This window comes from Rhodococcus sp. NPDC058532 (assembly GCF_042719255.1).
In the GTDB taxonomy this organism is placed as follows: Bacteria; Actinomycetota; Actinomycetes; order Mycobacteriales; family Mycobacteriaceae; genus Rhodococcus_G.
In genome coordinates this window covers 1-54,430 of record NZ_JBHXNU010000011.1, presented here as the reverse complement: position 1 = coordinate 54,430, position 54,430 = coordinate 1, and the positions used below count along the sequence as shown (strand labels likewise).

The following is a 54,430-nucleotide window of genomic DNA, read 5'->3' as shown; positions in this document are numbered from 1 at the left end:
GGGGAGGGTTGGCGGCGGGGGGTGCCCACCCCTTTCCTCCCCGACCCACCCCCCGTGCAAACCCCCCCACCCGGCCCCCTCTGTGGGGGGCCCGCCCTCCCCCCCCCCCGCGCCTCCGAACCGTACTTCCGACGCCGGATCGGGCGAATCTTCACCGAATTCGACGTCATCCTCGCGCCGACCACCGCGACCGCACCGCCGCCGGTGGGCGCGATCGACACCGCCGGACACGTCGCGACGGACCGGATCATCACCGCCGCCTGCCCGTACGCGTGGCCGTGGAACGTGCTCGGCTGGCCGTCGGTGAATGTCCCCGCCGGGTTCACCGACGCCGGCCTGCCCCGCGGAGCCCAGTTGATGGGTCCGGAGTCCAGTGAACCCCTGCTGGTGTCGCTGGCCGCGCAGCTCGAACACGAACTGCACTGGGACCGGGCGGTTCCCGCACGGTGGTGGTGACGTGACCGCGGGCACGGCCCGGGAACGGATCCTGCGGGCGGTGCTGCAGGTGATCGGTACGGACGGTGTGGCCGCGGTGACCAACCGGCGGGTCGCCGCCGACGCCCGTGTCTCGCTCGGGTCGATCACCTACCACTTCCCCACCCGCACCGACATGCTGCGGGACGCGCTGCTCGGGTTCGTCACCGCGGAGACCACCCGGCTCACCGACCTCGCCGAGAGCTACCGGGACCGCGGCCTGTCCGTCGCGGACGCGGCGGCGTTGACTGAACGGGTGGTCGGCGACCTCGGGTGGTCCGCCGAACGCCTCGCCCCGTTCGAGCTGTACATCCAGGCGGGCCGCGACCCGGCGCTGCGGCAGGCCGCCGACGACTGCTTCGCCGCCTACGACCACCTCACGGTGACCATCCTGGACGCGCTGGGTGTGCCGGACGCATCCACCGTCGCACCGACGCTGGTCGCGACGGTCGCCGGCCTGCAATTGCGCCGCGTCGCCACCGGTGTGCCGCAGGACATCTCGGCGGCGATCCTGCGGCTGCTCGTCCCCGCCCCCTGACGGCGGCGGGCCCGTCACCCCGGCGAAATGCGCGCGCCGACGGTGTGGATCACCTGCACCGCCGGGTCGAACGGGACAATGGAATCGACGGTCGCCTGCAGCTCGTCGATCGGTGGCAGCTCGGCGGGACCCAGGACCGACACGATCGCGGTATCCCCCTGCCAGCTGACGTCGGTCACCCGGGCGCCGGGCACGTCCTGCAGCCACCGCTCGCCTGCTTCCCCAATCTGCTGAGCCCACAACGTGGACAGCGTATTCACGACCATCGGCACGGCAACGACGAACACCCCGATCGCGAGTGCGAGGTAGGTGCCACCGCGCCGTCTCGCGGCGGCACCGTCCTCGGCGCCGTAACCGGCGAAAACGAGGACTGCGGTCGCGGTGACAATCAGGGCCAGCACGTTCGACAGGAAGAGAACAAGGGCTCCCAGTGCCAGGGACGGGGCCCCGGACCCGAGACACACCCCCACCACGCCGAGCGGCGGGACGAGGGAGATCGCGATGGCCACCCCGGGCAGGACGTCACCAACGTCGCGGCGGGTCACCGCGATCGCACCGACCAGGCCGGTCGCCAGCGCCGCGACCAGATCGGCCAGCTTCGGCGAGGTCCGGCCGGTGACCTGTGAATTCGCAAGAACGTCGGTGGGATTGGGAAGCAGCTGCGCGAATACCGCACCCACCGCGACGACCAGCACCACCCCGAGCGCGACCACGATCAAGCTATGCCGGATCAGCGATCCCCGACCGGTGGCGATACCCAATCCGACGCCAAGGATCGGCGTCGATAACGGCGCGACGATCATCGCACCGATCACCGTTGCGGTGGAGTCACCCACGACACCGGCGACCGCGATCAGCCCGGCCAACGTCAGCATCGTCCAGAACGCCGACGCCTTGGCCCGGCGATCGCCCTGGGTCAGGTCGAGCCGCTCGTCCAGTTCGGACCGCGTCCGACGCTGACTGTCGGGTACGAGATTCATCGATCCACCCTCACTCCCGCACCCGACCAGCCACACTCCCCTTCCGTCAGTCCGTGACTGATCGCGAAGTCCGGTTCGCCCGGATCCAGCACCGCCGCAAGACGTTCCAGCACCGATGCGTCACCACTCAATTCGATGCCTGCGTCGGCCAGCCCCTGCGCGGACAGGCCGCCAAGCGCGAGCGCGGGGAGGCTCCGCCTGGTCGCGGTCACGGTCGCGTCCGCCTCACCCTTCTGGGGACGGCCACTGTAGGTGAGCACCCCGTTCGCGATCCGCAGCCGGTACCGCTCATCGTCGTCGGTGAGGACGACGTCGAGGGTGAACCTCTCGTCCCACGCCTTCGGACCGTCCACCTGGATCGCGATGGCATCAAAGAGCATCTGCGGGGTGAGCGCGGAGATGACATCCGCCGACGCGGCCACGGCCGGGGTGCCGAACTGACCCTCGGATGCCCGCTTCGATGTGGTGTCCATGGCACGAGCATCGCCCGCCGCGGCGGGTGACCGCCTCACCCGGTGCGGGTGAAGCGGCCGCGGCTACCACACGGTCAGAACCCCAACCGGCCCAACTGCTTCGGGTCCCGCTGCCAGTCCTTCGCGACCTTGACGTGCAGTTCGAGGTAGATCTTGGTGCCGAGCAGCTTCTCGATCTGCTTGCGCGCCTTGGTGCCGACCTCGCGCAGCCGGGCACCGCCCTTGCCGATGACGATGCCCTTCTGGCTGGGCCGCTCCACGTACAGCAGCGCGTGCACGTCGAGCAGCTCACCCTGCTTCTCGGTGCGGCCCTCCCGCTCGAGGATCTCCTCGATGACGACGGCCAGCGAGTGCGGCAGCTCGTCGCCGAGGCCCTCGAGCGCCGCCTCCCGGATCAGCTCGGCCATCAGGGTTTCCTCGGGCTCGTCGGTGAGTTCGCCGTCCGGGTAGAACGCAGGCCCCTCCTCCATGTGCGAGGCGAGGACGTCGACGAGCACCTCGACCTGCTCCCCCGACGACGCGGACACCGGCACCACGTCGGCGTCCGCGCCGAGCAGCTTCGAGACGGCGAGCAGCTGGGCCGCGAGCTGGTCCTTGCTCACCTTGTCGATCTTGGTGACGATGCCGAGCAGCTTCGTCCGCGGCGCGACCTGCCGCACCTGCTCGAGGATCCACCGGTCACCGGGGCCGATCTTCTCGTCCGCGGGAATGCACAGCCCGATCGCGTCGACCTCCGAGTAGGTGTCCCGGACGAGGTCGTTGAGCCGCTGCCCGAGCAGGGTGCGCGGCCGGTGCAGGCCGGGGGTGTCGACAAGGATCAGCTGGGTGTGCTCGCGGTGCACGATGCCGCGGATGGTGTGCCGCGTCGTCTGCGGCCGCGACGAGGTGATCGCGATCTTGCTGCCGACCAGCGCGTTGGTCAGCGTCGACTTGCCGGTGTTCGGTCGTCCGACGAAACAGACGAAGCCGGAACGGAATTCGGTGGTGGTCATGACTGCTCCTGGGTGTCGGTGTCGTCGTCGGGTTCGGGTGCGCGCCGGACCAGGACGGTGCTGATCCGGACCCGGCCGCGGACGTCGCTGCCGCCCTCCGCGCGCAGCACCAGCCGGGTCGCGGTGTCCGAGGCGTCACCGGTGGCGACCACGACCTCGGAGCCGGGCAGCGGCACCCGGCCCAGCTCATAGCCGACGAGGCCGCCGACGGTGTCGACCTCGTCGCTCTCGATCTCCACGTCGAACAGGTCCCCGAGGTCCTCGAGCGGGAGCCGCGCGGACACCCGGTAGCGGCCGTCCGCCAGGTCCTCGACGGGCGGAATCTCGTCGGTGTCGTACTCGTCGGCGATCTCCCCGACGATCTCCTCGATGATGTCCTCAATGGTGACCAGCCCGGCGATGCCGCCGTACTCGTCGACGAGCAGCGCCATGTGGTTGCGGCCCTGCTGCATCTCGGCGAGCAGCCCGTCGAGCGGTTTCGAGTCGGGCACGAACACCGCCGGACGCATCACCTCGGCGACGGTGACGCCGCGGCCGCCGTCGACATCGTGGTACGTCTTCTCCACCAGGTCCTTCAGGTACACCACGCCGAGCACGTCGTCGACGTTCTCCCCGATCACCGGGATCCGCGAGTGCCCGCTGCGCACCGCGAGGGAGGTGGCCTGGCCCGCCGACTTGTCGGCCTCGATCCACACCATCTCCGGGCGCGGCACCATCACCTCCCGGGCGGGGGTGTCGCCGAGTTCGAAGACCGACTGGATCATCCGACGCTCCTCGTCGGCGACGACGCCCCGCTCCTGCGCCAGGTCGACCAGCTCCCGCAGTTCGATCTCCGACGCGAATGGGCCGTTGCGGAACCCCTTGCCCGGCGTCAGCGCGTTGCCGATCAGGATCAGCAGCCTGCTGACCGGGCCGAGCAGCACACCGAGGCCCTGCAACGGCAGCGCGGCGGCAAGCGCGATCGAGTAGGCGTGCTGCCTGCCGACGGTGCGCGGCCCGACCCCGATCGCGACGTAGTTGACCAGCACCATCACCACGGCGGCCACCGCCAACGCCCAGCCGCGCGAGAGCAGCTCCAGCAGCCCGGCGACCAGCAGCACCGTCGCGCAGATTTCGGCGGCGATCCGCAACAGCACGGACAGGTTCACGTATCGGGGCCGGTCCGCGACCACCGCGAGCAGCCGCTGCGCGCCGGGACGATCGTCCTTCGCCATCTCCTCGACGCGGGCGGGCGAGACGGTGTTCAGCGCCGAATCAAGGGCGGCGAACACCCCACCGAGCAGGACAAGGAGGACAGCGAACAGGATCAGCAGGACGGCGCCGGTCACCGGCGCTCACTCGGGGTCACTGCTCGGGCCCGACGAACCCGGTCTTGCCGAGCAGGCGGCTGTCCCGGTCGGCGAGTTCCGCCTCCCGCTGCCGCCGGGCCACGTCCTCGTACCACTCGGCGAGCAGGCTGTTCTGCAGCGCGAACATCTCCTTCTCCTCCTCCGGCTCGGCGTGGTCGTAGCCGAGCAGGTGCAGGACCCCGTGCACGGTGAGCAGCGCCAGCTCGTGCGCGGTCGAGTGGCCCGCCTTCGCGGCCTGGTCGGCGGCGAACGCCGGACACAGCACGATGTCGCCGAGCATCGCCGGACCCGGCTCCGGCGCGTCCGGCCGTCCGCCGGGCTCGAGCTCGTCCATCGGGAACGACATCACATCGGTCGGACCGGGCAGGTCCATCCAGCGCATGTGCAGGTCCGCCATCGTGTCCAGGTCGACGAGCACCATCGACAGCTCCGCCGCCGGATGCACGTCCATGCGGGAGATCGCGAACCGGGCGACGTCGACCAGTTCCGCCTCGGACACGTCCATTCCGGACTCGTTGGATACCTCGATGCTCATCTGTGTTGCTCTCCTCGTGCCGCGGTGGCGGCTGTGCGGGGACTCAATTCCGGTTCCGGGGGTTCGGTTCGGGTGTCGGTGCGGGTCACCGCGACGCGGCTCGCCGCGCTGCCCGGTTGCCGGGCCTGCCGTTGTCGTCGGAGCGTTCCGCGTCGTACCGTTCGTATGCGTCGACGATGTCGGAGACGAGCCGGTGCCGGACGACGTCGGCGCTGGTCAGTTCCGCGAAGTGGATGTCGTCGATGTCGGTGAGGATGTCGGCGGCCGCCCGCAGCCCGGACCGCTGCCCGCCGGGCAGGTCGACCTGGGTGACGTCGCCGGTGACCACGATCTTCGAGCCGAACCCGAGCCGGGTGAGGAACATCTTCATCTGCTCGGCGGTGGTGTTCTGCGCCTCGTCGAGAATGATGAATGCATCATTCAACGTTCGGCCCCGCATGTACGCCAGCGGCGCCACCTCGATGACCCCGGCCTGCATCAGCTTCGGGATGGCCTCGGGGTCCATCATGTCGTGCAGCGCGTCGTGCAGCGGCCGCAGGTACGGGTCGATCTTCTCGTGCAGGGTGCCGGGCAGGAACCCGAGCCGCTCCCCCGCCTCGACGGCGGGCCGGGTCAGGATGATCCGGCTGACGTTCTTGGACTGCAACGCCTGCACAGCCTTCGCCATCGCCAGGTAGGTCTTGCCGGTGCCCGCGGGCCCGATGCCGAACACGATGGTGTTGGCGTCGATCGCGTCGACGTACCGCTTCTGGTTGACGGTCTTGGGCCGGATGGTCTTGCCGCGCCGGGACAGGATGTCGAGGCTGAGCACCTCGGCGGGCGACTCCCCAACGCCGTCGGTCATCATCGCGACGCTGCGCCGGACCGCGTCCGGGTTCAGCGTCCCGCCGCGGCCGACGACGGCGACGAGCTCGGTGATCACCCGTTCGGCGAGCGCGACGTCCGGGACCCGCCCGCTGAGGGTGACGCTGTTGCCGCGGACGTGGATGTCGGCGGCGAGGGCCCGTTCGAGCGCCTTGAGGTTCTCGTCGGTGGATCCGAGCAGGGGCAGCACCGCGTCGGGCGGGATCTCCATGCTCGAGCGGACGGAACGCTGCGCGGGGCGCTGCCGACCGTCGACCGCCCGCGTGGACCCATCAGACCTGGATACGGCGGACGACATGGTCTCACCCATTTCGCTGTCTGCACTCACGTGGTTGCTATGGCCTGCTTCCCTGGTCCGGCGGCGGTGACGTTCGCAGTCTATCGCGCCCGCACGGGTCGCCCCACCGAGTAACCGGCGGTCAGCGCCCGGATGCGGCGCTGCTCTCGCGCAGCCATCGCGTCGCCTCGTCGGCGATCGCCGCCGCCCGCTCCGGCGCGAGGCCGAGCAGGACGAGGGACGCGACCGCGAACGACTCGCCGCTGTCGGTGACCGCGCCGCGGTTCGCCTCCTCGAACATCGCGAGCGCGATCGCCTCGGACAGCGCGACGAGGACCGGTGCGGGCAGATAGCGGGAGAAGACCCCGTCGGCCTGGCCGCGCTCGATGATCGCGAGGCTCGGCGCGCGGGCGGGCACGAGCAGATCCCGGATGCGTTCCTCGCCGAGTTCCCTGCGCGCGAAGGTGAGCAACACCCGAAACCGGTCGCCGACCGGCCAGCTCAGCAGGGCAAGCAGCGCGGTCGTGAGGTCCGGCCGGTCGGGCAGGTCGGGCAGCCCGTCCAGCAGCGAGACCAGCGCCGCGGACGCCTCGTCGGCGATGCCCTGGACCAGCGCCTCCCGGTTGGGGAAGTGCCCGTAGACGGTGCGGCGGACCACCCCGGCCGCCCTGGCGACGTCGTCCATGCTGGCGTCGGGGTTGGCGGCGAACTCGGCGATCGCGGCCTCGATGATGCGGGATCTGTTCGCCCTGACCCGGCCGCGCCGCCGCCCGGTGCCCTCGCCGTCCACGCCGTCGTCCACCTCAGCAGTGTTCCACGACCGCGCCGCGTGATCCCCGACACACACATGTTGCACATCGGTGTGCAATGTTCTTGACTTGCACAACAGTGTGCAAATGAGGTCGTGCCTCGTGAACGGAGCCCGAAAATGACGCTTGTCGCCACCCGCCCGGTGACCGACGACCAGACCCCCTACCCGCGGCGGTGGGCGGCGCTCGGCGTGCTGTGCCTGTCGCTGCTGATCGTGGTGATGGCGAACACCGCGCTGATCGTCGCGGCCCCCGACATGACCCGCGACCTCGCCCTGACCAGCTCGCAGCTGCAGTGGGTGATCGACGGCTACACGGTCCCGTACGCGGCGCTGATGCTGCTGTGCGGGGTGATCGGGGACCGCTACGGTCGCCGCGCGGCGCTGCTGACCGGCCTGCTGGTGTTCGCCGGGGGTGCGGTGTTCGGCAGCCTCGCCGACACCACCGGTGCCGTGATCGCCGCCCGCATCGTGATGGGTGTCGGCGCGGCGATCATCATGCCCGCGACGCTGTCGCTGCTCGTCGCGACCTTTCCGCGCGCCGAACGATCCCGCGCGATCGCGGCGTGGGCGGCGACCGCGGGCCTTGCCATCGCGCTCGGCCCGCTGCTGGCCGGCTGGATCCTCGAATCCTCCTCGTGGAACGCCACGTTCCTGATCAACGTGCCGATCGCGGTGGTCGCCGCGGTGGCCGCGCTGATCCTGGTTCCGCCGTCGAAGGCCGCGCGGGCGGGCCGGATCGACTGGATCGGCGGGCTGCTGTCGGTGGTCGCGATCGGGGCGTTGGTGTACGCGATCATCAACGGCTTCCACTTCGGGTGGACCGCCGGGCCGGTGGCGGCCGGCGTCGGCGCGGCAGCGGGCCTCGCCGCGTTCGTCGCCTGGGAGCTGCGGCATCCGCATCCGCTGCTCGACGTGCGCAGGCTCGGCGACCGCGCGATCGGCGGCGCCACCCTCGCGGTGCTGCTGCTGTTCCTCGCGGCGTTCGGCGCGATCTACTTCCTCGCCCAGCAGTTCCAGTTCGTGCTCGGCTACGGCCCCCTCGAGACCGGGGTCCGGCTGCTGCCGCTGGCGGCCGCGGTGTCGGTCGGCGCGCTGGCCTCGGGTCGCGCCGCGCCGCGCCTCGGCACCCGGTGGGTGATCGCCGGCGGCATGGCGATCGCCGCGGCGGGCGTGCTGCTGCTGGTCCGGGCCGACGCCGGATCCGGCTACCTCGATTTCGCGGTGCCGCTGGTGCTGCTCGGGCTGGGCATCGGCCTCGCCGAGCCGCCTGCCACCGACGCGATCATGGACCGCTTCCCGGACGATGATCTCGGCGCCGCGGGCGGATTGAACGACACCGCCATCGAACTCGGCGGCTCGCTCGGCATCGCGATCCTCGGCTCGGTCCTCGCCGCGGGCTACAAGGACGCGATCGCCGGGTTCATCGATTCCGCACCGCTGCCGACACTGACCGGGGACCTGGCCGCGCAGGCCGACTACGCGATGGAGGTGTCCCGCGAATCCGTCGGCGGCGCAACACTGGTCGCCGAGGAACTCGCCGCCAACCCGATCGCGGCGTCGTTCGCGCAGCCGCTGCGGGACGCGGCGGGCGTCGCGTTCGCCGACGCCATCGGCGGGGCCAGCCTGGTCGGCGGGCTGGCGCTGGCGGTCGGGGCACTGATCGTCGCGGTTATCCTGCCGGGCCGGGCGCGGCGCTGAGGGATTCGCTCCGCCGCCGCCGTCCGCTACCGCGTCAGAGGGTGCGGCAGCCGGACCGGCTCGGCGGGGATCCGTTCCAGCACGCCGCCCGCGAAGACGTCGTACAGCGGGAGCTGCTCGCTGTGCACGTACCCAATGTGGCAGTCGCACACCGCCAGCGGGCAGGGCCGGGGTCGCAGCGCTGCGCGGTAGGACCCGTCGTACAGATTTCCGAGCACCTCGGCGACGAAGTGGCAGCGTCGAACGGTGCCGTCACCGTCGACGGAGACCACCGTCTCCCCGGTCCTGCATGCCCGGCCCCTGGTCCGGTGCGAATGCCTGCTGTACTCGAAGAGCGGGTCGAGCGCGGCCCAGTCGGCCGCGTCCGCATCGGTGTACTCGTGCCCGTCCGCGGCGTTGACCCACAGGTACACCGGGTCCGGGAGCTCCGTGCGCAGTCGGCGGGCGGCGTCCAGGTGCTCCGGCAGTCCGACCACGCCCACACTGAACCGCACCCCGAGCGCGGTCAGTTCGCGTGTCTTGGTGAGGAACCGGTCGTGCGGCGTCTGCCCGGGGTGGTACGTGCACCACAGCGCTAGTGCGGACAGATCGGCGTCCGCGAGCCATCCGGTGCGGCAGCTCAGGTTGGTCTGGATCGCCACCCGACGCACCTGCGGCAGCCGGGACAGCGTCACCAGCGCCTGCCGGTACCAGGACCGGACCAGCCCCTCACCCCAGGGCGTGAACAGGATCGACAGGTCCTCGTCCTGCTCAGATACCCACCCGCAGAATCGGTCCAGCGCGGCGCGGTCGGCGCGCAACTGGGCGGGCGTGTCCCGGCGCTTCGCGAACGGGCAGTACGGGCAGTCGTAGTCACACGACGCGAGCGGCCCACGGTACAAGAGCGTCAGCATCGTCAGCGACCCTCGTACGCGGCCATCGCCGCCCGGACCCGCGGGGAGAACAATTCGGGCCCGAGGGCGTCCGAGTACGCCAGGCCCTCCTCGGTCAGGCGGAGCCGGTCGCCGTCGTCGAGAAGCCAACCGCGACCCGCCCAGCGGCCGAGTTCGTCACCGAAGTGCTCGGCCGGGGCTGCGCCGAAGCGGGACCGGTAGTCCGCCACCGGCATTCCCGCCGCCTGCAGCACGGACTGCAGCAGGTGCCTGCGCCGCGCCTCGTCACCGGTCATCTGGTGGCCGACGACGGCACGACGGAAGTCTCCGGCCGGGGTCGCCACGTAGTCGTCGATGATGGCCCGCACCTCGTGTGCGCCGACCGCATAGTCGAACGAGTAGTGCAAATCCCTGGTGTATGACCGGGCGCCGCACCCGAGTCCGATCATGCCGTCGGTCTGGCAGGCGTGGTCGTTCGGACCGGCATCGGGGGCGTCGGCGCGCCGGAACATCCGCATCGACTCCTGCACATACCCCGCGGCCAGCAGATGATCGCGGCCCCGGCGGTACAGATCCATGCGGTGCGCGTCCCACTCCGGATCGGGACCGACGCGACGCCGGGCCAGCCCGGTCAATGGCCGCACGTACAGCGGGTACAGGTACAGCTCCTCGGGTCGCCAGGCCAGCGCGGCGTCGAGGGACGCGGCCCACGACTCCGGTGTCTGCCCGTCGATCCCGTAGATCAGGTCGATATTGAGGACGGGGATGGCAACGTCCCGGACCCGTTGCAATGCGGCCTCGACGTCGGCGCGGCGCTGCGGCCGGACGGCGGCGCGGGCCTCGATGTCGTCGAAGCTCTGCACGCCGAGGCTGAGCCGGGTGGCGCCGCGGTCCGCGAGGACCGCGAGCCGGTCGGCGGTGGCGGTTGCCGGCGACGCCTCCACCGACAGGGGCACCGCCCGCAGGTCGGCACCCATTCCCTCCGCGATGTCGCACAGCCGGCCCAGCTCCGCCGCGGTCAGGTACGTGGGGGTCCCGCCGCCGAACGCCGCCGTCGCGAACCGGGCCGACGACGCTAGCGACTCGCGCACCGCCGCGGACTGCCGTTCGAGGGCGTCGAGGTAGCGGGTGGTCAGCTCGTCCGGGGCGCCGACCCGGGTGAAGAGATTGCAGAACCCGCACCGCACCTCGCAGAACGGGATGTGCAGATACAGCGACAGCGCGTCCTGCGGTTCGTCCGCCCACAACTCGGTCAGCGCCGGGCGCGGGTCAAGCGGACGGTAGGCAGTCTTGTGCGGGTAGGCGTACACGTAATTCTGGTATGGCGCAACGTATTCCACTGCAACGGCGGTCATCGGGGTCCCTCCAGGAAGAAATGGGCGTACGGCACCGTCCACACCGCGGGGTGGCCGAGCCGGTGACCGGTGTAGCCGTCCTCGCCGTACGTCGTGCCGTGATCCGAGCACACGATCGCGAAGCACCGGCGCCGGCTCGACACCACGTCGAACAGCCGGCCGATGTGCCGGTCCACGTACTCCAGCGCCGCCGCGTGCGTGGCCCGGGTGTCCCCGGCGGCCGCGGTGGCGCCGTCGGCATGGAACCAGTTCGGCTGGTGCAGCGCCGAGACGTTGACGAACAGGAACAGCCGTTGGCTGGCAGGCAGCCGGTCGACGATCCGGGCCGCGAGGTCCGTCTGAGCCTCGAACGACGTCGGCGAGGTCACCCCGAGGTCGGGCGACCAGTGCGCCTCGGCGAACAGGTCGGGCAGCACCGAGCCAAGCGCCCCCCGGCGGTTGAAGAAGCCGACACCACCGATGCATGCCGTGTGGTAGCCCACGGAGGCAAGGCCCGCAACGATATTCGCCTCCGGGAACACGAAGGTCCCGGCCGCGGTGGATTCACTGCCACCGAACTCGGCCGCGAACAGCCGCGGGTGCGGGCCCTGTCCCACCGGGGTCGGCAGGAACCCGGCGAACATCGCCTGGTGCGAGGCGTACGTGAAGCTGCCGGGGGCGTGCCGCTGTTCCCACCGACCGCCGGGCAGGTGCCGCGCCAGGTTCGGGATCCGCCCGGCCGCCGCGAGCTCGCACGCCACGTCGTAGCGCAGCGTGTCGAGGGTGACCATCAGAATGTCGTCGGAGCCGACGACCATGTTCATGTCGGGCTGTGTCGTCTCACGCTGTGTCGTCTCACGCTGTGTCATCTCACGCTGCGGCATCGTCGATCCATTCGTCGAGTGCGGCCACCTGCGCCGCGTAGGTGTCGAGTCCGTCGGCGCGACCTGGAAGCCCGGCCAGGCCGGGAAGCAGGTCGCCGAAGGCGTTCACCTCGCCAACCGCGGCGCCGCGCCAGCCCGCGGCGGGCAGCAGGTCCACACCGACGCACAGGGTGCGGGGGAAGCAGGCGGCCGCCGACTCCGCGACGGCCAGCGCCCGGTCCCAGCCGTAGCCCACGGACTCGAAACCGGACCGCGCACTCTCCAGGTCGCCGCGTCGCCCGCCCAGGTGCAGGTTGGTCATCGGGTGACCGCTGATGCGGAGTACCGCGTGGGTCGCCCGTCCGGCGACCACCACCACCCGCAGGTCGGCGACGCCACCGGCGGCCGACGGCTTCGGCAGCCACGCCTCGATGTGCAGTGTCTCCCCGGCCACCGCGTCGACGACGGCGCCGACCGCGTCGTCGCCCGTGTACCGACGCACGCGCAGCGAGTTGTGCACCCCGTCCGCGGCGATCTCCACGCTGCTGCGGGCCTGCACCCGGCCGCCGGAACCGATCTCCACCGCGACCACCCCGGCCGCGGACGAGCCGTGCGCCGGCTTGACGAAGAACCGCCGCAGCCCCGCCGCGACCGCCAGTTCCCGCACCTCAGACCAGTCTCGCGGCACCGGGGCGCCATCACCGGAGGTCGGCGACACCGGCACCGGCACACCGGCGTCCGCGAGGACGCCGTGGCAGCGCCGCTTGTCGAACAACACCGCCAGATCGTCCGGGTCGGTCAGCAGTCGCCCGCCCCGCAGCGTCCCGACGGCGGCCGTCAGCGCGGCGTACCACCGCGGGCCGCCCCCGATCCGGGTCGGGTCGCCGGGACCGCGGAGCAACGCGTCGACGTCGGGATTCTCGCCGGGCGAGTCGAGGCGCACCACCTCGTCGGGCTCGAATCGTGCGCCGCCCGTGGTGAGTACGTCGCGCCAGGGCACCACCCGGGGGGCGGGGAGACCGGAGCGATCCGCGGCGGCGAGGAACAGCGTGACGCGCCGGTTCTCCGGGTTGCCCACGACCGCGAGGCGGGGACGGGTCATTCGCCGACCGCGACCGACCGGTAGATGGTGCCGTCGTACTCATCCTCGTCGGCGTCGCCGCCGTCGAGGTTCAGGTCCGTGCCTGACGACGCGAAGACCGCCCGGATCCGGTCGCGCATGTCGTCGGTCAGATAGTTGTGGTGCAGGTCCAGGGATTCGAGATGGGTGAGGGACTGCCCGGCGAGCAGTGCCTCGGCGCCCTCGTCCTGGAGGATGCCCTTCGACAGGTCCAGGTGCCGCAGCCGCGGCACGATCGCCGCCGCCGCGACCGCGGCGGCGGTGTCGTTCTGATACTCGCAGTTCACCAGCGCGAGGCGCGTGAGGCCGGGAAGCCGATCGCCGGCGAGGATCGGGGCGAGATCGTCGACGGTCGAATCGGCCCCGTAGTTCTCGTCACCGAGCCACAGCTCCAGGTCGGTGAGTGCGGGCAGGTCCGACGCGGCCACCGCCCGGACCACGTCGCCGGGCAGTCCGCCCGATTCGATCGTCAGGCTGCGCAGGTGCTGGTGCCGCACCGGGCTCAGTTCCAGCTGATTGCCGCCCCGCACCCCCAGGTGCTCCAGCCGCGGGAAGGCCGTGAGGAGGGCGGTGACGTCGGACTGCACGATCCACGAGATCTCGCAGTCCTCGAAGGTCATGTCCCCCAGGAACAGTGCCCGCAACGCGGGGAGCTCGTCGGCCGCGGCGACGAGTGCCGCCACCACGCCCGCCGAACTGGTCTCGTACGGCTCGGACCAGCCCCCTACGACGATGGCCTGCACGGACGACGGGTCGACCGCGGTACGAAACGTCGCGAACGCCTCCGGCCACTCGAGCTCGGTGTCGTACGTGGGCACCGAGATTCGCCAGGCCACCGGACCGGATGGCGCGGGAACGGGTGTCCCGTCGATGGGAAACTCGACGACGGGACGGCCGTGGAACTGGTCCTGCAGCGTGCTGATCACCGTGCGCTCCTGGGTGCTCGTGGGGTCGGCGGCCAGTATGCCGGAGCGATCCGACACCGCCGCCGACACCGCACTCGGGCTCCCCGGTCAGGCCGCCATGTCGGGCGCGATCATCTCCATCTGCTCGAGGACGAGTTTGATCGCGGCGGGCTGCTGGTCCGGCGGGTAGCCGTGCCGGACCAGCAGCCGCTTGATCTGCGAGCGCAGCTTCGCCTTCACGTCGTCGCGTTGGGTCCAGTCGGTCCTGATGTCGCGGCGCATCACGGCGACCAGGTCACGGGCGATGTCGGCGAGCTTGCCCTCCCCCTGCTGCTCGACGGCGGACGGGTTCTGGCTGACCGCGTCGTAGAAGGCGAGTTCATCCACCCCGAGCGGCGGATCGAAACGCTTCCCGCGGTCGGCCTCCCTGGCAACCTCCTGCGCCATCTCCACCATCGCCGCGATCACCTCGGCGGAGGTGAGCTGACTGTTGGTGTACTTGCGCATCAGTTCCTGCAACCGGGCCGAGAAGGCCCGCTGGCGGACAATGTTGTGCCGAGCGGCCTTTCGCGACTCCTCGTTGATCAGCGTGCGCAGCGCCTCGATCGCGAGGTTGGGGTTGCGGGCCTGCTGGGTGCGGGTGATGAACTCGACGTTGATCTCCGACAGCGCTGGCTTCGGCATCCCCGCCGCGGCATAGATGTCGAGCACGTCACCGGATTCCACCGACGCTGCCATCAGCGTCCGCAGCGCCCGCTCGACGTCCTCGGGGATCACCTGGCCGCGCGCCGCCCGATCCTCGGCGTCGAACTTGGCCATGTAGACGCGGACCTCCTCGAAGAACTTCGCGTCGCCGACCTGCCCGCGCAGTTCCTCCCGGCTCCCGCAGATCGCCCACATCCGGGACAGCTGCGACGAGAACTTCCGGTACCGGGCGGCGAGCGTCTCCTGCCCCTCCCCGACCTGGTTCTCCGGGTTCCGGGGGTCCCGCAGGTGGTCGACGGCGCCGAGCGCCGCGCGAACGTACGACTGCGGGCCGGGTTCGCGGAGCTTCGCCTTCCAGTCGTACCCGTGCAGGATGTTCCCGAGCTTCGTGAGCAGGTTCTTCGCGGTGTCGATCGCCGCGTCGATGTCGCGGCCGAGCGGCCTGCTCTGCCGGTCGGATTCGGTGTACTCGGCCAGCGCCGCGGCGAGGTTGTCGGCGACCGGCGCGTACGCGACGAGCAGCCCGTCCTGCTTGCCGCGGAAGGTGCGGTTCACCCGCGCGAGCGCCTGCATCAGCAGTGCACCCTTGAGCGGCCGGTCCAGGTACATCGTGTGCAGCGGCGGCGCATCGAAGCCGGTGAGCATCATGTCCTTGACGATGACCAGTTCGAGTTCGTCGTCGATGTCCTTGAGCCGCTTCTTGATCACCGCGTTCGCCGAGTCGCGTCGCACGTGGTCGCTGATCGGCGGCTGATCGGCAGCGGTGCCGGAGTAGACGACCTTGATCCGGCCCTTGTCGAGGTCGTCGGAATGCCAGTCGGGGCGCAGCGCGACGATCCGTGAGTACAGGTTCGCGCAGATCTCCCTGGTGCCGCCGACGATCATCGCCTTGCCCGGCGCGGTGGGGTTCTCGGTCGACCCGACGAACTCGCTCATCGCCGCGCGTCGGGTCTCCCAGTGCGTCACCAGGTCCCGCGCCAGCTGGTCGAGGCGGGCTGGCGCCCCGTAGACGGCGTTGACGACCGCGACGCTGCGCTCGATCCGTTCCCGTTCGGTGTCGTCGAGGCCGACGGTCACCTCGTCGGCGGTCGCGTCGAGGTCCGACTCGCTGACCCCGTCGGCGAACGCGACCTTGACCAGCCGACTCTCGAAGTGGACGGGGACCGTTGCGCCGTCCTCGACGGCCCGGGTCAGGTCATAGACGTCGATGTAGTCACCGAACACGTCGCGGGTGTTGCGGTCCTCGAAGGAGACCGGGGTGCCGGTGAACGCGATCAGCGCGGCGTGCGGCAGGGCATCGCGCAGGTGTCGGGCGTAGCCGTCGAGGTTGTCGTAGTGGCTGCGGTGCGCCTCGTCGACCACGACGATGATGTTGCGCCGGCTCGACAGCAGTGGATGCGCGGCACCGGAGTCCCGCTCCTCCTTCGTCCTCCCGAACTTCTGCAGGGTGGTGAAGTAGATGCCGCCGGTGGTGCGGCCGGACAGTTCACCGCGCAGTTCCTCCCTGCGTCCGATCTGTCGCGGTTGCTCGGGAAGCAGCTGCGAGCGCGCGAACGTCTCGTACAGCTGGCCGTCGAGTTCGGTGCGGTCGGTGATCACCACGATCGTCGGGTTGGCCAGCTTGGGGTGCCGGATCACCTGGGCGGCATAGAGTTCCATCTCCATCGACTTGCCGGAGCCCTGGGTGTGCCAGACGACGCCCGCCTTCCCGTCGGATTCGACGGCATGCACCGTTGACGCGACGGCCTTGGTGACCGCGAAGTACTGGTGCGGCTTGGCGATCCGCTTGACCAGGCCGTGCTCGCCCTTGTCGAACGCGGTGAAGTTGCGCAGCAGCTGCAGGAATCGTTCCTGGTTGTAGAGGCCGAACATCGCAACCTCCATCGCCGAGGCGGCGGTGGCGGCGACGGGTGCACCGTCGTCGTCGACGTTCCACGGCGAGAAGTGGTTGTAGGCGGTGAACGGGGTGCCGTACCTGGCGGTGATCCCGTCGGACACCAGCGTGAAGACGGCGAACCGGAACGCGAGCGGGAACTCGGCGACGTAGGTGCACAGCTGGGCGTGCGCCTCCATCAGACCGGCGTGTTCGCTGCCCGCCCGTTTGAGTTCGATGATGCCGACCGGCATTCCGTTGAGGTACAGCACGACGTCGAACCTGCGGTGATGGTCTCCGCGGCGGACGGTGACCTGGCTGACCGCGAGCCAGTCGTTGTCGTCGGGATGGGTGGACACCAGCCGGATCGTCGGGGTGACCTCGGCGCCCGCGTCGTCGGTGTAGGTGACCTTGCGGAGGCCCTCGACGAGGTACCCGTGCACGGTGTGGTTCTCGGCGAGCGCGTCCATCGAGCCTGCGGTCGCGACGATCGCCGCCGCCTGATCGACGACATGGGCGGGCAGCTCGGGGTTGAGTTCGGCGATCGCCGCCCGCAGCCGCGGGGCGAGGAGCAGGTCGTCCCAACCGGCCCGCGCACCGGTGCCCGGCGCGATCTCCGCACCCGGCATCGGCTTCCAGCCCAGTTCGCCGAGCGTTTCGAGGGCGAGATGTTCCCATTCGGCCTCGGTCAGGCCCTGCTCCGCCATGCCTGCTCCCTCACTCATGCTGATCAATGTAGATGGGCGGTGCGGCGTTTACCTCCGCCGAGCGCACGATCGCAGCCCCGCTGGACGCCGACGCTACCTTCGGTCGATAACCCCCCTTATCACTGTCCCGCTTCCTGATTGCCTGTTTGGTCGCCACGATTGCGGCACACCACCAGCACACGTCAGGAGCAGCCGTGATGGATCACCTCGACGCACCGGATCCGGGCACCGGGGATTTCCCCGACCGGATCTCCCGCGCCGCATTGGCGGTGCGGATCGCGGCCGGAGTGGTCGGGTGCGTCGCGCTGGCCGGGCTCGCGTTCGCGATCGATCACGCGAATCGGCCGGACGGGCGCCCGTTCGAGTTGACCGGGCAGGTGGCGACGGGGCCGACCACGGCCGCCGACGACACCGTCGACGGCGACTGCTCCGGCGGGGTGGCACCAGGCGCCGAGGTTGTCGTGCGGGACGGGGCGGGCACGCAGCTCGCGACGGGCCGCGTCGACACCGACACCCCCGTCGACGGTGGGCACGCCTACGGCTTCTCGGTCGCGGGCGTCCCCCGCGGCCACGACAGCTATCGGGTGACGGTCGGCGACCTCGGGGCCGTCGTCGTCTCCGCACCGCAGGCCGAGGCAGGCCTGCTGTTCCTCGTCGCGACCTGATTCCGGTTCTTGCGACTTCTCCTTCACCGAAAGGCCACATCATGTCCGCACCCCAGGGGCCCGGCCCCGCCCCGCAGTACCCAACGCCCGGAGCACCGGCAGCGCCGCCGAAGAAGACCAGGAAGTGGCCGTGGATCGTCGGCGCAATCGCCGCGGTGCTCGTGATCGCCGGTGCCGCAGGCGGCGGTGACAAGGACGCGACGACCCCGGCACCTGCCGCGCCGACCGTGGCGTCCGGCGAGCCCGGCCCCGCCGCGGCGGCCCCCGAAGCCTCGGAGACCCCGGACGCCGGGATCGGTAGTCCGGTGCGGGACGGCAAGTTCGAGTTCACCGTGACGAACGTCGAGACCGGACTGTCCTCACTCGGGGACAACCCGTACCTGGAGAAGCAAGCCCAGGGACAGTTCGTGGTCGTCACGATGACGGTGCTGAACACCTCCGGAGAGCCGAAGGGTGTCAGCCCCGGCGACCAGAAGCTGTTCGACACGCAGGGCCGCGAGTTCAGCGCGGACACGTCGGCCGGACTGAACCTCGATACCGACGTCGCGTTCTGGGACGAGATCAATCCCGGCAATGCGGTGACGTTGAAGGTGGTCTACGACATGCCAGCCGACGCGGTTCCCGCGTCGATGGAGCTGCACGACTCGATGTTCTCCGGCGGGGTGGACGTGGCACTGCAGTAGTTGATCTCGCACGAGGCGGTGGGCATGAGGGGTGCCCACCGCCCCCTGCGTCGCCACTGTCAGCTTGCCGACGACCCGCTCGTCCGTGGAGTTCAGAAGGGCGGCGGTTCGTCCTCGACGGCGCACGTGCCCGACCCGTCGCCACTGGTTGCCTCGGCGCTGCCTGGATGACCGTCCACCGGCGGCGCTGCGGGGTGGCAGTCGAGGATGTACGCCAGGTCGGCTTCCACTCCCCTGCCGTGTGATTGATCGAAGAGCCGCGCGATGGTGTCCCGGTCGGTGAGCGTGACACCCAGGCGCTCCGCGATCTCGGCATCGGAGGCCGCACCGACCAGTGTGGTTTCCGGGCCCGCCCCGCTCGATGCCGAGTCACTCGAATCCGGCTCACCCGAATCCGACTCATCGAATGCCGGTTCGTTCCATCCTGGCTCGCCGCGGTCTGCGATACCGGCCTCGACCCCGTGGTCGGTGTCGTCGGTGCTGAACTCGCCTGCCGGTTCGGTGATGACGAGTTCCCTCGCCGGGGAGGTCCATTCGAGGCGACCGCTGCCGATCTGCCGCACGGTCCATCGCCCGATTGTCTTGAGGCGGTGGTGCCGCCGGCAGAGGCAGGCCAGGTTCTGTTCGACGGTCCAACCGCCGGATTCGGGGTTGGCGTGGTCGAACGGGATCGTGTGGTCGATGTCGCAGGCGGCGGCGCGAACGCCGCATCCCGGGAATCGGCAGCCGCCGTCCCTGGCGCGGACGATCTCCGCCAGCCGATGGGTCGGGCGGTAGGTCAACTGGTCGCGTCTGCGTTGGCTGTGTTCCCGGATCGCCGCCGGGGTGATCCCCGCGGCCGACAGTGCGCGGCCGACGCCGAGGATCGTTCCGTGCGGGAGGGTGCCGGATCGCCGCTTCGACAACCACGCCCCGTCGGAGCGGTCGTCTTCCGTCTCGTTGCCGGGCGCGCCGCCGTGCCCGGTGTGTCCGCACAGCGCGTCGAGCAGCGCCTCACGGTCCGCGTCGGTGAGGGTGAGTACCTTCCGCCAGGTGCCGTCCGCCGCGAGGTCCCTGGCGAGATCGGCGTCGATCCACCCGTGCCCGGCGAGGAAGCCGGGCAGGTCGTCGAGCCCGAGCAGCGTCGTCAGGTTCACCCCGACGTGAATGGTCGTGGGCGGCAGCGGCCGCATGGCCGCACCGTTTCGATCGTCGACGACCGTTTCCACCGCGCCGGCGCCGCGCGCACCGCCACTGCGCGCACCGCCCCCATCAGCGGCACCACGGTAGGCATCGCCACCGTCCGCGGCATCACCGTCCGCACAGGCGCCAACCCCCGCATCATCGGCCGCGGCACACACGCTGCTCTCGCCGTCCGCGCCGTCGTGATCGTTGCTGGCCACCCGCGCCGAGTCGCTGGCCGTGGCCGCCGCGGGCCCGTCCGGCCGGGGTCCGTCCGGACGGGGTCCGTCCTGCTTCGGCTGCGAGCTCCCAAGCTGCGCGCAGTCCGCGCGACCGCAGAGGCAGCGCAACCAACCGGATCCATCCGCCAACGCGACCAGCGCGTCGGCCCGGCGCTGCGCCAAGGTGCGCGGGTCTCCCGCGCACACGTCGAACGACATCTTCCGCAGCCGCATCGCCACCAGCTGGCCCGCCGGGCCGGGCAGGGTGCCCTCCACCGTGCAGGTTCCGTCGTCGTTCGCGTAGAAGCGCATGTCCCGGTCGGCCTCGCCCTGCTCGCGCCGCGCCTTCGTGCCTTCCGGATCGTGCCGGGCGATCAGGCGCCGGGCCGCACGGCGGATCATCGACGTGGTCGCCCCGTCGATCCCGTTCAGGAGGAGCTGCTCCACCAGCTCCACCTTGTCGGCGGACACATTGGCCATCGCATCCGAAATGGCCTGGGCCCGAGCCTGATCAATGCGGCCCGACGCGAACGCCTCCGACGTCGCGTGCAGTCGCCATCGCAGGTCAAGGCCCAACCCGATCCACCGCCGCGCCACCGGCTCGGTGACTGTCAGCATCACGCCGACCTCGACGTGCGCGAACTCGCCCTGGAACGCCTCGTTGCAGCCTCGACGGGCATCGTCCGCGCACCGCGCCAGGTACACCGACGCCACCGCGTCGACCTCGAGGAACTGTGCGCGGGCAATCCCTGCGTGCCGATCTCGCAGCACCGCAGTCCATTCGATGTCCGGGACACCCGAGAGGATGCCGGGAGCCTCCGTTTCAGTCGACGGATCCATCGACGTCACCCCCGCCTGCCCCGAACCCCCCGACTCGAACATGGGTTCTATCGTACGCGCGTTCGAAGGCAATGGCCAGGGTTCGGCGCTACCCGATCAGCTCGGTGATGGTCACCGTGCGATGCCGCCCGTCGACCAGGTACGCGACGATGTCGCCGCGCCGACGGCCGAGCAGCGCCGCACCCAACGGGGTATGCGGCGGGCACGGTTCGATCGTCTCGTCGTGGCTGTGGCGGGCGACGATCATCCGGCACGGTTCGTCGTCACCGAACCGCAGCGTGACGACAGACCCGCACCGGACGGCGAACTGCGGCAGGTAGGTCGGCATGGCCGTGTGGCGCAGCAAGTCCCGGAGTTCGTCGATGCGCGCAGCGTTGGTGTTGTACGCCGTGAGCGCCAGCCGGGATCCCTCACTCTCGGCGGGATCGAAGCCGCATCGTTCGTCCCGGACCCGCGCGGACAGCGCCGCACGCCGCGCGCGGCACTGCGCGCGCGGCACTGCGCCAGTTCGGCTTCCCACCGTTCGCGCTGCAGGTCAATCCGCCGGTTCACCTGGTGACGCGCACGCAACCCCGACGGGATGGAACCCACGTCGCGGATCCGTGCCGCGGCCGCCCGGCCGAGGCGACTCAGCATGCCGACCGCGCCTGCGGGCGCCCGGTCACGAGCAGTCCCCCGGCTCGCCGACCTTGACGACCGACAGCACCGCGTCGCCCTCGCCGATGAGGCTCCCGGCGGGCGGGGTCTGGCCGACGACCACCCAGTTGCGGTCGACGACCTGGTTGCGACCCTGCCCGGTCGCGTCCGCGCTGCGGGAGTAGAAGACGCCCGCCGCCTGGATCGTGTCCTGGGCGTCCTGCAGGTTCATGCACGCCACGTTCGGCATGGTCGCCGCCGCGGCCTGCGCCACCGGGGCAGGCTGGGCTGCCGCGGGCGCGGCGGGTGCTGCCGCAGGTTGGGCGGGCGTGGCCGCTGGCGGCGGCGTGGCGGCGGGGGTCGGCTGCGCGGTTGTGGTGTCCGTGTCGGATTCGGCGTCGAGGCCGTCACCGATGTCGCCGACGATCCCGATCAGCACGAACACCGCGGCAACGGCGATGGCGACGAGGACGCCGCGGCGCATCGGCTTCGTCGGCTGCGGCTCCGGCGGCGGGGCGAACGCCGCCGGGTCACCGGCGAGGAACGCCTCGTGACCGGCCTGCGCGCGGGCGGCGAGGCCAGCCTTCTCCGCCCTGACCCGGGCCAGATGGTCGCGGATCGGCCTTCCGACCGCGAGGTAGCCGAGGCCAGCGGCGAACAGCACCTGCACCAGTGCCTGCCCGACGTTGCCGTTGATCAACTCCACGAACGCCAGCCACAGGCAGATCGCGGCGAGCATCCCCGCGAAGACGCGGAGGTAGGGGGCGTAGCGGGTCATGGATGGCTCCTGTGATGAGGGGACGCGGCCGATGACCGCGGGTTCGGCGGGGAGGCGACAGTCATGCACTCCCCGCGTGTCGGCGCGAAATCCAGGAGGCGCACCAACAGCTTTGGGAGCGTGCCGTCCTCGAACGCCTCCGCCACCGTGCCGTCACAGAACCGCTCCTGCCGGAGCAGCAACGTGAGCAGCCCGACGGTCTGCGGCCAGGTCAGGGTGTCCGGGTCGAAGGTCGCCGGGGCGAGCGGCCGCTGCGCGTCCTCCCACTGCGGCCACGCGAACGGGACGACCAGGCCCAGGTCGTACGCCGCGCGCGCCACCTCCCCCGCCAACGAACCCCAGGATGAGTAGACGATCTCGAAAGAGTTGTCGCCAATACGCTTTGGCGGTACCCACTCCGCGAACGGACCGGCATGCGCCGTGACCCGCTCAGTGATCTCACGCAAGGTCGCCCAGTCGGACGGGGTCAGCGAGGCACGCTTCGCCTCCGCCAGCTCGACGAGTTCCCTCGTGACCTCGTCCGTCACAGGGCAGCCTCCACCTCACGCTCCGCGTCGCGGACGCGGAGTTCGCCCGACATGAGGCGTGGGAGGAGGGTGTCTCGGAGGGTGGTGAGGGTGCCGGACTCCGCCACCAGCTCACGGCGCATCGCGAACAGCGGCTGGATCTTTCGATCCAGCTCGACCGCCGCAGACTCCTGCGGAACCCGCAGCTCCAGCTTCTTCAGGTTTCCCATACTGATCTTCGCCTGCACCGCGCCAGTCACGAGTGGGACCACGTTCGATTGCTCCAGAGCCAGCAGCAGTATCTCCGAACTGATTCCCCTGCCAGTAAGCACGTGGGCATGGTTGTTGACCCACGCTGGACCCCAGACATACTGCGTCACAGGCGACCCGTCCTCATTGACGACCGATCCGTCTTCGCCGACAAGGACCAGGATCTCGTCGAAGATCGCGCGGTCGACCGTACCGAACCGACCTGTCGCGCCGTAGTACGGGATGTCGCCGTTCATCTCGTCCCGCTGCGAGGCCGACAGCGGGACTCGACGACGATTGTGGAATTCCGCGAGATCGGCGACCGCCGTGCGTACCCCGTCCCGTGCGGCGCTTTCGAACTCGAGTGCAGTGAGTTCACGAATCGCGCCAACCAGCTTCCGGTTCGCGGCGATCTTGCCGTCGAGGGCGCCGAGGACTTCGGCGATGGCGCGTTGCTCACCGATGGAAGGCACGGCAATATTCATCTTGTCGACGCGCGTGATGTAGATGTGCTTGATGGTCGAACCGTCGGAGTCATTCTCCATCAATCGCTGATAGTGAGGCGCCTGAAGAAGGTACGCAAGAAACTGCGACCCGATCCGATTGTTAGGTCGCATCGTCGCCACAGACTGATTGATGCAAACAGACTTGCGATCAACCACCGCGACCCGACCGATACTGCCATCCTTGGTGAGAAGCACATCGCCAATCCGGGGGCGACTCTTCTCGGTCAGCAAAGTCGAGTAGGCCTCAACCGATGTGTGCCGAGCAGTCGAGTAGTCGATAGCTCCGTCGTGAATGTCCTTTGCCGTGATCATGTACGGCCCCTCGACGGTGGTCGGCATCGGATTGGTAAACCCGTAGGTAATCCGCTCGACAAAGTTCCCGAGTGGCTCCACGGTCCACCCATCAGGCACTTCGCCCACCAAGTCCCGGGTCAAACTCATCGCACCCTCCCCAGCTGCTCCCGCACCGCTTCCTGCAGCCGACTGCTCTCGTCGAACTGCGCGTACAGCTCCCCAGTCAATCGCGCGATCTTCTCCTCGATCGGCTCGCCGTCGTCCTCGATGGGGGCCGCGCCGACGTAGCGGCCCGGCGTCAACGCGTAGTCGGCTTCCTTGATCTCGGACAGCTCAGCCGAGTAGCAGAAGCCGGGCTCGTCCTCATAGGTTGCGCCGCCAGCGGATTCGGTTCCGCGCCAGGCGTGCACGGTGCCGGCGATCTTCGCGATGTCGTCATCACTCAGCGCGCGTTCGGCGCGGTCCACCATGTAGCCGAGGTTTCTCGCGTCGATGAACAGCACCTGGCCCTGCCGGTCGATGCTGCCCTTCGGGCCGACTCCCTTGTCCTTCGCGAGGAACCACACGCACACCGGGATGCCGGTGGAGCGGAACAGCTGCGTCGGCAACGCGACCATGCAGGACACCAGGTCGGCCTCGACGAGTTGGGCGCGGATGTCGCCCTCCCCACCGGAATTCGAGGACATCGACCCGTTCGCCATCACAATGCCCGCGCTGCCGCGTTCGGCGAGCTTCGCGACGATGTGCTGGATCCACGCGTAGTTCGCGTTGCCCGCCGGGGGCACCCCGTAGCGCCAGCGCTTGTCGTCCTCGCGGCGGGTCCAGTCCTTGATGTTGAACGGCGGGTTCGCGAGTACATAGTCGGCGAGCAGGTCGGGATGCTTGTCCTGCGCGAAGGTGTCCTCCCAGCGGTCACCGAGGTTGCCGGTGACACCGTGGATCGCGAGGTTCATCTTCGCCATCTGCCAGGTGCGCTGATTCAGTTCCTGGCCGTACACGGCGGCGTCGGTGGCGTTGCCGCCGTGGTGTTCGATGAACTTCTCCGTCTGCACGAACATGCCGCCGGAACCACAGCACGGGTCGTACACACGGCCGCCGAACGGTTCGAGCACCTCCACCAGCACCCGGACCACACCGGCGGGGGTGTAGAACTCTCCGCCCCGCTTGCCCTCGGCGCGGGCGAACTTCTCCAGGAAGTACTCGTACACCTCGCCGAGCAGGTCCCGTGCCTTCGTCGCACCCTCACCGGTGAACCGGGTGTCGCCGAGCAGGTCGATCAGTTCCCCGAGGCGGCGCTGGTCGACGCTGTCGCCGTTGAAGATCGTCGGCAAGGTGCCGCGCAGGCTCTCGTTGGCGTCCATCAGCTGGCGCATCGCGGCGTCGATCAGTTCCCCGACCGTCCGGCCCGCGACGCCGGCGGCCGGGGCGGTGCCCTTCGCGTTGGCGGACAGGAACTCCCAGCGGGCCTCGCCTGGAACCCAGAACACGCCGCCCGCGCGGTACTCGTCCTCGTCGTCGATCAGCTGCGCGATCTGGTTCTCGTCCAGCCCGTCCGCGACGAGTTCGGCGTGGATCTGCTCGCGGCGCTCGGTGAACGCGTCCGAAATGTACTTGAGGAACACCAGGCCGAGGATCACGTCCTTGTACTGGGACGCGTCCATCGAGCCGCGCAGCTTGTCCGCGGCCTTCCACAGCGTGTCCTTCAGTTCCTTCATCGTCGACGGCGCCGCGTCGACGGACTTCTTCCTGGGGGGCATCCTCAGCCTTTCTCCGGTTCCAACACAGTGTCCTCGGCGATCACCAGCGCGCCCCGACCCACCCCGTCGACCAGGGTGTCGGTGAGGCGGTCGATCGTCGCCACCAGCTCGGCCGCAGCCCGCCTGCGGCGACGCAGATCCGCCAGCGCGGCGGTAACGGCGGGCACCCGACTCGGGTCGATGCGGGGAATCTCCCACGCCCGCCACGGTTTCCCCCTCCGCACCGCACCGGTAACGCGGTCCCCGACGCCAGCGGCGCGCAGGTGCCCGGCGATCAGCTCCGGCACCAGCCCGGAGGCGAGCGGGTCCGTGACCCGCATGATTCGGGCCGGGGCGAGCACCACCGACGACCCCTCGGCGTCGACGAACGCCCCGAACTCTGGGCTGGTGCAGTAGACGATGTCGCCGGGCTCGGTGTAGCGGCCGCTGGGATGCCGCGTCGTAAACCGCAGGCGGTCGATTCCCCGCTCCCCCACGATCCTCCGCCCGAGGACCTCGTCGGTGCCGATCACCCGCACCACACCGGCGGCGTCCTCGGCGCCGGACTCCAGCAGGTCCGCGGCGTCGATCCGGTTGCCCGGCACCACCGCCAGTTCCCGCGACGCCGCCAACCGGCCTGCCGACTCCGTCGGCGCGGTGGCAGGACGGTACTCGACCGGCACCGTCAGCTGCGGGTCGATCCGGGTCGTGCCGTCCCGGTACTCCCCCACCAGCTGGACCACCTGCGCGGCGGCCTCGGCGCCGGGGCGGCGCGGACGCGGCAGGCGGTGCGGGCGTGGCGGCGCCAACGAGCCCGACGCCAGCAGCGTCGCCGTCCGGTACCTCCTGCCGACGCGGAAGGCATGGGCCCGCACCGTGTCCCGCGATCCCATCGCGGCGAGGACATCGGCGAGCACCGCCTCGGCGGCGAGGTCATCGAGGTCGACGCCCCCGAGGTCCGCGAGGACCGTCCACCGGTCCGCCGGCTTCACCGAGGCGTCCGCGGAGCCGAGCACCCACAGCGCCGTCGACAACCCGGGCCGCGACACCCGCAACCCCTCCGGCAGTCGCACCACAGCACGCACCCGATCTGACCGCAGCAGCGCCGACCGGATGGCCTCGGCGTCCCGGTCGGCCAGCGGGTCGACGAGCGCGCTCGCTGGCCCGACGATCACCGCCGACTGGCCGTCCCACATCTGCAACGCCACGTCGTCGATCGCGGACAGGATCTGCGTGTCGGACAGGTGCGGGGCGCCGGGTCCGGGGAACTGGGTCAGGAACGTCGCCGGGCCGGGCACGCCGTCGTCCCCGCCGCCGGGCCGGAGCCGCCACTGGTGCACGACGAGCCTGCGCCGGGCCAGCCGCGTCGCCGCGGTGTCGGCCGGACCGGTGACCGCGACCGCGTCCGTGTACTCCGGCAGCAGTGATCGCAGCGTCACCAACAGGTCGCTGCCGTCCGTGGACGGGTCGACGAACACCGCGCGCTCCCCGTCCGACAGGGCCAACGCGATCCGGGCCGCCAGCGTGAGGGCGGCGGGGCGCAGCGCGGTCTCACCCAGTTCCCGGGGGCCGATCCGAAACCGTTGCCGCATCAGCGTTTCGAATGCCGCCGCGGGCGTGTACGCGGCATCCGACATGGTGTCGACGTGCCGGGCGAGCAGGTCCACCTCGGCGCCGAGCGCGGCCACCTCGCGGAACAGGAACCGGTCGTCGGGGTCGAGGCCGTCGACCTCGTCCAGCAGATCCTCGGCGTCGAGGTCGGCGAGCTGATCGCCGAGCAGAACCTTCACGCACAGCAGCGCGGTGACCCCGTCCAGGACGACCTGCGCGGGCAGCGCCGACTCGTGTCCAAGCACCGCGTGCAGGGCGAGATCCTCGACGAGGGTGTCGCTGTTGCCGAGGCCGCGGGCCCGGATCCACCGGACCACCTCGTCCGCCGCATAGTGGTCGACCCGGTTCCGCGTCGCGACCGGTCCCGGGAATGGGTGCGCGGTCGCCCGGTAGCGGTTGATCCACATGGTTACCACGGGCCGCCGCACGCGGGCGAGCTCGGCGATGGCCGGCTTCGACAGCAGCAGCGGTGACGCCGCATCGCTACTCATCCGTGTCCGACCCCTTCCCTACCGTGACCCTGCCGCTCCCACGGAGGCAATGAGGCGACGGTAGCCCACCGCATCGACACCCTCGCCGCGCAGATCGATAACCCTGGTTATCAGTGATCGAGTTCTCCACACACACCGCCGTCGGTGACTGTTGTCGCCACCACCGGAACAGACAGGAGCAGCCCGATGACCCTCGCCGTGATCCACTCCCGCCACACCGCGGGAACCGACACCGACCACTCGCTCACCGCCGCAGTGATCCTCGACGACACCGGCATCCGCACCCGCGTCTGCACCCGCGACGGCGCCAGCGATCTCCACCGCCGGGCCACCACGCTCGACGCATTCGAGCACGTCCACCAGTGGGCGGCCACGGTGCCCACACCGGTGCCGGTCTACGTCGGCGACACCGAGGTTCGCGGCGAACTCCGCCGCGTCGCGGGCGCATTCCCCACCCTCGACCTCACCCCGACGCCCCGCGGCCGGATGCCGGCCCTGCTCCTTGCCGCCGCCGACGCGATGTCCGCGCACGTCGCCGCCCTCGCCGCGGCGGTACCTCTGCCGGAACTCGTCATCGCCACCGATGCCTCCAAGAACAGCAGGCGACGCGGCGTCGGGGTGGCCTGCGTTCGAGCGGACGGGGTGCGCCGCCAGAAGATGGTCCCCGATGTCGGCTCGGTACTCGCCGGTGAACTGGTCGCCATCGAACTCGCCGTCTCCAGTTTCCGGAACCACCCGCTGCTCATCCTCACCGACAGCCGCGCCGCACTCACCTGTCTCGGCAGCGGCCATCCGAACCGCGGCACCATCGCCACCACGGTGGACCGTATCCACCACCTCAGTCACGGTCGGCGCGTGCGCTTCTCGTGGGTCCGCGGACACGACGGACACCCCCTCAACGAGGCGGCGCACCGGCTCGCCGTTGCCGCGCGGCGCGGGCACGAGGCGGACATCGCTCCCGGCGTCCGCGCCGCCGTCGCCGACAACATCGTCGCGCCGCTCCTCGCGGCCGCATGACCCCGATCGCCCCAGCACGATCCGGCCCCGTCCCACCCGGCACGGGGCCCACCCACCACCCTGAAGGAATCCCCATGAGCATCCGCACCACCGCACTCACCGTGTCCGTCCTCGCCGCCGCCGCCGTCGTCGTCGGCGCAGGCACCGCGCACGCGGCAGGCACCACGATGCCGGCGGACAGCACCTACATCGTCGGCGTCGACATCGAGCCCGGCCTCTACGTCTCACCCGGGCCGATCGACGGCGACTACAACTGCTGGGGCACCCGGCTTTCCGGCTTCACCGGCGAGGGTGACGACGTCATCGCGTACGCCTACGGCACGGGCCGCGTCGTCGTGGACATCACACCCACCGACGCCGCGTTCAGAAGCCTGAACTGCCTGCCGTGGACTCGGATCGGTGACTCGCCCTCCGCGGCGCCGGTGCAGGCACCCGACCTCACCGCGCCGGTCGCCGGGGCTGCCGCGATCGGCAGCGCGGTCGTCGGCAGCGCGGTACTGCCCGCCCTCGTCCCGCTGCTCGCCGCCGGCTCCACCGGCCTGTGACCCGCACCACCGACAGGAGACCCGCCATGACCACCCCGATGCCGCGCCGCCGACTCCGCCGCACCCTGCTGACCGCCGCGGCGGCGGCCACCGCACTCGCCGCCCTCACCGGCTGCTCCGCACCGCAGGACTCCCCGGACGCCGCACCCGCCGCCACCACCCCGACCGAAACCCCCGAGCAGGCCGAGGCCCGCAGGCAGGCCGATGCCGCCGCGACCCGGGCCCGGCAGGAGGCGGCCGCCGCGGAGGCCGCGCGCCGCCAGGCCGAGGAGGCCGCGAAGAAGGACCCCGCCAGCTACGAGCAGCTCACCGACCGCGACTTCGCGCTGATCGCCAAGGATCCCGCCGCCGCGGTCGGTCGCAAGGTCGTCGTCTACGGCCGGGTGACGCAGTTCGATTCCGCCACCGGGACGACGCAGTTCCTCGCCCGTACCGCGCCGTCCGTGCCCGACCGCGTGTACGACTACGAACAGAACACCTTCGTCGTCGGCGACACCGCCGCACTGATCCGGGACGTCGTCGAGGACGACCTGGTGACCATGCACGCGGAGGTGCTCGGCTCGTTCACCTACGACACCCAGGCCGGCGGCAGCACCACCGTTCCGAAGCTGCAGGTCAACCTGATCGAGGTCACCGGGTCGGCCCAGTAGCGGCGGGCACTGCGACACTGATCGACATGTTCCTGCTGCTACTGACCGGGCCGCCCGGCGCGGGGAAGACGTCCGTGCTCACCGAACTGCACGACGGCCTCGGTGACGCGGGCGTCGCCAACGCCCTGATCGAACTCGACGAGCTCGAACGGTGCTATCCGCCGCTCGACCACGGGCGGCTGATGCGGCACGTGGCGGCGCTCGCCGGCTCCTACCGGGCGGCCGGGTATCCGCTGCTGCTGGTCACCGCGACCGTCGAGGAGGACGGGTACGGCCGGGACGTCGTTGCCGCGACCGGCGCCGAGGCCCACCTGCTGGTGCGGCTCGATGCCGCACCGGGCACCGTCCGCGGGCGGGTGCTCGATCGGGAACCCGAAACCTGGTCCGGCCGCATCGAACTCGCCGAGGCCGCGCACCGGCTCGCGGTGACGATGCGGGAACTGAGCGACGTCGATCTGGTGCTGAGCACCGAGGGCGCCGACCCCGTCGACGTCGCCGCCCGCCTCGAGGCCGCGCTGCGGGAGCACCCGGCGGCGCCGCTGCACGGGTTCGACCGGGTCCTCGGCTGACGGCCGCTACCGCACCCCGGACCAGGGGTCGGCGCCGAGGATCGCGTCCAGCGTGAGGGCCCAACAGCGGGTGCTGCGGTCGAGGAAGGCGTTGTGTCCCTCCCCCGGCACCTCCCACAGCGCGGCGCGGTCCCCGGCCGCACGGGCCGCGTCCACGTAGGCGCGACTCGCCGCCACCGGCACCTGCACGTCCTCGACCCCGTGTAGGCACACCGTCGGAACGCCGGTCGGGACGCGGTGGATCGGGGACGCGTCGCGGTACAGCTGGGGGTCGTCGGCGTAGGACACCCCGAACAGCGCCTCCAGCGCCGACCCGCCGCTGCGCGTCGCGGCCCGGGACGCGAGGTCGAGGGCACCGGCCTGGGAGACCACCCTGCTCGGCCGCACCGGGCACTCACGTTGCCCCGCAACCCACACCGCGAGCTGCGCGCCCGCGGAGTGGCCGACAACGCGAACGTCGCCCGGGTCGAGCGGAACCGGCGAGCGGTCCGGCAGCAGCGTCGCGGTCGCCGCCAACGCGGCCTCGACGTCCGCGCTGGTCTCGGCCCAGCCGCCGCCCGCCCCGACCCGGCGGTACTCGACGTTCCACGCCGCCACCCCGCGCCGGGCCAGCTCGGATGCCAGGGTCGTCGCCAGGTTGAGGTGGAAGTCGGCGGACCAGTAGCCGCCGTGCAGCAGCATCACCACCGGCACCGGCCCCGCCGCCGCCGTCGGGGTGTACAGGTGCCCGAACTGGGCGGGGTGCGGGCCGTAGTCGATTCGGGTGCGGGGCATGACTCTCCTGTCGATAGTGGGCGCTGCGCGCCTGTGAGTCTTTCTGGCGCCCTCCGGCACCAGAAAGACTCACGGGCGCGGAGCGCCTACTGCAGCGGCGCCGCGGCCCACCGGTCGGTGAGCACCCCCAGCGCACCGAGCGCAACCGCGGCGGCGGTGGAGGTGCGCAGCACGGTCGGGCCGAGCCGGACCGCGGTCGCGCCCGCACCGGTGAGCGCGGCGACCTCGTCGTCAGCGAGGCCCCCCTCGGGACCGACAACGAGCACGATCTCCGGCGCCGCCCGCAGGTCCAGCGACGCCAGTTCCGCGGTCGCGGACTCATGCAGCACCAGGACGACGCCGCCGCACCCGACGGCCGTCTGCACCCGGTCGAGCACCCGCGCGGTCCGGTGCAGCTCGACGACCTCCGGAATGTGCGCTCGCCGTGACTGTTTCGCGGCCGCGACGGCGACCGCCTGCCAGCGCGCGACACCCTTGACGGCCTTCGGCCCCTCCCATTTGGCGACGCACCGCGCCGACTGCCAGGGCACGATTTCGTCGATCCCCGCCTCGGTCGCCAGCTCCACCGCGAGCTCGGACCGCTCCGCCTTCGGCAGGGCCTGCACGAGGGTCACGGCGGGGGTCGCGGCGGGCAGGTCGTCGCGGGCGGTGATCGTCAGGTCCAGCCGGTCCTTGCCGACGGCGACGACCTCGGCACGGGCGATGCCGCCGCGGCCGTCGGCGAGCACCAACTGCTCACCGACCCGGGTCCGGCGCACCGTCGCGGCATGCCTGCCCTCCTTGCCGTCAAGGACCGCGACCTGCCCGACGTCGGGCAGCGGGTCGAGGTAGAAAACCGTGGCGGCCATCGCTGTTCGACCCGACCGTCAGCGGCCGCTGAACGCGTCGCGCAGCCGCGAAAACAGCCCGCCGCTCTGCTGCGAGCTGCTGCTGACCACCTCCGCGTAGTCACGGTCGCGCAGGTTCTTGAAGTCCCGCAGCGCCGCCGTCTGCTTGCCGTCGAGCTTGGCCGGGACCACCACCTCGAGGTGGGCGTGCACGTCGCCGCGGACCCCGGACCGCAGCTTCGGCATGCCATGCCCGCGCAGGGTCGCGACCGACCCGGGCTGGGTGCCCGCGTCGACGGTGATCTCGGTGGGGCCGTCGATGATGGTGTCGACGGTGACGGTGGTGCCGAGCGCGGCGTCCACCATCGGCACCCGGATCGTGCAGTGCAGGTCGTCGCCGTCGCGGACGAACACGTCATGCTGCTGCTCGATGACCTCGACGTACAGGTCGCCCGCCGGCCCGCCGCCGGGGCCGACCTCGCCCTGCGCGGACAGCCGGATCCGCATGCCGTTGCTCACCCCGACCGGGACCTTGACGGCGATGTCGCGGCGGGCCCGCACCCGGCCGTCGCCGCCGCACTTGTGGCACGGGTCGGGGATGGTCTCGCCCGCGCCGCGGCAGGTGGGGCACGGGCGCGAGGTCATCACCTGACCAAGGAAGGAGCGCTGCACGGACTGCACCTCGCCTGCGCCGCCGCAGGTTTCGCAGGTGACGGGCTTCGAGTCGCCGTTGGTTCCGGAGCCGGTGCACAGGTCGCAGAGGATCGCGGTGTCGACGGTGATGTGCTTGGTGACGCCGGTCGCGCACTCCTCGAGGGTCAGCTTGGTGCGCAGCAGCGAGTCCGCGCCCGGCTGCACGCGACCGCGGGGGCCGCGGCGGGTGCCGCCCGCGCTGCCGAAGAAGGCCTCGAAGACATCGCCGAGGCCGCCGCCGCCGAAGCCTGCGCCGCCGAAGCCGCCCGCTCCGCCGCCGCCCTGCTGCAGCGGGTCGCCGCCGAGGTCGACGATGCGCCGCTTCTCCGGGTCGGAGAGCACCTCGTATGCGGTGGAAATGTCCTTGAACCGGGCCTGCGCGTCCTCGTCCGGGTTGACGTCCGGGTGCAGTTCCCTGGCGAGCTTGCGGTAGGCCCGCTTGATCTCCTGATCGGTCGCCTTGGGTGAGACACCCAGCAGTCCGTAGTAATCCCGTGCCACGTTACGTCTCTCGTCCTGTTGTCAATTCGGAAAATCGGGTCCACATGTCGAAGGGCAGGCCGCTCGCCCGGCCGCCGCGGGGGTGCCTCAGCGCTCGGCGAGCACCTCACCGATGTACCGGGCCACCGCCGCGACGGACGCGATGGTTCCCGGGTAGTCCATCCGGGTGGGGCCCAGCACACCCACGCCGCCGAAGAGTTTGCCGCCCGCGCCGTAGCCGGTGGTGATCACCGAGGTGCCGCGGATCTGCTCGACCTGCGTCTCCTCGCCGATCCGGACCGTCACCGAGCCGGGTGCACCGGTCGCGGCAAGCAGTTTGAGGACCACCACCTGCTCCTCGAGTGCCTCAAGCACCGACCGCAGCGAGCCGGGGAAGTCCGCCGCGTTGCGGGTCAGGTTCGCGGTTCCGCCGAGCACCAGACGGTCCTCGGGGTGTTCGACGAGCGTCTCGATCAGCACCGTCGAGGTCCGCACCACCGCATCCCGCAACCCGTCCGGGGCGGCATCGGCGAGCTCCGAGACCGCCACCGACGCGGCAGCGAGCCGCTTGCCCTCGAGGGCGCCGCCGAGCAGGTCCCGCAGCCGGGACAGGTCGTCGTCGTCGAGCACGTCGCCGAGTTCGACGATCCGCTGATCGACCCGACCGGAATCGAGGATCAGCACGAGCAGCAGCCGCGCAGGCGTCAACGCCACCACCTCGAGATGCCGCACCGACGATGCCGACAGCGTCGGATACTGCACGACCGCGACCTGCCGGGTCAGCTGGGCGAGCAGGCGGGTTCCGCGCCGCAGCACGTCGTCGAGATCGACCCCGGACTCGAGGAACTCGAGGATCGCGCGACGCTCCGCCGACGACAGCGGCTTCACCTCCGCGATCCGGTCGACGAACTCGCGGTACCCCTTATCGGTGGGCACCCTGCCGGAACTGGTGTGCGGCTGCGCGATGTAGCCCTCGGCCTCAAGGACGGCCATGTCGTTGCGGATGGTGGCGCTGGAGACCCCCAGGTTGTGCCGCTCCACGAGCGCCTTCGACCCGATCGGTTCCTGGGTGGCGACATAGTCGGCGACGATCGCGCGCAGCACCTCGAATCGTCGTTCCTCGGTACTTGCCATTGCCGTCACCTCCGTCGCGCCACCCCGGGCGGACCCGTGTCACCCCGGCTGTCCGCATTCTAGTCGTCTCGTGACCACCGGCCGTGCAGGCCTTAGTGTGGGGGCGCCTTCACCGACATTCAGTGCCGACGCACTGCCCGACTACTCCGACGGATGCGCAGATGATTTTCAAGGGTGTGCGGGACGGAAAGCCGTACCCGGACCACGGCCTGTCGATCCGCGACTGGTCGAAGATCCCGCCCCGGCAGGTCCGCCTCGACGAGATCGTCACCACCACCAAGGTGCTCGAACTCGACCGGCTGCTGTCCGAGGACAGCACCTTCTACGGCGACCTGTTCCCGCACGCGGTCCAGTGGGGCGGGATCATCTACCTCGAGGACGGCCTGCACCGGGCGGTGCGGGCCGCGCTGCGCAACCGCGTCGTCCTGCACGCCCGGGTCTTCGACTACGACGCGCTGACCTGATTGCGCTGCGCGCCCGTGCAGAGAAGCGGCTCCGCTGCGCTGCGCGCCGGTGCGTGATTCTCACCCCGACCGGGGTAAAAATCACGCACAGTTCGTCAGCTGAGGATGTCCCGGATGACGCCGTCCGCGAGCAGCCTGCCCCGATCGGTCAGCGCCAACCGGTCCCCGACCCGCTCGAGCAGGCCGTCCGCCGCCACCCGTTCCGCCGCCAGGCGCTCGTCGGGCCGCAGGTCCGACAGCGGCATCCCGGTCCGCAGCCGCAGCACCAGCATCACCCGCTCCACGTGCCGGTCCTCGGCGGTGAGGACCTCGCTGTCCGCGACGGGAAGCACGCCGGACGCCAGCCGGTCGGCGTAGCGGGCGGGGTGCTTGACGTTCCACCAGCGCACCCCGCCGACGTGGCTGTGCGCGCCCGGCCCGGCGCCCCACCAGTCGCCGCCGTCCCAGTAGCCGATGTTGTGCCTGCACTCGGCGCCGGGCAGGGACCAGTTCGACACCTCGTACCAGCCGAGGCCCGCCGCGGCGAGCCGCGCGTCGATGCGCTCGTAGCGGGCGGCGAGGACGTCGTCGTCGGGGGCGGGCAGTTCACCGCGGCGCACCCGGCGGGCCAGCGCTGTGCCGTCCTCGACGATCAGCGAGTACGCGGACACGTGATCGACGCCCGCGTCGAGGACGGCGTCGAGGGTCGCGTCGAGGTCCTCGTCCCGTTCGCCGGGGGTGCCGTAGATCATGTCGAGGTTGACGTGCCCGAACCCGGCGGTGCGGGCCTCGCGGGCCGCGGCGACCGCCCGGCCCGGGGTGTGGGTGCGGTCCAGAACCTTCAGCACGTGCTGCGCCGCCGACTGCATGCCGAGGGACACCCGGGTGTAGCCGGCGGCACGGATCGCCGCGAAGAACTCCGGCGACGTCGACTCCGGGTTGGACTCGGTGGTGACCTCGGCACCCGGGGTGAGACCAAAACTCGATCGGACGGCGGCGAGCACGTCGGCGAGCCCGTCCCCGCCGAGCAGCGACGGGGTGCCGCCGCCGACGAACACCGTCTGCGCGGCGGGCACCGTCCGCCCATCCCGGCCCAGCAGGGCGGCGCCGGCGTCCAGTTCGCGGCGCAGCCCCTCAAGCCACGATTGCGGCGACGCCGACGACCCCAGCTCGCCCGCCGTGTAGGTGTTGAAGTCGCAGTATCCGCACCGGGTGGCGCAGAACGGGACGTGGACATAGATGCCGAACGGCCGCGACCCGACCCCGTCGAGGGCATGGTCGGGCAGGTCGAACGCTGCCACGGACGGCTCGCTCAGGGGTGTACTCACCGCTCCAGTGTCCCACCGCGGCCAGAGTGACCCATCGCACACCGGCCGCTGCCCTGCGCATTTCCCCCGAAATCGGGGGAAATACCCGGCGGGGGTCGGAATCGGCGATGTGATCTGGCACAATCGTCGGCGTGACCGGACTTGGGATTGTGCTCGTGGCGCGACGCCACGTCGATCTCAAGCGTGTCTGCAGCTCTTGCTGTCTCCCCTGTTGCGCGTAGACGCATTCTCTTTCAGCCCGCCAGTCAAGGCCGGTCTCGAATGTGGGCACGCGGGGACAGCCCTCCCCGTCTCGATCATGCCCCCGGTAGACCGGCGCCCCCAGAAGATCCCCCTGAAGCAGATCTTGGAGCGCCCGATGTCGCAGACCGTCGACACCCCCGCCGCCGCACCCCCGGCGCGTGCCGCCCGCCCGAAGAAGCGGGCGTCCGAGGGCCAGTGGGCCCTCGGCTACCGCGAGCCGCTCAACGCGAACGAGCAGAATAAGAAGGACGACAACCCGCTCAACGTCCGCGCCCGCATCCTCGACGTCTACTCGAAGCAGGGTTTCGACAGCATCGACAAGTCGGACCTGCGCGGCCGGTTCCGGTGGATGGGGCTCTACACCCAGCGTGAGCAGGGCTACGACGGCACCTACACCGGCGACGACAACATCGACCTGCTCGAGGCCCGCTACTTCATGATGCGGGTGCGCACCGACGGCGGGCAGCTGACCGTCGCGCAGGTCCGCACGCTGGCAGGCATCTCCCGGGACTTCGCCCGCGGCACCGCCGACATCTCCGACCGGCAGAACATCCAGTACCACTGGATCGAGATCGAGAACATCCCCGAGATCTGGCGCAGGCTCGACGAGGTGGGCCTGCAGACCACCGAGGCGTGCGGCGACTGCCCCCGCGGCATGCTGGGGTCCCCGCTCGCAGGCCTGTCCCCGAACGAGGTGCTCGACGCGACCCCGGCGATCGAGGAGATCAAGCGGCGGTACATCGGCAACCCCGAGTACTCGAACCTGCCCCGCAAGTTCAAGACCGCGATCTCCGGTCAGCAGGACGTGGTCCACGAGATCAACGACGTCGCGTTCGTCGGTGTCGAGCATCCCGAGTACGGGCCCGGCCTCGATCTGTGGGTCGGCGGCGGCCTGTCCACCAATCCGATGATGGCGCAACGTCTCGGGGCCTGGATCCCGCTCGACGAGGTCGCGGACGTCTGGGAGGGTGTCGTCGCGATCTTCCGCGACTACGGCTACCGTCGGCTGCGTTCCAAGGCCCGGCTGAAGTTCCTCGTCAAGGACTGGGGCGTGGAGAAGTTCCGTCAGGTCCTCGAGGACGAGTACCTGCACCGGAAGCTCGTCGACGGTCCGGCGCCGGTCCCGCCGAAGCACCCGATCGACCATGTCGGTCTCACCCGACTCACCAACGGGCTCACCGCCGTCGGATACTCCGCGGTGTCGGGGCGGTTGACCGCGGACGTGCTGTTCACGATCGCGGACGCGATGGAGCGGGCGGGCACGGACATCCTGCGCCTGACGCCCTACCAGAAGCTGGTCGTGGTCAACGTGCCCGAGGACAAGGTCGCCGGGCTCGACACCGACCTCGAGGCGGTCGGCCTGACGTCGCGGCCGTCCCGGTGGCGCCGGAACCTGATCGCCTGCACCGGACTCGAGTACTGCAAGCTCTCCTTCACCGAGACCCGCAGCCGTTCGCAGGCCCTCGTCCCGATCCTCGAGGAGCGGCTCGCGGACCTCAACACCCAGCTCGACGTGCCGATCACGATCAACTTCAACGGCTGCCCGAACTCGTGCGCCCGCGTGCAGGTCGCGGACATCGGGTTCAAGGGTCAACTGATCGCCGACGAGGACGGCACCCCGATCGAGGGGTTCCAGGTGCATCTGGGCGGCAGCCTCGGCCTCGACAGCGCCTTCGGCCGGAAACTGCGCCAGCACAAGATTTTCGCGCACGAGGCCACCGACTACATCGACCGGCTGGTGCGCAACTTCATCAAGAACAAGCATGCCGACGAGCGGTTCGCGGAGTGGGTCGTGCGGGCCGAAGAGGAGGATCTGCGATGAGCTCCGGCGAAGAGCATTCGACGCCGATGACCACACCCGTGGACGTGGCGAACGCAACGGAGTCCGAACTCCGCGACCTTGCCGCGCAGGGGGCGGCAAGTCTCGACGGTGCGTCCGCCGCGGACCTGCTGCGCTGGACCGAGGACACGTTCGGCACCAACTACATCGTCGCGTCGAACATGCAGGACGGGGTGCTGGTGCACCTTGCGGCGCAGGTGCACCCGGGTGTCGACGTGCTGTTCCTCGACACCGGCTTCCACTTCGCGGAGACGATCGGGACCCGTGACGCCGTCGAGGCGGTGTACGGGGTGAACGCGATCAACGCCCGCGCCGAGGAGACGGTCGCCGAGCAGGAGGCCCGGCTGGGCAAGGACCTGTTCGCCCGCGACCCGAACGAGTGCTGCCGGCTCCGGAAGGTGGTGCCGCTCAAGCGGTCCCTCGCCGGATACCAGGCGTGGGTGACCGGCATCCGCCGGGTCGAGTCCCCCACCAGGGCCAACGCGCCGCTGATCTCGTTCGACGAGGCGTTCGGTCTGGTGAAGATCAACCCGATCGCCGCCTGGTCCGACGACGACATGCAGAACTACATCGACAAGCACGGGATCCTCGTCAATCCGCTTGTCGACGAGGGCTATCCGTCCATCGGGTGCGCGCCCTGCACCGCCAAGCCAGCTCCCGGCTCCGATCCGCGCAGCGGACGGTGGGCCGGCAACTCCAAGACAGAATGCGGGTTGCACGCGTCATGACTGCTGAACTGACCGACATCCGGCCGCTGCTGCGCGGCGACGACTTCGACACCCTCGCCGCCCTCGAAAGCGAGGCCATCCACATTTTCCGTGAGGTGGCAGGCGAATTCGAGCGCCCGGTGATCCTGTTCTCCGGCGGCAAGGACTCCACGGTGCTGCTGCACCTGGCGATCAAGGCGTTCTGGCCGGCGCCGGTGCCGTTCGCGCTGTTGCACGTCGACACCGGGCACAACCTGCCCGAGGTGCTGGCGTTCCGCGACCACGTCGTCGAGAAGTACAACCTGCGCCTGCACGTGGCGAAGGTCGAGGACTACCTCGCCGACGGCCGACTCACCGAGCGGCCCGACGGCATCCGCAACCCGCTGCAGACGGTGCCGCTGCTCGACGCGATCGCCGAGCACCGGTTCGACGCCGTGTTCGGCGGCGCCCGCCGCGACGAGGAGCGGGCCCGAGCCAAGGAGCGGATCTTCTCCCTGCGCGACGCGTTCGGCCGCTGGGATCCCAAGCGGCAGCGCCCCGAGCTGTGGAACCTGTACAACGGCAAGCACAACCCCGGCGAGCAGGTGCGGGTGTTTCCGCTCAGCAACTTCACCGAGCTGGACATCTGGCGGTACATCGCCCGCGACAACGTCGAACTGGCAAGCATCTACTACGCCCACGAGCGTGAGGTGTACCAGCGCGACGGCATGTGGATGACGTCCGGCGTGTGGGGCGGACCGCGCGAGGACGAGCAGGTGCAGACCCTGTCGGTGCGCTACCGCACCGTCGGCGACGGCTCCACCACCGGCGCGGTGCTGTCCGAGGCCGCCGACAACGACGCCATCCTGGCCGAGGTCGCGGCGTCCCGTCTGACCGAGCGCGGCGCGACCCGCGGTGATGACCGAGTTTCCGAGGCGGCCATGGAAGACCGCAAGCGAGAGGGCTACTTCTGATGAGTGATCTGCTGCGCCTGGCGACGGCGGGCAGCGTCGACGACGGCAAGTCCACCCTGGTGGGTCGGCTGCTGTACGACACGAAATCCGTTCTCGCCGACCAGATCGACGCCGTGACCCGCGCGTCCGTCGACAAGGGGCTCGACACCCCGGACCTCTCGCTGCTGGTGGACGGCCTGCGCGCCGAGCGCGAGCAGGGCATCACGATCGACGTCGCGTACCGGTACTTCGCGACACCGAAGCGCAGCTTCGTGCTCGCGGACACCCCCGGTCACGTCCAGTACACCCGCAACACCGTGTCCGGGGCGTCCACCGCGCAACTGGTGGTGCTGCTGGTCGACGCCCGCAAGGGGGTTATCTCGCAGACCCGCAAGCATGCCGCGGTGCTCGCGCTGCTCGGGGTGCCGCGACTGGTGTTGGCGGTGAACAAGATCGACCTGGTCGAGGATCCGGCGACCGTGTTCGCCGACATCTCCCGCGAGTTCGGCGAGCTGACCTCGTCGCTGGGCTGGGCCGCCGAGGACGTCGTGGAGATCCCGGTGTCCGCGCTGCACGGCGACAACGTCGCGGTGCGGTCGGAGAACACGCCCTACTACGACGGCCCGACGCTGATCGAGCACCTGGAGTCGGTGCCGGTCGACTCGGAGCCGCACCGGGTGGGGCTGCGCTTCCCGGTGCAGTACGTGATCCGGCCCCGCACCGCCGACTTCCCCGACTACCGCGGCTACGCCGGTCAGGTCGCCGCCGGCGAGGTCCGGCCGGGTGACGAGGTCGTCGTGCTGCCGTCCGGCATCCGCACCACCGTCACCCGGGTCGACACCGCGGACGGCGAGTTGGACGTCGCGCATGCCGGTCGCAGCGTGACGCTCGTGCTCGAGGACGACGTCGACATCTCCCGCGGTGACACCATCGCGTCGGTGGGGGACGCGCCGGAGCCGCTCGGCGAGTTCGAGGCGACCGTGTGCTGGCTGGCCGAGAAGCCGCTGCACCCCGGCGCCCGGCTGCTGCTCAAGCACGGCACCCGCACCACGCAGGCCATCGTCGGCGCGATCGTGGAGCGGTTCGATGAGCAGGAGCTGACCACCGAGCCGAGCCCGGCGTCGCTGGCGCTCAACGAGATCGGCAAGATCTCGGTGCGGGTCGCGGAGCCGATCGTCGCGGACGACTACCGCGTCAACCGGCACACCGGCAGCTTCCTGCTGATCGATCCCGCGGGCGGCAACACCCTGGCGGCGGGCCTGGTCGGCGACGCGATCGCGGCGATCGAACTCGGCGAGCGGGTCTAGGTCGATGAGCACGCCCCTGGTCCTCGTCGCGCACGGCAGCCGCGACCCGCGTTCCGCGCGGGCGATGGCGGCTGCCGCGGCGGCGGTCCGGGGCGCGCGGCCGGATCTCGACGTCCGGCTCTGCTTCCTCGATCTGTCCGCCCCGTCGGTGGAGCAGGTCGTCGACGCCGTTGCATCCGAGGGGCATGCGGCGGCCGTCGTGGTGCCGCTGCTGCTGGGCAGCGCCTTCCACGCACGGGTGGATCTGCCCGGCCTGCTTGCCGCGGAACGGGTGCGGCATCCCGGGCTGGACCTGGTGCAAGCGGATGTCCTCGGCGACGACGAGCGCCTGATCGCCGCGGTGCGCGACCGCGCCGTCACGGCCGGTGCCGCCGCGGACGATCCGTCCGTCGGGGTGGTGCTGGCCGCGGTCGGGTCGTCCCGCGGCGAGGCGAACGCCCGGACCTCGGCGATCGCGCCGAGGCTGCTGTCCGGGACCGCGTGGTCCGGTGTCGAGGTGTGCTTCGCGACCACCGAACCGACTCTGCCGCAGGCCGTCACCCGACTGTGTGCGGCCGGTGCGCGGCGGATCGTCGTGGCGCCCTGGTTCCTGGCGCCCGGACTGCTCACCGACCGCATCGACGCCGCAGCCGATGCGGTCGCACCGGATGCGTTGCGCGCGGACGTGATCGGGGATCATCCTCTGCTCGTCGAGGTCGTGCTGGACCGCTACCGCGCGGCCCTGCCCCGCACGCGCACCACCCGCGCCGCCTGACCCGCCACCGTCACCGTCACCTGATGAAGGGCACCCGCGCGGCACCCGACGGGGCAAACGGCGCCTTCAGCCGAACGGGCGGGCAGGGTCAGACGCGGGTGCCGGGCTCGCAGACGAACGCGGTCGGGGTTCGGCCGATCCGGGTCAGCACCACGCTCAGCGACACGCCGCCGCGCAGTTTGAGGCGCGGCCGCAGCGTCGCAGGGTCGACGTCGACGCCGCGGACCAGGATCTCGACGACCCCGCAGTCATGCCGGGCCAGTTCCTGCCGCAGCGCCTTCTCGGAGTACTTGAGCCGCTCCAGGACTCGGAAGCCGCGCACGCCTGCGGGCACCGCATCGCCGGTGAGGTAGGCGATCCGGGGGTCGAGCTGCCAGAGCCCGTGCCGGGCCGCGTAGTGCCGCACCAGCCCGGCCCGGACCACGGCGCCGTCGGGGTCGACGATCCACTCCCCCGGCTCGCGTTCCGGGATGTCGTCGGGTTCGGCGTCGGTGATCTCCCAGCCGCTCCCGTCGGCGTCCAGGACCGTCGCTCGGCGCCGCACCCCGTCACCGGCGAGCCCGGGCGACCACAGGCACGCCTCACGCACCCCGCCGGACAGCGAGACGATCTCCACCTCCCCGTCCCAGCCGAGCTCGTCGTAGTCGAGGCCGGGCGCGCATTTGACGGCGAGGTCGCGGCCCGCGTAGGCGTCCAACAGGTCCGGCAACGGCGGCATCAGCGCCGCCGGGTCGTGCCTGCGCCTGCCCCCGGACCGGCGGGCCGGGTCGGCGAGGACGACGGTGCCACGGCTGCACGGCCGCAGCGCGTCCGCCCGGATCACGGTGGCGCCGGGCACGTTCCGCGCCGCCATCGCCAACCGCACCGGGTCGAGGTCGCTGCCGAGGACGGCGCCGGCGACGCCGACGAGCGCGGCCAGTTCGGCACCGATCGAGCAGGTCACGTCGTGGACGTCGCGGCCGGCGAGCCGTTCCGCCCGCCTGCGCGCGACCAGTGTCGGGGTGGCCTGTTGCAGCGCCTCGTCGGTGAGCAGCCAGCCGTCGCCGACGAGCTTGCCCGCGGCGCGCCGCCGCAGCAGTACCGTCTCGACGAGCGCTCCGGCCCGATCACCGAAACGCGTACGCACCCGGCCGATGTCGGCCAGGTGCGTACGCGCGGTCAGGTCGAGACGATCCACCTCGGCGAGGTCGGCTGCGGCGCCGCTCAGGTACCGGACGTCCTCGGCGGTGAAGTCGTATCCCACCGGGAGGTCAGGACTCCTTCTGGACCGGCTTCACGCCGGTGATCATCACGTTGTAGAAGAAGTTACGCGGGACGACGTGCTTAAGGACCTTCTCGTCCACCCAGCTCAGCGTCTTGAACCCGCCGAACGCGAAGCGCGCCCAGCCCCAGCCGAGCTTCTCCTGCGGGACGGCCGCCTCGAAGGTGCGGACCGGCCAACCGAGCAGCGCCGCGGCGAACTCCTCGGTGATGGCACGAACCTCGACACCGCCAGCGGACTTCGCCATGTTCTCCAGGTCGGTCGGGTCGAACGTGTGGATGTCGACGACCGCCTCGAGTGCCGCGGCGCGGGAGGACTCGTCGAGCTCTTCCTGCGGACGACGCCAGTCGGCCAGGAACGGCAGCTTGGTGATGGTGGTGGTGGCCTCCCAGGTGAGGCGTCCCAGCCAGCGGGCGTAGAAGTTGCCGACCGTGGACGGCTCGCCCGCGAAGACGAACCGGCCGCCCGGCTTGAGCACCCGGAGCACCTCACGCAGGGACTGCTCGACGTCCGGGATGTGATGCAGCACCGCGTGCCCGACGACGAGGTCAAAGGTGTTGTCGTCGTAAGGAATCCGCTCTGCGTCGGCGACGCGGCCGTCGACCTCGAGTCCGAGGTTCTCGGCGTTGCGCAGCGCGACCTTGACCATGCCCGGAGACAGGTCGGTCACCGACCCGGTCTTCGCGACGCCGCCCTGCATCAGGTTGAGCAGGAAGAAGCCGGTGCCACAGCCCAGTTCAAGCGCCCGCCCGTACGGCAGCGGCAGGTCGCCAGCGACGGCGTCGAACCGCCCCTTGGCGTAGTCGATGCAGCGCTCGTCGTACGAGATCGACCACTTGTCGTCGTAGGTCTCCGCTTCCCAGTCGTGGTACAGAACCTGGGCGAGCTTGGTGTCCTTGAGCGCGGCCTCGACCTGTTCGGCGGTGGCGTGCGGGTTCGGAGCGGGATCGACGACGTCGTCGTTCGAGCTTGCAGTCATGGTGGTGAGCCTACCCGGTGGTAAGGGATGAACAAGTTCTAGTTTCAGAGAATGATCGTCCCGGGAGCCGCGGCAGCGCGACCCCCGGGACGACGGTGCTACTTGCCGACGAACTTCGCCTTACCCGGCCCGTTCTCGATGAACGACGCCATGCCGATGGACCGATCCTCGGTCGCGAACAGGCCAGCGAACTGCGCGGCCTCGATCTTCAGTCCGGTGTTCAGGTCGGTGTCGAGGCCCTGGTCGATGGACGCCTTCGCCGCGGCGAGCGCACGGGCGGCACCGCCGACGAACTTCGACGCCCACGCGCGTGCCGCGTTGTACACCTCGTCGGGCGCGACCATCTCGTCGATCAACCCGATCGCGAGGGCCTCCTCGGCAGCGACGAAGCGACCCGTGAACACCATGTCCTTCGCCTTCGCAGGCCCGATCAGCCGGGCCAGCCGCTGGGTGCCGCCGCCACCGGGGATGACGCCGAGCAGCACCTCGGGAACCCCCAGCTTCGCGTTGTCACCGGCGATGCGGCGGTCGGCGCCGAGCGCGATCTCCAGTCCGCCACCGAGCGCGTAGCCGGTGATCGCCGCGACCGTCGGCTTCGGGATCTCCGAGATCACGCCGAGCGCGGACTGCAGCTCACCCGCGATCGGCGCCATGTCGGCGTACGACATCTCCGCCATCTCCTTGATGTCCGCACCGGCGGCGAACACCTTCTCGCCGCCGTACACGATCACCGCGGCAACGTCGTCGTTGACGGTGGCCTCGCGGGCCGCGGCCCGCAACTCCTCCTGCAACTGACGATTCAGCGCGTTCATCGGGGGACGGGCCAGTCGGATGGTGCCGATGCCGTCGGAAACTTCGAGGGTTACGAACTCAGCCATGCTCGAAGGCTACCGCTAGCGCGCGAACCCGGATCCGGCGGCGCTACCGGGTGCTCCAGGGATGGATCCCTGCTGCGTAGTACGGCTCCTGCCCCGGGAACCGCACCCGCAACCCGCCGTCCTCGCGGTACAGCGTCGGCAGGATCTGCGGGATCTCCGGCTCGGCGGCGAGCACCTCGGCCACCGACCCGAAGGACGCGATCGACCGCAGCTGCGTCCACGTCGGCGGCAGCAGCATGGTGCGGCCCTCCCGCCAGTCGGTGATCGCCTCCTCCGGCGTCTGCCAGGCGACGGCCGCGGCCTCCGAGGTCTCCCCGTCCGCGTTCTGCCCCGCGGGCGCCGCGGCGACGAAGAAGCGGGTGTCGTACCGCCGGTGCTCTCCGACCGGGGTGATCCAGTTCGCCCACGGCCGAAGCAGATCCGCGCGCAGCACCAAACCCTCACCGGCGAGGAACTCGCTGAACGAGAGTTCCCGCGACTCGAGCTGATTGCGGGCCTGCGCGTAGCCGGACGTGTCGGAGACGACCGTCTCCGCGGTCGGGCCAGCGAGCAGCACCCCGCACTCCTCGAACGTCTCCCGCACCGCCGCGCACACCAACGCCTTCGCCCGCGCCTCGTCGACGCCGAACCGTTCCGCCCACCACGACACCGGCGGGCCCGCCCACGCGACCTCCGCGGTCGCGTCCTGCGGGTCGACGCCGCCGCCGGGGAACACCGTCATCCCCCCGGCGAACGCCATCCCGCCGACCCGGCGGAGCAGGAACACCTCCGGCCCGGACGCGCCGTCCCGGACGAGGATGACGGTGGACGCGTCCTTCACCGGGACGTCGGCGTGCAGTTCATTCGAAGCCATGTGACGCAACTTACGCCGCGCGAACCGCCGCCGACCGGCACCCCCCACACCCGCTCCGGGCGGAGCGGGGGTGGGTCAGCGGCGATGCTGGCCGGGCAGCCTGCTGCGGCGCGCGAAGAAGCGCCCGTCGACGCGGTCGAGGGCGATCGACTGGCTGAACGCCGCGGTCAGGTTCTCCGCCGTGATGACGTCGTCGATCAGCCCCTGCGCGACAACCTCCCCCTCCTTCAGCAGCAGCGCGTGGGTGAACCCGGGCGGAATCTCCTCGACGTGGTGGGTGATCAGCACCGTCGCCGGCGCGTCGGGGTCGGCGGCCAGGTCCCCGAGCCGGGCGACGAGCTCTTCGCGACCACCGAGATCGAGGCCCGCGGCGGGCTCGTCGAGCAGCAGCAGCTCCGGGTCGGTCATCAGGGCCCGGGCGATCAACACCCGCTTGCGCTCCCCCTCGGACAGGGTGCCGTAGGTGCGGTCGGCGAGGTGCTCGGCGCCGATGCTCTCGAGGATCTCCACCGCGCGGTCGGTGTCCATCTCCTCGTACCGCTCCCGCCAGCGGCCCAGCACCGCATAGCCTGCGGACACGACGAGGTCCTTGACCAGCTCGTCCGCGGGAACCCGGTTCGCCAACGCGGAGGACGACAACCCGATCCGCGGCTTCAGCTCGTTCACGTCGACCCGGCCGAGGGTCTCGCCGAGCAGGTTCGCGTGCCCCGAGGTCGGGTACACCTCCCCAGCGGCGATGCGCAGCAGCGACGTCTTCCCTGCCCCGTTCGGTCCGAGCACGACCCACCGCTCGTCGAGCTCCACCTTCCAGGTCACCGGACCCACCAGAGTCACCCCACCGCGGCGGATGAGGACGTCGTCGAAGTCGATGAGCAGATCGGGATCAGGTTCGGACACGGCTGCCATCTTCCCGCACGAACGTCGAGGCCGTGCACCGGGTCCGGGCGCGTGTCGGACCTCCGCACCCGAGGCACCCGAACGGGCATCGCGGGGGCACCGACGACTCGAGGTCCGGCCACACGCCGGGCGCCGCGAGTTGGTCGTGTTCCGGTGATTCCGACGCTCAGCGCCACGAAGGCGCCCAACTCGCGGGACGGCCGGAGCGCGTCCCGCTCACCCCCGAGCCGGGACCGCGATCACCGTCATCGATCCCGGCGCGACCTCGGTGAACCCGGCGTCCCGCACCGCAATCGCGCGGCCATCCGACTCCGCGCGAACCAGGGTCGACCAGAGCTCCGGGTCGGCGTCGCGGACCGAGCACCGGTAGCCGTCCGCCGCCCACATGGCCGCCCGGTCGACGGTCATCGCGCCCGCCAGGATCATCGCGGCGTGCCCGACCTGCGCCGCCGCCTTGCCGACGGTCATGCCGAGTCGGGCGTTCAGCCACAGCACCGGGGCGTCGGCCGCAGGCTCGCCCGGGTCGTCGGGTTCGAGGTCGGTGCCGCCGATCTGCAGCTTGCGCAGCCGCGGGTCGAGCGCGCCGACCTCGGTGGGCACGAACGCCCGGGCCTGCGCGCCGCGCACGTCGACGGTGACCCCGTCCACCTCCTGCGCGGCCCGCCAGTGCGCGCCGCGCGCCCGGCGCGCGACCTTCCGGATCCGGGCGTCGGTCCAGGCGCGGTACGCGGCGTGCCACGGTCCCGGTTCCCCGTCACAGCCGACCCCGACCCGCTCATCGAGACACACCGCGATCGTCGCCACGGCCGCCGCCGCCAACAGCGCACTGCGTTCGGGGGGATCGGGTTTCGGGATGTGCAGCACCAGCGGCATCGCCAGCACCCGCCCCGGATCGTCCGGGTCCGGCCGGTCACCGTATCCGGCGGCGAGGACCGCGTGCCGGGCCGCGAACCCGGCGTCCGGCACCGCCGTCACAGCGGGACCCGGCGCACCAGCCCATCGACGGCGTCGGCGGCCTCGACCTCGTGACGGGTGATACCGAGGACGAAGAGCACGGCATCGAGGAACGGGTGCGAGAGCGCGGTGTCCGCGACCTCCTTCAATGCGGGCTTGGCGTTGAACGCAACCCCCAGGCCTGCGGTGTTGAGCATGTCGATGTCGTTGGCGCCGTCACCGACCGCGACGGTCTGCTCGAGCGCCACCCCGGCCGAGTCGGCGAACTCGCGCAGCGCGCGGGCCTTCGCGGCCCGGTCGACGACCTCGCCGACCACCCGGCCGGTGAGCACCCCGTCAACGATCTCGAGGGTGTTCGCGCGGACGAAGTCCAGTTCCAGTTCCTCGGCGAGGCCCTCGATCACCTGGACGAAGCCGCCGGAGACGACGCCGCACTTGAAACCGAGCCTGCGCAGCGTCCGGATGGTGGTGCGGGCGCCTGCGGTCAGTTCAATCGACGCGGCCACCTCGTCGATCACCGTCGCGGGCAGTCCCGCGAGGGTCGCGACCCGCTGATGCAGGGACTCGGTGAAGTCGATCTCGCCGCGCATCGCCGACTCGGTGACCTCACGGACCTTGTCCTCCACGCCCGCGTGGGCGGCGAGCATCTCGATGACCTCGCCCTGCACGAGGGTGGAGTCCACGTCGAACACGATCAGCCGCTTCGCCCGCCGGGCCAGGCCGGCCCGCTCGACGGCAATGTCGACCGCCTCGACCATCGCGAGCTCGGACAGTCCGGTGCGCAGCCGTGCGTCCGCGTCGTCGCCTCCGTCGGCGGCGGTCACCATCAGCTCGAGCCCGGTGACCGGGTAGTCCGCGACCCCCCGAATGGAGTCGATGTTGGCCCCCTGCTTCGCCAACTCCCGCGCGATGTGACTGAACGAGCGCGCGGTGACGGGGCTGCCGAGCACGACGACGGCGTGCGTGGACGGAGCGGGCCGCTCCGCAGCGCCCGCGCCGATCTCGACGTCGACGGTCATGCCGACGGTTGCCATCGCGTCCTCGAGCGCCTCCTGCAGCGCCTCCGGGTCCGCCGGGCACTCCACGAGCACGCCGAGCGTCAGTCGACCGCGGATCACGACCTGCTCGACGTCGAGCAGGCTGACGTGGTGCCGCGACAACGCGGCAAGCAGCACCGAGGTGACACCGGGCCGGTCCCGACCGGTCACCGTGATCAGGACCGTGGTCCCCGACTTCATCGAGGCATCCGCACCCACCGAGAAACTCCCTCCATCCCGTGGTCGCCGCCACGGGTCTCGCCCATCATTGTGCCAACCGTGCTTTCACGACCAGAAGGCCCCGCCCGAAACTCGGGCGGGGCCTCGTGGTCAGCTGCGTGCCACGCCTAGCGCGCGTCCTCCAGGACGGGGGCGTCGTGCTGCTTGTGGCCGGGACCGACGTGCGCCTCGGCGCGCATCCGCTCGACCATGTGCGGGTAGTGCAACTCGAACGCGGGCCGCTCCGACCGGATCCGGGGCAGCTCGGTGAAGTTGTGCCGCGGCGGCGGGCAGCTCGTCGCCCATTCGAGGGAGTTGCCGTAGCCCCACGGGTCGTCGACCGTGACGACCTCGCCGTACCGGTAGCTCTTGAACACGTTCCAGATGAACGGCAGCGTCGAGGCGCCGAGCACGAACGCGCCGATCGTGGAGATCGTGTTCAGCGTCGTGAAGCCGTCCGACGGCAGGTAGTCCGCGTAGCGACGCGGCATGCCCTCGTTGCCGAGCCAGTGCTGCACCAGGAAGGTGGCGTGGAAGCCGAGGAAGGTCAGCCAGAAGTGCCACTTCGCGAGGCGCTCGTCCATCATCCGGCCGGTCATCTTCGGGAACCAGAAGTAGATGCCCGCGTAGGTGGCGAACACGATGGTGCCGAACAGCACGTAGTGGAAGTGCGCGACCACGAAGTACGAGTCGGTGACGTGGAAGTCGAGCGGCGGGCTGGCGAGCAGGACGCCCGAGAGGCCGCCGAACAGGAAGGTGACGATGAAGCCGACGGAGAACAGCATCGGCGATTCGAACGTCAACTGCCCCTTCCACATCGTGCCGATCCAGTTGAAGAACTTCACGCCGGTCGGAACCGCGATCAGGAACGTCATGAACGAGAAGAACGGCAGCAGGATGGCGCCGGTGGCGTACATGTGGTGCGCCCACACCGCGACGGACAGCGCGGCGATGCCCAGGGTGGCGTAGACCAGGCCGCTGTAGCCGAAGATCGGCTTGCGCGAGAAGACCGGGAAGATCTCCGACACGATGCCGAAGAACGGCAGCGCGATGATGTACACCTCGGGGTGACCGAAGAACCAGAACAGGTGCTGCCACAGCAGGACGCCGCCATTGGCGGGGTCGAAGATGTGCGCGCCGAAGTGACGGTCGACGAACAGGCCGAGCAGCGCCGCGGTCAGCAGCGGGAAGGCGAGCAGGATCAGGACGCTGGTCACCAGGATGTTCCAGGTGAAGATCGGCATCCGGAACATCGTCATGCCGGGGGCACGCAGGCAGACCACGGTGGTGATCATGTTGACGCCGCCGAGGATGGTGCCGAGGCCGCTGACGGCCAGACCCAGGATCCACAGGTCCGCGCCGACACCGGGCGAGTGCACCGCGTCGGTCAGCGGGCTGTACGCGGTCCAGCCGAAGTCGGCGGCGCCACCGGGGGTGATGAAGCCGGCGGTCGCGACGGTGGAGCCGAACAGGTACAGCCAGTAGCTGAAGGCGTTCAGGCGCGGGAACGCGACGTCGGGGGCGCCGATCTGCAGCGGCAGGATGTAGTTCGCGAAACCGAACACGATCGGCGTCGCGTACATCAGCAGCATGATCGTGCCGTGCATCGTGAACAGCTGGTTGAACTGCTCGTTCGACAGGAACTGCATGCCCGGGATCGCGAGCTCCGACCGCATCAGCAGTGCCATCAGGCCGCCGATCAGGAAGAACGCGAACGACGTCACCATGTACATGATCCCGAGGACCTTGGGATCGGTCGTGGTGATCATCTTGTAGATGTAGGAACCCTTAGGTCCAAGCCTCGCCGGGAACGGCCGTTTGGCCGTTAGCTCGGGGACTGGCTGGGGCGCTACGGCAGTCACTGATCCTCCTGAATGTGCCCTTGGTCGCTCGGCAGGCTCGCTCAGGACGTTCGCCTCGGGCAGCGAGACGACCATCCTCATGGCTTGCGCTCTGAGGAATCGTAGACCGTCCCCCCACGATCCGCGGACCCGGTCCTACCCACTGTCGTACTTCGTGTCGGCCGCCTGCCCGCGCCCGCGGCTGACCAGGGGCGACGAGCCCGGCCGCGGTCACCCGAATCCACCCGAAGCACCGGTTGCTAAGGTTCTCCTTACCTAACTGATGGGAGTTCCCGTGAAGGTGCGCAGAAGGCCACTGCTCGCGCTGCTCGGCGCCGCGGCCGCCACCGTCCTCGTCGTCACCGGCTGCTCGTCCACCGACGGGACCGAGTCCGCCGCGCCCGCCGCCGGCGCCGGAGCGTTCCCCCGCACCGTCGACCACGCGCTCGGATCCACCGAGATCCCGGCAGCACCGCAGCGGATCGTCGCCCTCGACACCAGCTACTCCGATGCGGTGCTGCTCCTCGAGACCGACCTCGTCGGCTACGTCACCTACCGGACCGACGGCCTGCCCGACTACCTCGGCGACGCCCGCGCCACCTACGCGGCCGACGCCGTTCCGGTCGGGCCGCTCACCACGCCGAGCCTCGAGAAGATCGCCGAACTGCAACCCGACCTCATCGTGTCCGCGAAGGTCCGGCACGGCGAGATCTACAACCAGCTGTCCAAGATCGCCCCGACCGTCATGTCCGAGACCACGGGACCGACCTGGAAGGACAACATCCGTCTGCTCGGGACCGCGCTGGGCAAGGAGGACCTCGCCGAACAGAAGATCGGTGCGTACGAGCGGCACGCCGCCGACGTCGGGGCCGCCATCAACGCCGCCGCGAACAATCCGACGGTGTCGGTCGTCCGGTTTGCTGGCGAACCGACGGCCCGCATCTACCGGACCACCTCGTTCAGCGGCATCGTCCTCGCCGACGCGGGCATCGCCCGACCCGCGAGCGCCGACCCCGACCCGGCGAAGCCGTCCAGCATCGCCAACGACATCAGCCCCGAGCTGATCACCGAGGCGGAGGCGGACCTGATCGCGGTCAGCACCTACCAGCCGCCGGACGGCAGCACCGCCGTCACCGAACACGCCCAGCCGTTCCTGACCAACCCACTGTGGGCCGGGTTGACCGGGCGGAAGGTCGACGTCAACGACGTGGTGTGGATGGCCGCGGTCAGCGTGCAGGGCGCCGAGGGCATCCTCGACGACCTTGCCCGGGCGTTCGGCGTCGATACCCAGCGCGGATAGTCTCAACCAGCCCCACCGAGAGGACACAAGCCCCATGCGCAAGCCCACCCTTGCCCGCCGCGCGGCACCGATCGCCGCGCTGGCCGCGACCGCCCTGGCCCTGACCGCGTGCGGCGGCTCCGGCACCGACGACGCCGCCAGCAGCATCGTGCGGAGCACCACCAACGTCGCGGGCGCGGGCGTCCTCGGCAACGCCCGCGACACCGAGAACGTCTGCGGCCCCACCGCCCCCGTCGACCCCGCAGGCGTCACCGGCGCGGTTCGCAAGGTCGCGCACGCCGCTGGCGAGTCCGAGATTCCTGCGGACCCGCAGCGCATCGTTGTCCTCGACACCGACAAGCTCGACACCGTGTGCGCGCTCGGACTGCAGGACCGCCTCGTCGGTGCAGCCGTCGCCGGCGCGGTCGGCGCGCAGCCCGAGTATCTCGGCGCGACCATCGCGGCGGTCGAACCGGTCGGCACCGTTCAGGAGCCCAACTTCGAGAAGATCGCGGCGCTGCAGCCGGACCTGATCCTCGGCTCGAAGTTCCGCACCCCGGACGACTACGAGCGGCTCTCCGCCATCGCACCGACCACGTTCACCGAGCGGGTTGGCCTGACGTGGAAGGACAACCTGGTCCTCGACGGCACCGCCCTCGGCCGCGGAGCCAGTGCCCGGCAGGTGCTCGACGAGTACGAGACCACCGCCACCGAGACCGGAAAGTCGTTGAACTCGTCCGAGACCCAGGCGTCGGTCGTGCGGTTCATGCCGGGCATCATCCGCGTCTACGGCCCGGACAGCTTCTCCGGTCAGGTCCTCGCCGACGCGGGCGTGCAGCGGCCCCCGTTCCAACGGCTCGAGGGCGCGCAGGATCGCCGGTTCGCCGAACTCAGCGAAGAGGAACTGCCGAAGGCCGACGGCGACATCATCTACGTCAGCTTCTACGGCGACGAGGCCCGCGGCCAGGGTGTCGACGTCATGAACGGCGACCTGTGGCAGCGGCTCGGCGCGGTGACGGACAAGCGCGTGTTCAACGTCGACGACGAAATCTGGATGACCGGCATCGGCGTGATCGCCGCAAACGGCATCCTCGACGATCTGGAGGTTTCCCTCAATGGCTATGTCAACTAGGCGACTGCTGTTCGCCGCGCTCGGTGCGGCGCTGGTCGCCTCCGCAGGCGCGAGCCTCGCGGTCGCCGCGCCCGCCGCACCGGGGACCGCGCACATCGAGGTGCTCGCCGCCGACGGCGTCACCCCGCTCGGCGACACCGCCGTCCACGAGGGCGACCGGATCGTGGTGCGCGGCACCGGATTCGACCCGAACGCCAACACGGACGGGCTGCCGGTCCCGGTCCCGCCCGGCGTCCCGCACGGCACCTTCGTCACCTTCGGCGCATTCGCCCCGCACTGGCGCCCGTCCGAGGACGCCCCCGCGGAGGCCCGGGTCGGGCAGCAGCGGTCGGCCACCGCGTGGGTGATGTCGGAGTCCGCCCTGAACCGGGTGCCCGACGTCCCGTTCGACTTCCGTCGCACCATCCGGCAGCAGTGGGTGCCGCTCGCCGACGACGGCTCGTTCACCGCGACGCTGACCGTGACGAAGCCGGCGAAGACCGCGCCGGACGCCTCCTACGGCGTCTACACCTATGCGGCCGCGGACGCGGTCAACGCCGCGGAAGAGCTGTCCGTCCCGGTCACCTTCGACCCGGCCCCCGGCCCCAACACCCCGGTACCGCCTGCCCAGGACCTGCAGTGGGGCGTTGCGCCCGGCTACACCGACCTGGTCAAGTCGACGACGCAGGGGTCCGTCGTCGGCAGCGACGGCGCGTCCGTCCGCGGCGACGGCAGGCTCACGTTCGAACTCGATGGCGCCGACGTCGACCCGGCGACCGGCCTCGGCACCGTCCGCTACCGCGGCACCGTGGTCTCGTTCACCCGGTTCCACCTCGCCGAGATCGCGCTCGCGAACCCGTGGATCGAGTTCACCGACCGCGGCGCCTTCCTGTCCGCGGAGACCTCCGACGGCAACATGGTCGGCACCGACGCCATGCACCGGATCCGGTTCGCCCGACTGGATGCCCCCGCACATCCGGGAGGTGGCCAGTTCACCGACGTCCCGGCCCGGTTCGAGGCCCCGTTGTCGCCGAGCATTCTGCTCCCCTACTCCGGGCAGCAGGCCGCGCCGGTCACCTTCCGGTACTGATCAGCGGGCCGCGCGCCAACGTCGGACCCGCCCGTCGCGGA

The 54,430-nt window shown here is 70.7% G+C and carries 52 protein-coding genes; 19 read left to right on the top strand and 33 right to left on the bottom strand.

The genetic code is table 11. The features are described from left to right. Together ACFWQG_RS14495 and ACFWQG_RS14490 are read left to right on the top strand one after the other, a co-directional pair. On the top strand, positions 1-456 hold a 456-nt coding region (locus ACFWQG_RS14495; RefSeq protein ID WP_378508324.1), incomplete at its 5' end, for an amidase family protein. Between the two features lies 1 nt (position 457). Next, positions 458-1,012 (top strand): TetR/AcrR family transcriptional regulator, encoded by a 555-nt coding sequence (locus ACFWQG_RS14490; protein ID WP_378508323.1) that lies wholly within the window; start codon positions 458-460, stop codon positions 1,010-1,012. 14 nt (positions 1,013-1,026) lie between these two features. On the opposite strand, the gene ACFWQG_RS14485 is transcribed toward ACFWQG_RS14490, so the two are convergent. The 7 genes from ACFWQG_RS14485 to ACFWQG_RS14455 form a co-directional block, all read right to left on the bottom strand. Next, positions 1,027-1,992, bottom strand: coding sequence for a DUF389 domain-containing protein (locus tag ACFWQG_RS14485; RefSeq protein ID WP_378508322.1), 966 nt, complete (start codon positions 1,990-1,992; stop codon positions 1,027-1,029). After that, a complete protein-coding gene (locus tag ACFWQG_RS14480; RefSeq protein WP_378508321.1) occupies positions 1,989-2,465 on the bottom strand; it encodes an alkyl sulfatase C-terminal domain-containing protein in 477 nt (158 codons plus the stop codon). The genes ACFWQG_RS14485 and ACFWQG_RS14480 overlap by 4 nt, the downstream gene beginning before the upstream one ends. 74 nt (positions 2,466-2,539) lie before the next feature. Continuing rightward, entirely contained in the window at positions 2,540-3,457 is a 918-nt protein-coding gene (era, locus tag ACFWQG_RS14475) for a GTPase Era (RefSeq protein ID WP_378508320.1), read from the bottom strand. Then, positions 3,454-4,785, bottom strand: a complete 1,332-nt coding sequence (locus tag ACFWQG_RS14470; RefSeq protein WP_378508319.1) for a hemolysin family protein — start codon at positions 4,783-4,785, stop codon at positions 3,454-3,456. Before ACFWQG_RS14470 ends, era begins: the two co-directional genes overlap by 4 nt. A 16-nt stretch (positions 4,786-4,801) precedes the next feature. Continuing rightward, entirely contained in the window at positions 4,802-5,341 is a 540-nt protein-coding gene (gene ybeY, locus ACFWQG_RS14465; protein WP_378508318.1) for an rRNA maturation RNase YbeY, read from the bottom strand. Between the two features lie 85 nt (positions 5,342-5,426). Next, the gene (locus ACFWQG_RS14460) at positions 5,427-6,503 is read right to left on the bottom strand and encodes a PhoH family protein (protein ID WP_378508317.1); all 1,077 of its coding nucleotides are present in this window, start codon (positions 6,501-6,503) and stop codon (positions 5,427-5,429) included. Between the two features lie 121 nt (positions 6,504-6,624). Next, positions 6,625-7,284 carry a TetR/AcrR family transcriptional regulator gene (locus ACFWQG_RS14455; protein WP_378508316.1) on the bottom strand — a complete coding sequence of 220 codons (660 nt, stop codon included), beginning with the start codon at positions 7,282-7,284 and terminating at the stop codon, positions 6,625-6,627. A 126-nt stretch (positions 7,285-7,410) separates the two neighbouring features. On the opposite strand from ACFWQG_RS14455, the gene ACFWQG_RS14450 reads away from it, so the two are divergent. Then, positions 7,411-8,991, top strand: a complete 1,581-nt coding sequence (locus tag ACFWQG_RS14450) for an MFS transporter (protein WP_378508315.1) — start codon at positions 7,411-7,413, stop codon at positions 8,989-8,991. Positions 8,992-9,017: 26 nt separating this feature from the next. Here the strand turns inward: ACFWQG_RS14450 and ACFWQG_RS14445 are convergent, their stop codons facing one another. From ACFWQG_RS14445 to ACFWQG_RS14420, 6 genes are all read right to left on the bottom strand, one after another. Next, positions 9,018-9,884, bottom strand: a complete 867-nt coding sequence (locus ACFWQG_RS14445; protein WP_378508314.1) for an STM4011 family radical SAM protein — start codon at positions 9,882-9,884, stop codon at positions 9,018-9,020. A gap of 2 nt (positions 9,885-9,886) precedes the next feature. Further along, the gene (locus tag ACFWQG_RS14440; RefSeq protein WP_378508313.1) at positions 9,887-11,218 is read right to left on the bottom strand and encodes an STM4012 family radical SAM protein; all 1,332 of its coding nucleotides are present in this window, start codon (positions 11,216-11,218) and stop codon (positions 9,887-9,889) included. Next, the gene (locus ACFWQG_RS14435; protein WP_378508312.1) at positions 11,215-12,021 is read right to left on the bottom strand and encodes an STM4013/SEN3800 family hydrolase; all 807 of its coding nucleotides are present in this window, start codon (positions 12,019-12,021) and stop codon (positions 11,215-11,217) included. Before ACFWQG_RS14435 ends, ACFWQG_RS14440 begins: the two co-directional genes overlap by 4 nt. A 46-nt stretch (positions 12,022-12,067) precedes the next feature. Further along, complete coding sequence (locus ACFWQG_RS14430; RefSeq protein WP_378508311.1) at positions 12,068-13,162, bottom strand: STM4014 family protein; 1,095 nt, start codon at positions 13,160-13,162, stop codon at positions 12,068-12,070. Further along, positions 13,159-14,106, bottom strand: coding sequence for an STM4015 family protein (locus ACFWQG_RS14425; RefSeq protein WP_378508310.1), 948 nt, complete (start codon positions 14,104-14,106; stop codon positions 13,159-13,161). Before ACFWQG_RS14425 ends, ACFWQG_RS14430 begins: the two co-directional genes overlap by 4 nt. A gap of 87 nt (positions 14,107-14,193) precedes the next feature. Next, positions 14,194-17,370: a type I restriction endonuclease subunit R gene (locus ACFWQG_RS14420; RefSeq protein ID WP_378508430.1), complete on the bottom strand. Its 3,177-nt coding sequence runs from the start codon at positions 17,368-17,370 to the stop codon at positions 14,194-14,196. A gap of 197 nt (positions 17,371-17,567) precedes the next feature. Between ACFWQG_RS14420 and ACFWQG_RS14415 the strand changes: the two genes are divergently transcribed. Together ACFWQG_RS14415 and ACFWQG_RS14410 are read left to right on the top strand one after the other, a co-directional pair. After that, complete coding sequence (locus tag ACFWQG_RS14415) at positions 17,568-18,035, top strand: hypothetical protein (RefSeq protein WP_378508309.1); 468 nt, start codon at positions 17,568-17,570, stop codon at positions 18,033-18,035. Positions 18,036-18,076: 41 nt separating this feature from the next. Further along, positions 18,077-18,718, top strand: a complete 642-nt coding sequence (locus ACFWQG_RS14410; protein WP_378508308.1) for a DUF4352 domain-containing protein — start codon at positions 18,077-18,079, stop codon at positions 18,716-18,718. A gap of 92 nt (positions 18,719-18,810) precedes the next feature. On the opposite strand, the gene ACFWQG_RS14405 is transcribed toward ACFWQG_RS14410, so the two are convergent. The 7 genes from ACFWQG_RS14405 to ACFWQG_RS14375 form a co-directional block, all read right to left on the bottom strand. Next, positions 18,811-20,982, bottom strand: a complete 2,172-nt coding sequence (locus ACFWQG_RS14405; protein ID WP_378508307.1) for a DUF222 domain-containing protein — start codon at positions 20,980-20,982, stop codon at positions 18,811-18,813. A 46-nt stretch (positions 20,983-21,028) separates the two neighbouring features. Continuing rightward, positions 21,029-21,439: a hypothetical protein gene (locus ACFWQG_RS14400; RefSeq protein WP_378508306.1), complete on the bottom strand. Its 411-nt coding sequence runs from the start codon at positions 21,437-21,439 to the stop codon at positions 21,029-21,031. Between the two features lie 162 nt (positions 21,440-21,601). Further along, positions 21,602-22,354, bottom strand: coding sequence for a PASTA domain-containing protein (locus ACFWQG_RS14395; protein WP_378508305.1), 753 nt, complete (start codon positions 22,352-22,354; stop codon positions 21,602-21,604). Beyond that, positions 22,351-22,881 carry a DUF6508 domain-containing protein gene (locus ACFWQG_RS14390; RefSeq protein ID WP_378508304.1) on the bottom strand — a complete coding sequence of 177 codons (531 nt, stop codon included), beginning with the start codon at positions 22,879-22,881 and terminating at the stop codon, positions 22,351-22,353. Before ACFWQG_RS14390 ends, ACFWQG_RS14395 begins: the two co-directional genes overlap by 4 nt. Further along, positions 22,878-24,056: a restriction endonuclease subunit S gene (locus tag ACFWQG_RS14385; RefSeq protein WP_378508303.1), complete on the bottom strand. Its 1,179-nt coding sequence runs from the start codon at positions 24,054-24,056 to the stop codon at positions 22,878-22,880. Before ACFWQG_RS14385 ends, ACFWQG_RS14390 begins: the two co-directional genes overlap by 4 nt. Continuing rightward, positions 24,053-25,666, bottom strand: a complete 1,614-nt coding sequence (locus ACFWQG_RS14380) for a type I restriction-modification system subunit M (protein ID WP_378508302.1) — start codon at positions 25,664-25,666, stop codon at positions 24,053-24,055. Before ACFWQG_RS14380 ends, ACFWQG_RS14385 begins: the two co-directional genes overlap by 4 nt. A gap of 2 nt (positions 25,667-25,668) precedes the next feature. After that, positions 25,669-27,747 (bottom strand): hypothetical protein, encoded by a 2,079-nt coding sequence (locus ACFWQG_RS14375; RefSeq protein WP_378508301.1) that lies wholly within the window; start codon positions 27,745-27,747, stop codon positions 25,669-25,671. A 186-nt stretch (positions 27,748-27,933) separates the two neighbouring features. Here ACFWQG_RS14375 and ACFWQG_RS14370 point away from each other — a divergent pair, with 186 nt between their 5' ends. From ACFWQG_RS14370 to ACFWQG_RS14355, 4 genes are all read left to right on the top strand, one after another. Further along, complete coding sequence (locus ACFWQG_RS14370; RefSeq protein ID WP_378508300.1) at positions 27,934-28,764, top strand: ribonuclease H family protein; 831 nt, start codon at positions 27,934-27,936, stop codon at positions 28,762-28,764. 74 nt (positions 28,765-28,838) lie between these two features. After that, on the top strand, positions 28,839-29,309 hold the full coding sequence (locus tag ACFWQG_RS14365) for a hypothetical protein (protein ID WP_378508299.1): 471 nt from the start codon (positions 28,839-28,841) through the stop codon (positions 29,307-29,309). Between the two features lie 26 nt (positions 29,310-29,335). Continuing rightward, positions 29,336-29,959: a DUF2510 domain-containing protein gene (locus ACFWQG_RS14360; protein WP_378508298.1), complete on the top strand. Its 624-nt coding sequence runs from the start codon at positions 29,336-29,338 to the stop codon at positions 29,957-29,959. A gap of 26 nt (positions 29,960-29,985) precedes the next feature. Beyond that, on the top strand, positions 29,986-30,528 hold the full coding sequence (locus ACFWQG_RS14355; RefSeq protein WP_378508297.1) for a hypothetical protein: 543 nt from the start codon (positions 29,986-29,988) through the stop codon (positions 30,526-30,528). 6 nt (positions 30,529-30,534) lie between these two features. Here ACFWQG_RS14355 and ACFWQG_RS14350 read toward each other — a convergent pair whose 3' ends face one another. From ACFWQG_RS14350 to hrcA, 4 genes are all read right to left on the bottom strand, one after another. Beyond that, positions 30,535-31,302 (bottom strand): alpha/beta hydrolase family protein, encoded by a 768-nt coding sequence (locus ACFWQG_RS14350; protein WP_378508296.1) that lies wholly within the window; start codon positions 31,300-31,302, stop codon positions 30,535-30,537. Positions 31,303-31,388: 86 nt separating this feature from the next. Then, entirely contained in the window at positions 31,389-32,150 is a 762-nt protein-coding gene (locus tag ACFWQG_RS14345; protein ID WP_378508295.1) for a 16S rRNA (uracil(1498)-N(3))-methyltransferase, read from the bottom strand. Positions 32,151-32,168: 18 nt separating this feature from the next. Beyond that, the gene (gene dnaJ / locus ACFWQG_RS14340) at positions 32,169-33,323 is read right to left on the bottom strand and encodes a molecular chaperone DnaJ (RefSeq protein ID WP_378508294.1); all 1,155 of its coding nucleotides are present in this window, start codon (positions 33,321-33,323) and stop codon (positions 32,169-32,171) included. Positions 33,324-33,410: 87 nt separating this feature from the next. Beyond that, on the bottom strand, positions 33,411-34,436 hold the full coding sequence (gene hrcA, locus ACFWQG_RS14335) for a heat-inducible transcriptional repressor HrcA (protein WP_378508293.1): 1,026 nt from the start codon (positions 34,434-34,436) through the stop codon (positions 33,411-33,413). A gap of 161 nt (positions 34,437-34,597) precedes the next feature. Between hrcA and ACFWQG_RS14330 the strand changes: the two genes are divergently transcribed. Beyond that, positions 34,598-34,900 (top strand): type II toxin-antitoxin system VapB family antitoxin, encoded by a 303-nt coding sequence (locus ACFWQG_RS14330; RefSeq protein ID WP_378508292.1) that lies wholly within the window; start codon positions 34,598-34,600, stop codon positions 34,898-34,900. 95 nt (positions 34,901-34,995) lie between these two features. Here ACFWQG_RS14330 and hemW read toward each other — a convergent pair whose 3' ends face one another. After that, positions 34,996-36,207 (bottom strand): radical SAM family heme chaperone HemW, encoded by a 1,212-nt coding sequence (gene hemW, locus ACFWQG_RS14325; protein ID WP_378508291.1) that lies wholly within the window; start codon positions 36,205-36,207, stop codon positions 34,996-34,998. A 131-nt stretch (positions 36,208-36,338) separates the two neighbouring features. On the opposite strand from hemW, the gene ACFWQG_RS14320 reads away from it, so the two are divergent. The 6 genes from ACFWQG_RS14320 to ACFWQG_RS14295 all read left to right on the top strand — a co-directional run bounded on the left by ACFWQG_RS14320 (position 36,339) and on the right by ACFWQG_RS14295 (position 41,990). Further along, positions 36,339-36,428, top strand: coding sequence for an Ms4527A family Cys-rich leader peptide (locus ACFWQG_RS14320; RefSeq protein ID WP_378508290.1), 90 nt, complete (start codon positions 36,339-36,341; stop codon positions 36,426-36,428). A gap of 137 nt (positions 36,429-36,565) precedes the next feature. Beyond that, positions 36,566-38,272, top strand: coding sequence for a nitrite/sulfite reductase (locus ACFWQG_RS14315; protein ID WP_378508289.1), 1,707 nt, complete (start codon positions 36,566-36,568; stop codon positions 38,270-38,272). 26 nt (positions 38,273-38,298) lie between these two features. Next, the gene (locus tag ACFWQG_RS14310) at positions 38,299-39,018 is read left to right on the top strand and encodes a phosphoadenylyl-sulfate reductase (protein ID WP_378508429.1); all 720 of its coding nucleotides are present in this window, start codon (positions 38,299-38,301) and stop codon (positions 39,016-39,018) included. Continuing rightward, complete coding sequence (cysD, locus tag ACFWQG_RS14305) at positions 39,015-39,950, top strand: sulfate adenylyltransferase subunit CysD (RefSeq protein ID WP_378508288.1); 936 nt, start codon at positions 39,015-39,017, stop codon at positions 39,948-39,950. The genes ACFWQG_RS14310 and cysD overlap by 4 nt, the downstream gene beginning before the upstream one ends. After that, a complete protein-coding gene (locus ACFWQG_RS14300) occupies positions 39,950-41,236 on the top strand; it encodes a sulfate adenylyltransferase subunit 1 (RefSeq protein WP_378508287.1) in 1,287 nt (428 codons plus the stop codon). The genes cysD and ACFWQG_RS14300 overlap by 1 nt, the downstream gene beginning before the upstream one ends. Before the next feature lie 4 nt (positions 41,237-41,240). After that, the gene (locus ACFWQG_RS14295; protein WP_378508286.1) at positions 41,241-41,990 is read left to right on the top strand and encodes a sirohydrochlorin chelatase; all 750 of its coding nucleotides are present in this window, start codon (positions 41,241-41,243) and stop codon (positions 41,988-41,990) included. A gap of 88 nt (positions 41,991-42,078) precedes the next feature. Here the strand turns inward: ACFWQG_RS14295 and ACFWQG_RS14290 are convergent, their stop codons facing one another. The 8 genes from ACFWQG_RS14290 to ctaD all read right to left on the bottom strand — a co-directional run bounded on the left by ACFWQG_RS14290 (position 42,079) and on the right by ctaD (position 50,930). Continuing rightward, complete coding sequence (locus tag ACFWQG_RS14290; RefSeq protein WP_378508285.1) at positions 42,079-43,233, bottom strand: class I SAM-dependent methyltransferase; 1,155 nt, start codon at positions 43,231-43,233, stop codon at positions 42,079-42,081. Positions 43,234-43,240: 7 nt separating this feature from the next. After that, positions 43,241-44,230: a class I SAM-dependent methyltransferase gene (locus ACFWQG_RS14285; RefSeq protein WP_378508284.1), complete on the bottom strand. Its 990-nt coding sequence runs from the start codon at positions 44,228-44,230 to the stop codon at positions 43,241-43,243. 98 nt (positions 44,231-44,328) lie between these two features. Continuing rightward, positions 44,329-45,108, bottom strand: coding sequence for an enoyl-CoA hydratase/isomerase family protein (locus tag ACFWQG_RS14280; protein WP_378508283.1), 780 nt, complete (start codon positions 45,106-45,108; stop codon positions 44,329-44,331). A 43-nt stretch (positions 45,109-45,151) separates the two neighbouring features. After that, positions 45,152-45,961 carry an NUDIX hydrolase gene (locus tag ACFWQG_RS14275; RefSeq protein ID WP_378508282.1) on the bottom strand — a complete coding sequence of 270 codons (810 nt, stop codon included), beginning with the start codon at positions 45,959-45,961 and terminating at the stop codon, positions 45,152-45,154. Between the two features lie 75 nt (positions 45,962-46,036). Beyond that, on the bottom strand, positions 46,037-46,867 hold the full coding sequence (locus ACFWQG_RS14270; protein ID WP_378508281.1) for an ABC transporter ATP-binding protein: 831 nt from the start codon (positions 46,865-46,867) through the stop codon (positions 46,037-46,039). A gap of 207 nt (positions 46,868-47,074) precedes the next feature. Beyond that, the gene (locus ACFWQG_RS14265) at positions 47,075-47,833 is read right to left on the bottom strand and encodes an aminoacyl-tRNA hydrolase (protein ID WP_378508280.1); all 759 of its coding nucleotides are present in this window, start codon (positions 47,831-47,833) and stop codon (positions 47,075-47,077) included. After that, positions 47,830-49,050, bottom strand: coding sequence for a phosphoserine phosphatase SerB (gene serB / locus ACFWQG_RS14260; protein WP_378508428.1), 1,221 nt, complete (start codon positions 49,048-49,050; stop codon positions 47,830-47,832). Before serB ends, ACFWQG_RS14265 begins: the two co-directional genes overlap by 4 nt. A 146-nt stretch (positions 49,051-49,196) precedes the next feature. After that, complete coding sequence (gene ctaD / locus ACFWQG_RS14255) at positions 49,197-50,930, bottom strand: cytochrome c oxidase subunit I (RefSeq protein ID WP_378508279.1); 1,734 nt, start codon at positions 50,928-50,930, stop codon at positions 49,197-49,199. A gap of 274 nt (positions 50,931-51,204) precedes the next feature. Between ctaD and ACFWQG_RS14250 the strand changes: the two genes are divergently transcribed. The 3 genes from ACFWQG_RS14250 to ACFWQG_RS14240 are packed head-to-tail and all read left to right on the top strand — an operon-like array spanning position 51,205 to position 54,389. After that, the gene (locus ACFWQG_RS14250; protein WP_378508278.1) at positions 51,205-52,209 is read left to right on the top strand and encodes an ABC transporter substrate-binding protein; all 1,005 of its coding nucleotides are present in this window, start codon (positions 51,205-51,207) and stop codon (positions 52,207-52,209) included. 34 nt (positions 52,210-52,243) lie between these two features. Then, positions 52,244-53,320 carry an ABC transporter substrate-binding protein gene (locus tag ACFWQG_RS14245; protein WP_378508277.1) on the top strand — a complete coding sequence of 359 codons (1,077 nt, stop codon included), beginning with the start codon at positions 52,244-52,246 and terminating at the stop codon, positions 53,318-53,320. Beyond that, positions 53,310-54,389 carry an HtaA domain-containing protein gene (locus ACFWQG_RS14240; protein WP_378508427.1) on the top strand — a complete coding sequence of 360 codons (1,080 nt, stop codon included), beginning with the start codon at positions 53,310-53,312 and terminating at the stop codon, positions 54,387-54,389. The genes ACFWQG_RS14245 and ACFWQG_RS14240 overlap by 11 nt, the downstream gene beginning before the upstream one ends. The last annotated feature ends 41 nt before the right edge of the window (positions 54,390-54,430 follow it).

Excerpts from the sequence above, each read along its gene's own strand:
- ACFWQG_RS14485 (WP_378508322.1), bottom strand. The coding sequence starts at position 1,992 with ATGAATCTCGTACCCGACAGTCAGCGTCGGACGCGGTCCGAACTGGAC.
- ACFWQG_RS14480 (WP_378508321.1), bottom strand. The coding sequence starts at position 2,465 with ATGGACACCACATCGAAGCGGGCATCCGAGGGTCAGTTCGGCACCCCG.
- era (WP_378508320.1), bottom strand. The coding sequence starts at position 3,457 with ATGACCACCACCGAATTCCGTTCCGGCTTCGTCTGTTTCGTCGGACGA.
- ybeY (WP_378508318.1), bottom strand. The coding sequence starts at position 5,341 with ATGAGCATCGAGGTATCCAACGAGTCCGGAATGGACGTGTCCGAGGCG.
- ACFWQG_RS14460 (WP_378508317.1), bottom strand. The coding sequence starts at position 6,503 with ATGTCGTCCGCCGTATCCAGGTCTGATGGGTCCACGCGGGCGGTCGAC.
- ACFWQG_RS14450 (WP_378508315.1), top strand. The coding sequence starts at position 7,411 with ATGACGCTTGTCGCCACCCGCCCGGTGACCGACGACCAGACCCCCTAC.
- ACFWQG_RS14445 (WP_378508314.1), bottom strand. The coding sequence starts at position 9,884 with ATGCTGACGCTCTTGTACCGTGGGCCGCTCGCGTCGTGTGACTACGAC.
- ACFWQG_RS14440 (WP_378508313.1), bottom strand. The coding sequence starts at position 11,218 with ATGACCGCCGTTGCAGTGGAATACGTTGCGCCATACCAGAATTACGTG.
- ACFWQG_RS14435 (WP_378508312.1), bottom strand. The coding sequence starts at position 12,021 with ATGAACATGGTCGTCGGCTCCGACGACATTCTGATGGTCACCCTCGAC.
- ACFWQG_RS14430 (WP_378508311.1), bottom strand. The coding sequence starts at position 13,162 with ATGACCCGTCCCCGCCTCGCGGTCGTGGGCAACCCGGAGAACCGGCGC.
- ACFWQG_RS14420 (WP_378508430.1), bottom strand. The coding sequence starts at position 17,370 with ATGGCGGAGCAGGGCCTGACCGAGGCCGAATGGGAACATCTCGCCCTC.
- ACFWQG_RS14415 (WP_378508309.1), top strand. The coding sequence starts at position 17,568 with ATGGATCACCTCGACGCACCGGATCCGGGCACCGGGGATTTCCCCGAC.
- ACFWQG_RS14410 (WP_378508308.1), top strand. The coding sequence starts at position 18,077 with ATGTCCGCACCCCAGGGGCCCGGCCCCGCCCCGCAGTACCCAACGCCC.
- ACFWQG_RS14405 (WP_378508307.1), bottom strand. The coding sequence starts at position 20,982 with ATGTTCGAGTCGGGGGGTTCGGGGCAGGCGGGGGTGACGTCGATGGAT.
- ACFWQG_RS14395 (WP_378508305.1), bottom strand. The coding sequence starts at position 22,354 with ATGACCCGCTACGCCCCCTACCTCCGCGTCTTCGCGGGGATGCTCGCC.
- ACFWQG_RS14385 (WP_378508303.1), bottom strand. The coding sequence starts at position 24,056 with ATGAGTTTGACCCGGGACTTGGTGGGCGAAGTGCCTGATGGGTGGACC.
- ACFWQG_RS14380 (WP_378508302.1), bottom strand. The coding sequence starts at position 25,666 with ATGCCCCCCAGGAAGAAGTCCGTCGACGCGGCGCCGTCGACGATGAAG.
- ACFWQG_RS14375 (WP_378508301.1), bottom strand. The coding sequence starts at position 27,747 with ATGAGTAGCGATGCGGCGTCACCGCTGCTGCTGTCGAAGCCGGCCATC.
- ACFWQG_RS14370 (WP_378508300.1), top strand. The coding sequence starts at position 27,934 with ATGACCCTCGCCGTGATCCACTCCCGCCACACCGCGGGAACCGACACC.
- ACFWQG_RS14365 (WP_378508299.1), top strand. The coding sequence starts at position 28,839 with ATGAGCATCCGCACCACCGCACTCACCGTGTCCGTCCTCGCCGCCGCC.
- ACFWQG_RS14360 (WP_378508298.1), top strand. The coding sequence starts at position 29,336 with ATGACCACCCCGATGCCGCGCCGCCGACTCCGCCGCACCCTGCTGACC.
- ACFWQG_RS14355 (WP_378508297.1), top strand. The coding sequence starts at position 29,986 with ATGTTCCTGCTGCTACTGACCGGGCCGCCCGGCGCGGGGAAGACGTCC.
- ACFWQG_RS14350 (WP_378508296.1), bottom strand. The coding sequence starts at position 31,302 with ATGCCCCGCACCCGAATCGACTACGGCCCGCACCCCGCCCAGTTCGGG.
- ACFWQG_RS14345 (WP_378508295.1), bottom strand. The coding sequence starts at position 32,150 with ATGGCCGCCACGGTTTTCTACCTCGACCCGCTGCCCGACGTCGGGCAG.
- hrcA (WP_378508293.1), bottom strand. The coding sequence starts at position 34,436 with ATGGCAAGTACCGAGGAACGACGATTCGAGGTGCTGCGCGCGATCGTC.
- ACFWQG_RS14330 (WP_378508292.1), top strand. The coding sequence starts at position 34,598 with ATGATTTTCAAGGGTGTGCGGGACGGAAAGCCGTACCCGGACCACGGC.
- ACFWQG_RS14315 (WP_378508289.1), top strand. The coding sequence starts at position 36,566 with ATGTCGCAGACCGTCGACACCCCCGCCGCCGCACCCCCGGCGCGTGCC.
- ACFWQG_RS14310 (WP_378508429.1), top strand. The coding sequence starts at position 38,299 with ATGACCACACCCGTGGACGTGGCGAACGCAACGGAGTCCGAACTCCGC.
- cysD (WP_378508288.1), top strand. The coding sequence starts at position 39,015 with ATGACTGCTGAACTGACCGACATCCGGCCGCTGCTGCGCGGCGACGAC.
- ACFWQG_RS14300 (WP_378508287.1), top strand. The coding sequence starts at position 39,950 with ATGAGTGATCTGCTGCGCCTGGCGACGGCGGGCAGCGTCGACGACGGC.
- ACFWQG_RS14295 (WP_378508286.1), top strand. The coding sequence starts at position 41,241 with ATGAGCACGCCCCTGGTCCTCGTCGCGCACGGCAGCCGCGACCCGCGT.
- ACFWQG_RS14285 (WP_378508284.1), bottom strand. The coding sequence starts at position 44,230 with ATGACTGCAAGCTCGAACGACGACGTCGTCGATCCCGCTCCGAACCCG.
- ACFWQG_RS14280 (WP_378508283.1), bottom strand. The coding sequence starts at position 45,108 with ATGGCTGAGTTCGTAACCCTCGAAGTTTCCGACGGCATCGGCACCATC.
- ACFWQG_RS14275 (WP_378508282.1), bottom strand. The coding sequence starts at position 45,961 with ATGGCTTCGAATGAACTGCACGCCGACGTCCCGGTGAAGGACGCGTCC.
- ACFWQG_RS14270 (WP_378508281.1), bottom strand. The coding sequence starts at position 46,867 with ATGGCAGCCGTGTCCGAACCTGATCCCGATCTGCTCATCGACTTCGAC.
- serB (WP_378508428.1), bottom strand. The coding sequence starts at position 49,050 with ATGAAGTCGGGGACCACGGTCCTGATCACGGTGACCGGTCGGGACCGG.
- ACFWQG_RS14245 (WP_378508277.1), top strand. The coding sequence starts at position 52,244 with ATGCGCAAGCCCACCCTTGCCCGCCGCGCGGCACCGATCGCCGCGCTG.
- ACFWQG_RS14240 (WP_378508427.1), top strand. The coding sequence starts at position 53,310 with ATGTCAACTAGGCGACTGCTGTTCGCCGCGCTCGGTGCGGCGCTGGTC.